General features: G+C 67.0%; 45 protein-coding genes, 1 pseudogene and 2 riboswitches (1 of these 48 running past the window's edge). Of the genes and pseudogenes, 26 read left to right on the top strand and 20 right to left on the bottom strand.

The genetic code is table 11. The features are described from left to right. Positions 1 to 1030, top strand: the 3' portion of a protein-coding gene (locus BM125_RS10175; protein WP_175498004.1) for an APC family permease. It extends 299 nt beyond the left edge of the window; 1030 of the gene's 1329 nt are visible here — the last part of the coding sequence; the start codon falls outside the window, past its left edge; its stop codon occupies positions 1028 to 1030. Between the two features lie 384 nt (positions 1031 to 1414). Beyond that, positions 1415 to 2305 carry a hypothetical protein gene (locus BM125_RS10165; protein ID WP_092407559.1) on the top strand — a complete coding sequence of 297 codons (891 nt, stop codon included), beginning with the start codon at positions 1415 to 1417 and terminating at the stop codon, positions 2303 to 2305. Positions 2306 to 2341: 36 nt separating this feature from the next. Here BM125_RS10165 and BM125_RS10160 read toward each other — a convergent pair whose 3' ends face one another. Further along, entirely contained in the window at positions 2342 to 2737 is a 396-nt protein-coding gene (locus BM125_RS10160) for an NUDIX hydrolase (protein WP_217647849.1), read from the bottom strand. Positions 2738 to 2801: 64 nt separating this feature from the next. Continuing rightward, positions 2802 to 5723, bottom strand: a complete 2922-nt coding sequence (locus BM125_RS10155; RefSeq protein ID WP_092407555.1) for an HzsA-related protein — start codon at positions 5721 to 5723, stop codon at positions 2802 to 2804. A 406-nt stretch (positions 5724 to 6129) separates the two neighbouring features. Here BM125_RS10155 and BM125_RS10150 point away from each other — a divergent pair, with 406 nt between their 5' ends. Then, positions 6130 to 9189, top strand: a complete 3060-nt coding sequence (locus tag BM125_RS10150) for a ligand-binding sensor domain-containing diguanylate cyclase (protein ID WP_175498003.1) — start codon at positions 6130 to 6132, stop codon at positions 9187 to 9189. A 213-nt stretch (positions 9190 to 9402) separates the two neighbouring features. Here the strand turns inward: BM125_RS10150 and BM125_RS10145 are convergent, their stop codons facing one another. The 7 genes from BM125_RS10145 to BM125_RS10115 all read right to left on the bottom strand — a co-directional run bounded on the left by BM125_RS10145 (position 9403) and on the right by BM125_RS10115 (position 20511). Then, complete coding sequence (locus tag BM125_RS10145) at positions 9403 to 10989, bottom strand: EAL domain-containing protein (RefSeq protein WP_175498002.1); 1587 nt, start codon at positions 10987 to 10989, stop codon at positions 9403 to 9405. 287 nt (positions 10990 to 11276) lie between these two features. Continuing rightward, complete coding sequence (locus tag BM125_RS10140; protein WP_245778879.1) at positions 11277 to 12920, bottom strand: MFS transporter; 1644 nt, start codon at positions 12918 to 12920, stop codon at positions 11277 to 11279. 242 nt (positions 12921 to 13162) lie between these two features. Next, entirely contained in the window at positions 13163 to 14008 is an 846-nt protein-coding gene (locus BM125_RS10135) for an NAD-dependent protein deacetylase (protein ID WP_092407549.1), read from the bottom strand. Positions 14009 to 14044: 36 nt separating this feature from the next. After that, positions 14045 to 15073: a ribonucleotide-diphosphate reductase subunit beta gene (locus tag BM125_RS10130; protein ID WP_092407547.1), complete on the bottom strand. Its 1029-nt coding sequence runs from the start codon at positions 15071 to 15073 to the stop codon at positions 14045 to 14047. A gap of 146 nt (positions 15074 to 15219) precedes the next feature. Further along, positions 15220 to 17673, bottom strand: a complete 2454-nt coding sequence (locus BM125_RS10125) for a ribonucleoside-diphosphate reductase subunit alpha (protein ID WP_092407638.1) — start codon at positions 17671 to 17673, stop codon at positions 15220 to 15222. Between the two features lie 257 nt (positions 17674 to 17930). Beyond that, positions 17931 to 18152, bottom strand: a riboswitch (cobalamin riboswitch). Between the two features lie 106 nt (positions 18153 to 18258). Beyond that, positions 18259 to 18975, bottom strand: coding sequence for a hypothetical protein (locus BM125_RS10120; RefSeq protein WP_175498001.1), 717 nt, complete (start codon positions 18973 to 18975; stop codon positions 18259 to 18261). Positions 18976 to 19101: 126 nt separating this feature from the next. Continuing rightward, on the bottom strand, positions 19102 to 20511 hold the full coding sequence (locus tag BM125_RS10115; RefSeq protein ID WP_092407545.1) for a coniferyl aldehyde dehydrogenase: 1410 nt from the start codon (positions 20509 to 20511) through the stop codon (positions 19102 to 19104). Positions 20512 to 20642: 131 nt separating this feature from the next. Here BM125_RS10115 and BM125_RS10110 point away from each other — a divergent pair, with 131 nt between their 5' ends. Beyond that, positions 20643 to 21182, top strand: coding sequence for a gamma carbonic anhydrase family protein (locus BM125_RS10110; RefSeq protein WP_092407543.1), 540 nt, complete (start codon positions 20643 to 20645; stop codon positions 21180 to 21182). 132 nt (positions 21183 to 21314) lie between these two features. After that, positions 21315 to 21539 carry a hypothetical protein gene (locus BM125_RS19805; RefSeq protein ID WP_139224941.1) on the top strand — a complete coding sequence of 75 codons (225 nt, stop codon included), beginning with the start codon at positions 21315 to 21317 and terminating at the stop codon, positions 21537 to 21539. A 3-nt stretch (positions 21540 to 21542) separates the two neighbouring features. On the opposite strand, the gene BM125_RS10100 is transcribed toward BM125_RS19805, so the two are convergent. The 3 genes from BM125_RS10100 to hemB all read right to left on the bottom strand — a co-directional run bounded on the left by BM125_RS10100 (position 21543) and on the right by hemB (position 23838). After that, positions 21543 to 21815, bottom strand: a complete 273-nt coding sequence (locus BM125_RS10100; protein ID WP_092407539.1) for a YkgJ family cysteine cluster protein — start codon at positions 21813 to 21815, stop codon at positions 21543 to 21545. Beyond that, positions 21812 to 22699: a shikimate dehydrogenase gene (gene aroE, locus BM125_RS10095; RefSeq protein WP_092407537.1), complete on the bottom strand. Its 888-nt coding sequence runs from the start codon at positions 22697 to 22699 to the stop codon at positions 21812 to 21814. The genes BM125_RS10100 and aroE overlap by 4 nt, the downstream gene beginning before the upstream one ends. A 146-nt stretch (positions 22700 to 22845) precedes the next feature. Beyond that, the gene (gene hemB, locus BM125_RS10090; RefSeq protein ID WP_092407535.1) at positions 22846 to 23838 is read right to left on the bottom strand and encodes a porphobilinogen synthase; all 993 of its coding nucleotides are present in this window, start codon (positions 23836 to 23838) and stop codon (positions 22846 to 22848) included. A gap of 426 nt (positions 23839 to 24264) precedes the next feature. Here hemB and BM125_RS10085 point away from each other — a divergent pair, with 426 nt between their 5' ends. After that, positions 24265 to 26781 (top strand): GGDEF domain-containing response regulator, encoded by a 2517-nt coding sequence (locus BM125_RS10085; RefSeq protein ID WP_092407533.1) that lies wholly within the window; start codon positions 24265 to 24267, stop codon positions 26779 to 26781. 39 nt (positions 26782 to 26820) lie between these two features. Here BM125_RS10085 and BM125_RS10080 read toward each other — a convergent pair whose 3' ends face one another. Next, positions 26821 to 28578: a patatin-like phospholipase family protein gene (locus BM125_RS10080; protein ID WP_092407531.1), complete on the bottom strand. Its 1758-nt coding sequence runs from the start codon at positions 28576 to 28578 to the stop codon at positions 26821 to 26823. Positions 28579 to 28659: 81 nt separating this feature from the next. Between BM125_RS10080 and BM125_RS10075 the strand changes: the two genes are divergently transcribed. Continuing rightward, positions 28660 to 30696 (top strand): M3 family metallopeptidase, encoded by a 2037-nt coding sequence (locus tag BM125_RS10075; protein WP_092407636.1) that lies wholly within the window; start codon positions 28660 to 28662, stop codon positions 30694 to 30696. A 205-nt stretch (positions 30697 to 30901) separates the two neighbouring features. On the opposite strand, the gene BM125_RS10070 is transcribed toward BM125_RS10075, so the two are convergent. Both BM125_RS10070 and BM125_RS10065 read right to left on the bottom strand, forming a co-directional pair. Then, entirely contained in the window at positions 30902 to 32113 is a 1212-nt protein-coding gene (locus BM125_RS10070; RefSeq protein WP_139224940.1) for a hypothetical protein, read from the bottom strand. Between the two features lie 76 nt (positions 32114 to 32189). After that, positions 32190 to 32876 carry a cupredoxin domain-containing protein gene (locus BM125_RS10065; protein ID WP_092407527.1) on the bottom strand — a complete coding sequence of 229 codons (687 nt, stop codon included), beginning with the start codon at positions 32874 to 32876 and terminating at the stop codon, positions 32190 to 32192. 296 nt (positions 32877 to 33172) lie between these two features. On the opposite strand from BM125_RS10065, the gene BM125_RS10060 reads away from it, so the two are divergent. The 7 genes and pseudogenes from BM125_RS10060 to BM125_RS19800 all read left to right on the top strand — a co-directional run. After that, complete coding sequence (locus BM125_RS10060; RefSeq protein WP_245778878.1) at positions 33173 to 33715, top strand: GNAT family N-acetyltransferase; 543 nt, start codon at positions 33173 to 33175, stop codon at positions 33713 to 33715. A 72-nt stretch (positions 33716 to 33787) separates the two neighbouring features. Further along, positions 33788 to 34546: a tetratricopeptide repeat protein gene (locus BM125_RS10055; RefSeq protein ID WP_092407525.1), complete on the top strand. Its 759-nt coding sequence runs from the start codon at positions 33788 to 33790 to the stop codon at positions 34544 to 34546. A 145-nt stretch (positions 34547 to 34691) separates the two neighbouring features. Beyond that, on the top strand, positions 34692 to 36284 hold the full coding sequence (locus BM125_RS10050; protein WP_092407523.1) for an ExeA family protein: 1593 nt from the start codon (positions 34692 to 34694) through the stop codon (positions 36282 to 36284). A 13-nt stretch (positions 36285 to 36297) separates the two neighbouring features. After that, a complete protein-coding gene (locus BM125_RS10045) occupies positions 36298 to 37239 on the top strand; it encodes a general secretion pathway protein GspB (protein WP_092407521.1) in 942 nt (313 codons plus the stop codon). Between the two features lie 16 nt (positions 37240 to 37255). Then, positions 37256 to 37939 carry a rhomboid family intramembrane serine protease gene (locus tag BM125_RS10040; RefSeq protein ID WP_092407519.1) on the top strand — a complete coding sequence of 228 codons (684 nt, stop codon included), beginning with the start codon at positions 37256 to 37258 and terminating at the stop codon, positions 37937 to 37939. A gap of 798 nt (positions 37940 to 38737) precedes the next feature. Further along, positions 38738 to 39640 carry a 4-hydroxybenzoate octaprenyltransferase gene (gene ubiA, locus BM125_RS10030; RefSeq protein ID WP_092407632.1) on the top strand — a complete coding sequence of 301 codons (903 nt, stop codon included), beginning with the start codon at positions 38738 to 38740 and terminating at the stop codon, positions 39638 to 39640. Between the two features lie 55 nt (positions 39641 to 39695). Continuing rightward, positions 39696 to 39877: pseudogene (locus BM125_RS19800) on the top strand (IS3 family transposase); the annotation flags it as partial. Positions 39878 to 39935: 58 nt separating this feature from the next. On the opposite strand, the gene BM125_RS10025 reads toward BM125_RS19800, so the two are convergent. Next, the gene (locus BM125_RS10025; RefSeq protein ID WP_092407515.1) at positions 39936 to 40637 is read right to left on the bottom strand and encodes a ComF family protein; all 702 of its coding nucleotides are present in this window, start codon (positions 40635 to 40637) and stop codon (positions 39936 to 39938) included. A 91-nt stretch (positions 40638 to 40728) separates the two neighbouring features. Between BM125_RS10025 and bioB the strand changes: the two genes are divergently transcribed. Continuing rightward, complete coding sequence (gene bioB / locus BM125_RS10020) at positions 40729 to 41766, top strand: biotin synthase BioB (RefSeq protein ID WP_175498000.1); 1038 nt, start codon at positions 40729 to 40731, stop codon at positions 41764 to 41766. A gap of 30 nt (positions 41767 to 41796) precedes the next feature. Here the strand turns inward: bioB and BM125_RS10015 are convergent, their stop codons facing one another. Continuing rightward, complete coding sequence (locus BM125_RS10015) at positions 41797 to 43074, bottom strand: NAD(P)/FAD-dependent oxidoreductase (protein WP_092407513.1); 1278 nt, start codon at positions 43072 to 43074, stop codon at positions 41797 to 41799. 107 nt (positions 43075 to 43181) lie between these two features. On the opposite strand from BM125_RS10015, the gene bioF reads away from it, so the two are divergent. The 6 genes from bioF (at position 43182) to BM125_RS09985 (ending at position 48399) form a co-directional block, all read left to right on the top strand. Next, a complete protein-coding gene (bioF, locus tag BM125_RS10010) occupies positions 43182 to 44360 on the top strand; it encodes an 8-amino-7-oxononanoate synthase (protein ID WP_092407511.1) in 1179 nt (392 codons plus the stop codon). Continuing rightward, positions 44360 to 44752, top strand: a complete 393-nt coding sequence (locus BM125_RS10005; protein WP_092407509.1) for a DUF7079 family protein — start codon at positions 44360 to 44362, stop codon at positions 44750 to 44752. Before bioF ends, BM125_RS10005 begins: the two co-directional genes overlap by 1 nt. A gap of 25 nt (positions 44753 to 44777) precedes the next feature. After that, positions 44778 to 45533, top strand: coding sequence for a pimeloyl-ACP methyl ester esterase BioH (gene bioH, locus BM125_RS10000; protein WP_092407628.1), 756 nt, complete (start codon positions 44778 to 44780; stop codon positions 45531 to 45533). Next, on the top strand, positions 45530 to 46411 hold the full coding sequence (gene bioC / locus BM125_RS09995) for a malonyl-ACP O-methyltransferase BioC (RefSeq protein WP_092407507.1): 882 nt from the start codon (positions 45530 to 45532) through the stop codon (positions 46409 to 46411). Before bioH ends, bioC begins: the two co-directional genes overlap by 4 nt. Before the next feature lie 54 nt (positions 46412 to 46465). Beyond that, positions 46466 to 47548, top strand: coding sequence for a phospholipase A (locus BM125_RS09990; protein WP_092407505.1), 1083 nt, complete (start codon positions 46466 to 46468; stop codon positions 47546 to 47548). A 62-nt stretch (positions 47549 to 47610) separates the two neighbouring features. Further along, positions 47611 to 47730, top strand: a riboswitch (yybP-ykoY riboswitch). A gap of 93 nt (positions 47731 to 47823) precedes the next feature. Then, a complete protein-coding gene (locus BM125_RS09985) occupies positions 47824 to 48399 on the top strand; it encodes a TMEM165/GDT1 family protein (RefSeq protein ID WP_092407503.1) in 576 nt (191 codons plus the stop codon). A gap of 1486 nt (positions 48400 to 49885) precedes the next feature. Here the strand turns inward: BM125_RS09985 and glnK are convergent. After that, on the bottom strand, positions 49886 to 50224 hold the full coding sequence (gene glnK, locus BM125_RS09975) for a P-II family nitrogen regulator (protein ID WP_092407499.1): 339 nt from the start codon (positions 50222 to 50224) through the stop codon (positions 49886 to 49888). 370 nt (positions 50225 to 50594) lie between these two features. Between glnK and ubiK the strand changes: the two genes are divergently transcribed. From ubiK to BM125_RS09955, 4 genes are all read left to right on the top strand, one after another. Then, positions 50595 to 50855 carry a ubiquinone biosynthesis accessory factor UbiK gene (ubiK, locus tag BM125_RS09970; protein WP_092407497.1) on the top strand — a complete coding sequence of 87 codons (261 nt, stop codon included), beginning with the start codon at positions 50595 to 50597 and terminating at the stop codon, positions 50853 to 50855. A 62-nt stretch (positions 50856 to 50917) separates the two neighbouring features. After that, positions 50918 to 52423, top strand: coding sequence for a YifB family Mg chelatase-like AAA ATPase (locus BM125_RS09965; protein ID WP_092407495.1), 1506 nt, complete (start codon positions 50918 to 50920; stop codon positions 52421 to 52423). Positions 52424 to 52517: 94 nt separating this feature from the next. Continuing rightward, a complete protein-coding gene (locus tag BM125_RS09960; protein WP_092407493.1) occupies positions 52518 to 53588 on the top strand; it encodes an XdhC family protein in 1071 nt (356 codons plus the stop codon). Then, complete coding sequence (locus BM125_RS09955) at positions 53581 to 54162, top strand: nucleotidyltransferase family protein (protein ID WP_092407491.1); 582 nt, start codon at positions 53581 to 53583, stop codon at positions 54160 to 54162. Before BM125_RS09960 ends, BM125_RS09955 begins: the two co-directional genes overlap by 8 nt. Before the next feature lie 60 nt (positions 54163 to 54222). On the opposite strand, the gene BM125_RS09950 is transcribed toward BM125_RS09955, so the two are convergent. Then, positions 54223 to 55416 carry a putative peptide maturation dehydrogenase gene (locus tag BM125_RS09950; protein ID WP_092407489.1) on the bottom strand — a complete coding sequence of 398 codons (1194 nt, stop codon included), beginning with the start codon at positions 55414 to 55416 and terminating at the stop codon, positions 54223 to 54225. A gap of 184 nt (positions 55417 to 55600) precedes the next feature. On the opposite strand from BM125_RS09950, the gene BM125_RS09945 reads away from it, so the two are divergent. Then, entirely contained in the window at positions 55601 to 55906 is a 306-nt protein-coding gene (locus BM125_RS09945) for an NHLP-related RiPP peptide (protein WP_092407487.1), read from the top strand. On the opposite strand, the gene BM125_RS20210 is transcribed toward BM125_RS09945, so the two are convergent. Then, positions 55873 to 57671 (bottom strand): tetratricopeptide repeat protein (locus BM125_RS20210; protein WP_092407485.1); only part of this gene is annotated, 1799 nt, incomplete at its 5' end. The genes BM125_RS09945 and BM125_RS20210 overlap by 34 nt on opposite strands.

The raw sequence follows: 57671 nt of genomic DNA, 5'->3' as shown, positions 1-57671 counted from the left end.
GGGTTTCGTCGCCGGCGCGCTGATGTGGATCTGCAATGCGGCGTCGAGCGGCGCCGTCGCTTCCGCGCTGTTCCTGCAGGTCGCGCGCGCCTGGCCGCAGTTCGACGTACCGGCGGCGCGCGCGGCCTTCATGATCGTGCTGTACGCGATCCTGATCGCCTTGAACGCCTTCGGCGTCAGGCTCGGTGCGCGCGCCATAACCGTGCTGGCGACGCTCAAGCTGACTCCGCTGTTCCTGCTCGCCGCCGTCGGCCTGTTCTTCGTCGACTGGAGCCAGATCAGCTGGCTGGCGATTCCCTCGTGGCCGACCCTCGGCGCCTCGATGGTACTGGTCATGTTCGCCTACTCCGGCATGGAAACCGCGCTGATTCCGTCCGGCGAACTGCGCGACGCCTCGCACAGCGTGCCGCGCGCGACGATGGCGGCGATCCTCGTCGTCGTGCTGCTGTACATGGGTATCCAGATCGTCACCCAGGGCATCCTCGGACCGGCACTGGGCACCAGCAAGGTGCCGCTGGCCGAGGCCGCAGGCACGTTGTGGACACCGGGTCTGGTCCTGCTTCTCGTTACCGCCGGGGTTTCGATGGGTGGCTTCATGATGGGCAACCTGCTGGCGTCCTCGCGGCTTCTGTATGCCCTCGGTCGCGACGGCTACCTGCCTTCGGCCTATGGTCGCGTGACCGCGACCTATCGCGTGCCCTTGCTCGCCATCGTCACCCATGGCGTGGTCGGCTTCGGCCTCGCCATGCTCGGCAACTTCGAAGCGCTGGCCCTGGTCTCGGGCGGCGCCAATTGCCTGATCTATCTCGGCGTCAGCCTGGCCACGTGGTTCGCCCAGAAGCGCGACCTGCGCAGCGGCGGAGCCCCGTTTGTGCTGCCCGGCGGAGCCCTGATCCCGGCCCTGTCGACGCTCGCCATGATCGCCATCATCGGCACCCTGAGTCGCGCCGAATGGACCGCGATCGGTGTCGCCCTGGCCATCCTCGTTCTCGTCTATGCGGGGCTGCGCCACTGGCGCCTGCGTCCCTGAGCGATTCGGCGGCAGCGCCGCACCCGCCCGCCTGGCTGATTGCGCCACTGGCCCAGCCAAGGGTCACCGGACCGAAGCGCGCCGACGTGGCTTCGAGTACCGGAGCGGAATCGCGTTCCAGAACAGCGGCGCCGGGCGCGTCACCATCCAGCCATCGACAACCGTGCTGTTCGGAAATTCGAGGAGTTCGCGCCGAGCGGGTCGCGCCGCCCGGCTCGCCGTGAGGGATGTTCACGGCCCGGTCGATCTCGGCGCCTTCGAACTCGCGTTCGACGACACGATCTTCGCCGACGGCTTCGAATAGGAAGCGCTGTGACTTGGGGCACTCGTCGAGTGGCGGGCGCGGGTGGAACATGTCCCGTCCCCAGAACCGAGGAACGAGCAATGCATGTGATCGCAGTGGCCGCGCTGGCGGTATGGATGCTCGCCGGCGCCACGCCCGCTCCGGCGCAAACGACCGCGCTGGCGAGGCAACGCGCCGACGAACTGCTTGCTGCCGACAAGGCCCTCGGTTCGGCCAGTGCGAAGACCGATGGGCTGGCTGGATTGACCGCCGCCTTCGCCGAGGAGGTGAGCGTGCCGGTGCCGGGGAAGGGCTTCGCGCGCGGCAAGACCGAAGTCATCGCTGCATTGCGGGCCAATCCGGCGCTCGATTCGGCCCGCATCGACTGGGCGCCGGTTCGCGCCGGCATCTCGGCCGATGGCAGCCAGGGTTTCACCTATGGATTCATGACCCAGCGCCTGGCCGATGGCTCGACCCAGCCCTACAAGTACCTCGCCTACTGGCGACGCGACACCGAGGGCTGGCACGCGATCGCCTGGAAGCGCGCCCGGCGCGCGGACGGCAAGGTTGATCTCGCCGAGCAGGCGCCGCTGCTGCCCGGCGCGTTCGCGCCGGAGGCGCCCGCGCCCGCGCTCGACCTCGCCGAGAAGGCCTTCTCCGATGACGCGCAGACGATCGGGCTCGGGCCGGCCTTCGCCAAATTCGGCAACGCCGATTCGATGAATCTCGGCGGGGCCGCGAATGCCGGCTTCGTCTTCGGCGCCGAAGCAATCGCGAGGCTGGTCAGCGAAGGACAGCCGGCCGGCGGCAGCACGCTGAACTGGTCAGCCGATCGCGTGGTCGTCGCGGCCAGCGGCGATCTCGGCCTCAGCATCGGTCATATCCGTTTCAACGAACGCGCCGAGGATGGCAGCGAGCGCCCGGCGATCCCGTTCTTCACGGTCTGGCGCCGGGCCGCGCCGGACCAGCCATGGCGCTACATCGCCGAATAGGCTGCGCTGCTGGCCGGGTTTCGGCGTGCGCCTCGACTAGTCGAGGCGATCGCGGGCATACAGGTGGTCGAGCACGAGGCGCCCGGCTGCCGAGCAGCGCTCGCGATCGGCGTATTCGAGCCAGAGCACTTCCTCGATCTCCGCCGCCGGCGCGATTACGCCTTCGAACGCAGCCTCGTAGCAGGTCAGCTTGACCATTACGCCGGACGGCTTCCCATCTGCCTGGGCGCGGAACTCTCCGGCCGCAACGAGCGTGGTCGGATCGAGTGCGATCGAGAGCTCCTCGCGAATCTCACGTACGAGCGCCTCGGCATCGCTTTCGCCGGGCTCGCGCTTGCCGCCGGGCAGATAGCAGACCGGATTGCCGCGCGATCGTGCGCCGAGCAATTTGCGCTCGCGGATATGGATCCAGGCCAACTTGTCGATTTCCACGAACGACCAATCCTCGATGCGACGTTGGGCAGCGGCACGCGCCGATCGGCAAGCGCGTTCGCGCTCAATCGTAGCCGTCGCGGAAGATCGTGTCGTCGGCGCCGATGAAGAAGGCCCGATCCACCCGCGTGATGTTGCCCTGGTTGTCGCGCACGCTGATGTGCACATGCCGGTTCCATCCACTCTGCAGTGGCGGCACCAGTGCAATCGCCCAGATGCCTTCGTCGACGGCAGCGGCAAGATCGGCCAGCTCGGCACCGGCCGGGCGCCCATTGACCGTGAAGTCGGCGTTGACGCGCAGGCTCGACAGCGCGATTCCGCTGTCTGCGTCGGCGAGGCCGAAGCGGATCTGCGCGAGCGCTGCCGGATTGGCGCGCGGGCGCGGCTGGCTCAGGGCAACCGTGGGCTTGAGGTCATCGAGGAACCAGCCGTAGTCCGGATCGCCGGTATCGATCGGCGCGCCGAGATCGATCCAGCGCACGAACAGGAGCTTTTCGTCGGCCGTCAACGGTGCGACCGGACTGCCCGGTGGCGGCATCATCGTGCCGCTGTAGTCGAGGTCGGCCTCGTTCGGATCGGCTCCCGCCGGCAGGGTGGCGGCATTGCCCGGCACGCTCTCGGTCGGATGGTCGGCGTTGCTCCAACCGTCCAGGCGGGCGTCGAACAGCTTCCAGACCAGCAGGCTGCGTCGGCTCTGGAACATGCGCAGGTAGCGGCTGGCGTTGGTCTGTCGCCAGCTTCGATTCGCGATCACCGGCGCGTAGCCGTATTCGGCCTGGGAATCCGCGGCCAGGCGCCGGTAGTCGCCGGGCAGGCCGCCGACGACACTCGTGTCGGCCAGATCCAGATTGCCCGCGGGATTCGCGCCCTGATGGCAGCCGATGCAACGCTGCTGCAGCAATGGCCGGATATCGTGCAGGAACTCGACACTGACCTGGCGCGTGTTCTCGATGCGCAGATCGGGTTGGCCTGCGGCATCGAAGGTCAGCAGTGGCGTGCTCGTCGACAGGTCCATGACCGCATAGTTCGATTGCGCCGCGGCGGTGCTGCCGAATGCGAGGGCCTGCTGGCTGTGCGCGTGGCAGCCCCCGCAATCGGCACGCATCTCGCCGGGGCGCACCTGGTGCCAGGTCTGGGCCATGCTCAGGACCATGCCGTTGCGGTCGAGCATCTGGAACGTAAACGGCGTGTCGGCGACGATCTTGGCCAGGAAGCTCGTATCGGGATTGCCCTCGAGGTCGAGTATGGGCGCGCCACCGCTGCCGAACTTGCGCACCGGGATCTCGCCGAAAACGCGCAGGCGCTCTTCGGCGTGGCTGGTGAACCTGCGCCCGCTGTTGGGTCCGTAACTGCGGTGCGAGTTCGGTTCCATGCCGACGATGCGCACCGCCCAGATGTCGCTGTCGCTGTACCTGCCGGCATCGCTGCCCTGGGTCGACCAGTTGCTCGACTGGCCGTTTTCGCCGGTATTGAAGGCGTCGAGGCCGTCGAAGGTATCCGACCAGGACGTCACCTGGCCCGGAAAGCTCTCGCGCTTGTACAGGCTCGAGCTGCCGACCAGGCCGTATGGCGTGCCGGCCGGCAACTGCGCATGCGTGCCGCCATCGTTCGGCAGCCAGCCCAGTTCGTCGGGTTCGTCGACGCCATGGATGCGGCTGTAGGGCACCACGGCCCGAGGCCAGGCCTCGTTCCAGGCCGGGTCGTTCCTGATCAGCACGAGTTCCTGCGGCGAATGAACCACGTTGCCGCCGGCGATCGCATACAGGCCGGCATCGTAGTAGGGCGCCGGCGTCGGGCGATTGAGATCGTTCGCCGGTCCCGGCGTCCAGACCACGAGGAGGTCGCCGTCCGGCGCCGCCGAGGGATGCGTGAACTTGCCGACGCGCTGGCCGTTGCTGCCGATCGGCGCCGCTTCGTCGTCGCCGTGCGTGAACGGCGCCAGCGCATGGAGGCCGCCGCGCGGCGTGAACGGGATCGTGTACGGATAGGAAAAGCCGGCGCCGACGGTACGCTCGATCGGCGGATTGTCCGCCGCGAAGGCGCTGAAGAAATGCGGTTGTCCGGCCGGCGGCCGCGCCGGCGTGCGATAGAGCTGGCCAAAACCGTTGTTGTTGAGGTTGTAGTAGTCCTCGATGACGAGATCGCCGCCGGACAGCTGGGTCATGAAATGAAAGGCCTGGCCCTCGCGGAAGGCACTGAGGACCGGTTCCCAGCGCCGGCCGTCGGGCCAGATCGCCCAGACGCCCCACATGCGCGTGTCACGCAGGCCCTGGTCCTCGTGCGAGGAGAACAGCAGCCGACCGTCGCGAAGAATGGTCGGGTGCAGCGCGCTGGAGATGTTCATTGGCGCGATCTGGGTGACGTTCTGCCCGTCGCCATCCATGACGAACAGCTGCAGGGTTGGATTGGTGTAACCCTTGGGCGGTTCGAAGCCGTTGCGATTGCTGACGAAGGCGATGCGGCCACCGGGCAGCGGACACGGCGCAAGGTTGAGGATGCCGTAGCCGAGCCGATCGAACTGCGCCGGCGGATCGAGCGGATTGCCTTCGTCCCAGTTGCCTGCGCCCGTGTTTGGCGTGAACTCGCCATGGGTCAGGCGTTCGATCTGGCGCGTGGCCAGCCGGATGCGGTAGATATCCGCACCCTGGTACGGCAGATCGCCGCGTTGGTGGTTGAGCGACTGCGGGCGCAGGTCGGGAAAGCGCGCGTAGTAGACCCATTGCGCATCGAAGGAGACGAACGGATCGGTGACGCCGCCGTTGCCGCCGGCAACGAGCACCTCCTCGCTGCCGTCCGGATGCAGGAGCATCAGGTCGGCACCCGGATCGAGCCGCGCCGGATGAAACACTTCGGGCCACATCGTGTTCTGGTTGTCGCCGAAGCGCACCTGGCGGACGTAGACGATGTCGTAGTCGCGCGGCATCCGGGCCGGCAGCTCGCTGGCGGCAAGCAGGGCGAGGGCGGCCAGCAGGATACGGAATGGCATGGTCTTGACTCCGGCGGTGCACGGTCGCCCGCTTGCGACCGGGATTTCGGAGCGCCTCCTGGCCGTCCGAATGCCTCGAAACGTGGCCGCAAGCGGCCAGTCGCGGGCCGGCCGCTGCCGTCGTTGGCGGGTCACCGGGGCAGTGTCCTGCTCCCAGGCCAGCCCCGCCGTGACCGCCTGCCCAGTTCGTCGACACACGTCCCTGCCTCGGTACCCGATTCGAGTTTCCGAGCGCATCGCCGATGCGAGTTCCGCCGTGCGCGACGCGATCACGGGGCCGCGAGCCGACGACAATGCGGCATGCATCGTGCATGCGCGCCGCGTGCCGGACAGATCGGCGCCGATTCGGCAAACGACCGTGTTGCCGGCTGACCTGACCACCCCGAAACCGGAAAAACGACCAGGAATGCGCCTTCGAGTCCCTACCGCCCTGCTCGGCATGCTCGCCTGTCTGCTCGCCCCGATGCCCGCCGATGCGACCGCCTCGCTCGATCTGGCTGACGAAGGCGCGCCGAGATTCACTGTCTACGGGCCGCGCGAGGGCTTGTCCGAAGAAATCTGGAGCACTGTCGGCGTTGATGCCAGGGGCTTCGTCTGGGCCGGTTCGGCTTCCTCGTTGGCGCGCTTCGACGGATACCGCTGGACGCCGTGGCCGTTCGCCGACGCGCACAGTCTCGTGCGCGACATGCAGGCTGACGGCAAGGGCGGGCTCTGGGCGATCTTCGAGCGAGAAGGACTGGCCCGCCTTGACGGCAGCCAGTGGTCGCTGTATCCGGCCACCAGCAAGTTCCACCAGCGATTTTCCGATATCCGTCATGCGGATGGGAGCGACGATCTGTGGGTCAGCCTCGATACCGGCTTCTGGCATTTCGAGGCTGGCGAGTGGCGCAGCGATCCGGGCAACGACTCAGTGCAGAAGGGGCCGGCTGCGCGCATCGAGGAAACCGATACCCTGTTCGGAGAGCCGCGCCAATGGATGCTGACGACACTGGACGGACTCTGGTACCGCAAGCGCGCTGACCCGCGCGCGCCGGCTGCGTGGCAACGATTCGAAAGACCGGAGTTCCGAGGTTGGCATGGTACCGACATGTTGCGCACGCAGCATGGCGGCGAAGAGGAGCTCTGGATCACCAGCTACGGCGATGGTCTGGCCCGGATACGCAAGGACGGTGTCCGCATCTGGCGCGCGGCCAGCGGCGAACTGCCGACCGAAGCCTTGTATACGCTGCGCGCGACGACCTCGGCGGCCGGAAAGCAGACGATCTGGATTGCCTCGCGGGCGGGCCTGTTGCGCATCATCGATGACAAGATCGCGGTCTTCGATCGCCGCCACGGTCTGCCTTCCGATGCGGTGCGCGGTATCAAGGTGCAACGCAATGCCGACGGCACGGACCTGCTCTGGCTGGCCACCGAGGGCGGCATCGCGCGGGCCGCCCTGACCCCCAGTCAGTGGCAGACCGTGACCTTGATGGGCGCACGCGAGAACGGCGTGTTCGCGGTGCTGCCGGAGACCGATGCCGGCGGCCAGCGGCAACTCTGGGTCGGCACGGCGAAACAGGGTCTTGGATTGTTGCGGGCGGGCGAATGGCGCTACTTCACCGCGGCCAACGGGTACTTGCCCGCGGAGGGCGTGCGCCAGATCTGGAATCTGCCCGGTCCCGATGGAAGGCGCTGGCGTCTGCTGAGCCTGGTCGGTGGCCAGTTGCTGCGCGTGCATGATGCCCTGCGGTTCGAACCAATGTCGGTGCCATGGACGCTCGGCCCCGACGAGGCCGCCAGTCACGCCATCGGGCGTCGAATCGACGGTCGCAACGAACTGTGGTTCGCGACCCTGCACAGCGGCATCTTCCGTTTGCGCAACGGCCGCTGGACACGATTCATCGCCGAGGGCGTCGATCCGGACTGGACGGTCGTCGGCCTCGCCGAACAGGTCGACGCCAGCGGTCGCTCCTGGCTCTGGGCCGCGAGCAACCGCGGACTGGCACGATTCGACGGCGAACACTGGCGGCTCCTGCCGGCCGACACGGTCATGGACGCCGACGGCTTCCGCAGCGTCACGCCCATCGTCGACGGTTCACGGACGATACTCTGGGCCAGCAGCAATCGCAGCGGCGTGGTCCGGCTTGATGTCACCGACCCGGAGCATCCGCGTCGCCTGACCGACACGCAGGTGCCGGCGCCACCCGATCCGACCGTCTACAGCGTCGTTCCGGACCGCCAGGGGCGAATCTACGTTTGCACCAACAACGGCGTCCAGCAACTGACCCGCCAGTCCGATGGCAGCTACGCAGAGCGCGTATTCCGGCGTCGCGACGGCCTCGTGCACGACGAATGCAACACCAATGCGCAGGCCATCGACGACCAGGACCGCTATTGGGTCGGCACCCTCGGCGGACTTGGCGTGTTCGACCCGGGCATCCACACCGGTTCGCGCGACACGCAGCCGAAGCCGCTGCATTTCACCGACTGGATTGCAGACGGCGTTTCGACGGATCCACAAGACCGCGACGAATGGAAGCTGCCCGCCGGCACGCGCGAGGTGCAGATCGAATTCACGGTGCTGTCCGGATTGCGCGAACAGGAATCCACCTACCGCAGCGAACTCCTTGGCATCGACGACGGTCCCGGTGCCTGGAGCCACGACCACGCGCGCCGCTTCAGCGGACTGGCGCCGGGCGATTATGAGCTGCGCGTGGAAGCCCGCGATTTCGCGGGCACGCCAAGCAGCCCGCGCGTGCTGAAATTCTCCGTGGACGCCCGCTGGTGGGAACAACCCCTGGTGCGCATGGCCTTCGTGCTGTTGCTGGCGGCGCTCGTCGCAGGGCTGGTGCTGCTCTACAACCGCGGTCTGCGGGCGCGGCAACGGCGGCTGAAACGCGAAGTCGCCGAACGGACCCTGGAAATCCGCGCCGCCAACGCGCGCCTGACCGAGCTCTCCTATCAGGATCCGCTGACCGGAGTAGCCAATCGCCGGCGCCTGATGGAAGCCCTCGACGCGGCGATTGAACGCTCGGTGGTGCGCGGCCTGCCGGTCGGTCTGATGGTCATCGATGTCGATCACTTCAAGCAGTACAACGACCAGTACGGGCACCTGGCCGGCGATGTCGCCTTGCGCGCAATCGCCCAGGCCCTGCAGAGCGCAACGCGCGAGCAGGACCTGGTGGCCCGTTTTGGCGGCGAGGAATTCGCTTGCCTGCTGATCGACGCCGATATCGACATCGTGGCCGGCTGCGCCGAACGCATGCGCGCACTGGTCGAGGCGCTGCCGCCGCGCACGCTCGGCAACCGCACCCAGACCGTCACCATCAGTGCGGGCGTGCTGAGCCGCATCCCCGCGCCGGGCGAACACGCCGCCGATCTGCTGCGGGATGCGGATCGCGCCCTGTACCAGGCCAAGCATGAAGGCCGCAATTGCGTGCGCCGGGCGAACTCCGCATCGGCCATGCAGCCGACTCGTGCAACCTAGTGTGGTGTCCCACAAATACCATCAAATAATTCCGGCGTCTTTCCCGGCGATACTGCGTTGCTCGTCGTCGCCATAGTGCCCACCATGACTCCTCCTCGCGCCTTGTCTCGCCATGAAATCCATCCGGAATTTCTTCGCGTTATTTGCGGGACACCACACCAGCGGAGCCGCGCCCCGGCGTGCCGGTCCGCCCGAAACGCCGGACAGGTTCGCTCAGGCCGGCGCCGGGGTCGCGCCGGCGAGGTCGAGCGGGCGCTCGGCCAGCTTCAGAATCTCGTCTATCGGCATGGCTTGGTAGAACAGCCAGCCCTGGGCAAATTCCACTCCATGCGCGCGCAGGAACGCCGCCTGCGCCTCGTTCTCGACACCCTCGCCGATCACCTTCAACCCGAGTGTCTCGGCTATGCGGATGATGTGCGGGGCGACCTGGCTGGTGGCCGAGTCGGTGCCGACGGTCTCGACGAACACCTTGTCGATCTTAAGGAAATCGGTCTGCAGGGTGGTCAGGTGCGAAAGGCTGGAGAATCCCGTGCCGAAATCGTCGATGGCCACGCGGATGCCGAGGGCACGGATCTCGGCGACGATCGGCCGGGCCAGCAGCGGATCGAGAAAGGAGTGCTCGGTCGCCTCGACGACGATGCACTGCGGACGGATGCCCCGTGTCGCCAGCAGCTTGCGCAACTGGTCGAGGATTGCCTCGGAATGCAGATCCGATGAACCGAGATTGACGCTGACATAGCAATGCGGCCGGCGCTCGATCAGTCGGGGCGCATCGACCGCGATCCGCTTGAGCATGTAATCGGTGAACTGGGTGATCAAGCCACAGTCCTCGGCTGCGGGAATGAACAGGTCGGGACGCAGGCGCGGCCCGTCGCGGCGCGGCCATCGCATCAGCGCCTCGAAGCCGACGATGCGGCGGGTCGCCAGCTCGACGATGGGCTGATAGTACATTTCGAATTCTCCGCGACGCAGCGCAGCCTTCAATTCCGCCGGCAACGAAGCACGCTGGCGGGCCAGGCGCACGATGCCGAACGAGAGCAGGGCGCCTAGCACGAGGGCGATCGGCACGAGCACGCTGAAGAATCCGTAGAGCCGGGACCTCAGATAGTCCGCCGGTACCGCGACATAGGCCACCGTGTCGTAGTGGCTGGATCGAAGCAGCGTCACCAGATGGCGTCCGTCGAAGAAATTCGCGCTGGTGGCACCGCCGAGTCGGGACATCCACTTCGTTTCGAACTCGCCGCGGCTGCTGAGGCGCATCCTGCCGGTGCGGCCGAATATGCCGACCGCGATGTCCTTGCGATCCTGAAAGGTGTCGATCAGCATCTCCGGATGCAAAGCCGCAGCCAGCGAGCCCTTTTGCAGGATCAGGAACCGCCCGTCTTCGCCGGTCCCCAGCCCGAGGTCGACCGATGTCCGTACGCTGGCGCCGCGTGAGCTGACGAACTCGACAGGCCCCAGCGGAATGCCTTCGCCATGCCGGCCCAGGGACGAGCAAACGAGGCGGTCCTTGTCGACGTAACCGACGACCTCGACATAGCTCAGGTTCAGATCGACATCGCGCATGCGCTTCAGGCGCGCATCCGAACAGGGATCGCCGTCTTCCGGCGTGGACAGTTCCGTGTAGGCCGCAATCGCCTGATCGCCCGCGGCGTCGGCCCGGCGCAGGATTTCGCCGGCCATGGTATTGGCCAGGCGGATCTCGGCATCCATGCTCTGGCGATGGGCGAGATACAACGCCGCCAGTACGGGCAACGCGATGCCGAAAATGCCGACGGCCAGCACGATCGTTGTGGTCAACTTCTTCCGCATGGCCCACCGACGATATGCCGCCGCTGCAGCAGCTGATCCCCACGCCGATCATGCACCTTTGCGTTCCATGGCGCATCCGTACCCAAGGAGCGGGCCGTGGCCGGAAGTCCACCATCGGCCGCGCCGGATCTGCCCCGCTCGCGCGGTACCCACGGCGGCGCATGGCTTCCGGCTGCGGGCTACCCGATGCGCCGGCCCAACGGTTGCCCGCGCCGTATCGATGCTGCCGGGCATCCCCGCGGCCGGCTCCTTCATCTGCCTGCGGGGCATCGACTTCAGCCGCCGGTCGCGGGCTTGCCCAGCGCCGACTGGATCTCCTCCAGGCGCAGGCCGCGCGTCTCCACGCCGGTACGGGCGAGCAGCAACGCAGCAGCGACCATGGGCAAGGCAATCAGGGCGGCCGACATGGCGAGGTTCTCGAAGAATCCGAGCGTGCCGAGACCGGCGCCGAGGATTCCGCCGAACTTGGAGCTGGCAGCGATCACGCCCGATCCGCTGCCGCGAAGATGAACCGGGTAGATCTCCGCGGCATACGGAATCAGCATTGCAATGACGCCGCTCGTGCTGACCAGCAGCGCGACCGTAGCCGCGGTCGTCATCTCCGCTGAGCTCCGCTCGAGCAACGCCATGAGCATGAAGGCCGCCAATGCGGCGACGCTGAGGGCGATGAACAGCACCAGTGAGCGCACGCTGCTCCAGCGCTGGTACAGCCAGACCACGAGCGCGATACCGGGCAGCGCGATCACCGCGGAACGGGCGAGCAGCGCGCTCGAGCCGGCCGGGTCGATGCCCAGGCTGACGAGATTGCTCGGTAGCCAGAGCAGGAACCCGAAATTGGTCAGGCCCCAGGCGATGCCACAGACCACGAGGCCCAGGGTCAGCATGGCATGGCGTCCACGCATCAGCTGCCGCATGCTGGCGATCGGATGCTGCTCCTCGACGATCGGGGGTCCGGGATGGTCCGCATCGTCCGCTTCTATTGCCCCCTGGGCATTGCCCGAGAATCTCAGCAGCACCTGCTGGGCAGCGTCGCGAAGACCCACGCTGGAGAGAAAGCGTGGCGATTCGGGGATCCAGCGATTGAGGAGAATGATCAGCGCGCCGGTGGGAAGCCCGAGCAGCCACAGCGCCCGCCAGCTGAACAACGGCTCGAGCCATGTTGCCGCGGAGGCCGCGAGCAGGTAACCCGCGGATGTGCCGAGTCCGCCGAGCGCAACGAGCAGCCAGCCGCGGTGCGCGGCCGGCACCGTTTCGGCCATCAGGGTGAACGCGATCGGCAGCAGACCGCCGGCCGAAGCGCCCATCAGGAAACACATGGCCAGATTCCAGCCGAAGGTCGGCATGGCTCCGCAGATCGCCGTGCCGATGAACATCAGCGCCGACAGCAGGATGGCCGAACGTCGTCCGAACAGGTCGCCGAGATGGCCCCAAAGAATCGACCCGAGCGTGGTTCCGGTCAACGCGACCAGGGCAAGCAGGGCTCCGGTCTCGCGGCTGATGGCGTACTCCCGGGTCATGCCGGGCATGACGAATCCGAGGGTCGCCGGTTTCATCACGTCGACGGCAAGGGCGACCACCAGGACCAGCACCAGGGTCCAGTGGCGGCGATTGAGCGCCACCCCATCGGCGAGATGGAAGTGGCACTCCCCGACGGTCCGTTGCGGCGTCAGGCGCAAGTTTCCGATACGTGGCAACAGGCCGTAGCCGGACAGGCAAAGACCCAGCGGAATCAGGGCCATGCCCACCAGCATGCCGGTATCCATCGGCATGCCAGCCAGGTGGTAGTGCGTATGCGCACCCATCAGGAACATCGGGGCATGCGACAAGACGCCGATGGTCAGCAGAATGCAGCCGAACCAGAACGCAAGCGGACGATGGAACGAGATTTCCCCTGGCTGCATCGGTTCGTGCGCACTCATGGGTGGGTTGCGGTGAGCGGGCAGCGCTGGCCCGCGAGGTTCGACGGCAATCCGGCATCATAGCCGTCGGCTACGACCGGGAAGGAAATTTCTTTGGCGAACGTTCGCTCGTGGCCGTGGCGACAGGTTGAAGACGTGTCGGTCGCACCGGCGTGCGAGCGATCCCGGGATCGTGCCGGGCGGATCCTGCCGGGGGACGGCCCTGCCGAATCGGCGGCCGATGGCGGCACGTCCCGCGATGGCTACGCGCGTGCCGTGACGGCAGCGGCCAGGGCCGTTTGCGGTGCCAGAATAGCCAATGCCTGGGCACACGGCAGGCCGACCTTGAGCGCAAGCAGGTCGTCGGCCCGGGTCCGGCCCAGGTTGACCGCGGCAATCGGCGTGCCCAGCTGCGCAGCCATTCGGGCAAAGCGGAATCCCGAATAGACCATCAATGAGGATCCGACCACGAGCATGGCATCGGCCCGCTGCAGATGATCGACGGCGCGCTCCACGCGCTCGCGCGGCACGTTTTCGCCGAAGAAGACGACGTCGGGTTTCAGCAGGCCGCCGCAATGCGCGCAGGCCGGCTCCTCGAAGTCTGTGAAGTCGATCGCCTCGAGATCGGCATCGCCATCGGGCGCGGGGCGCGCAGCGAGTCCGACCCATGCCGCATTGCGCGCAAGCAGGTCGGGTTGCAAGGCCTCACGTGCGATGCACTCGCCACAACCCAGGCAGCGGACCCGATCCATGCGACCATGCAGATCGATCACGTTGCTGCTGCCGGCGCGCTGGTGCAGGCGATCGACGTTCTGGGTCAGCAGGACCTGCAGACGCCCCTGTTCTTCCAGCTGCGCCAGGGCGTGATGGGCGAGGTTCGGGGACGCGGACCCGAATCGGCCCCAGCCCAGCATGTTGCGCGCCCAGTAGCGGCGACGGGTCTCGCGATCACCGAGGAAGGCCTGCAGGGTCACTGGCGGCGAACGCTTCCAGCCGCCATCGGCGTCGCGGTAGTCGGGGATGCCCGAGTCGGTGCTGCAGCCGGCGCCGGTGAGCACGAACAGGCGCTCATGGCGGTCGACGAACTCTCTCAGGGCCTCGATCTGCATGCGTCGAGCATAGCGCGGCAGGACGCCGGACGATGGTCAGAATGCTTCGTCGAAACCGACTTCGCCCTGCACGCCGACCTGGTAGGCCGAGACGCGGCGCTCGAAGAAGTTGGTCACTTCCTGCACGTCCTGGAGCTGCATGAAGTCGAACGGATTGCTTGCGCCGTACTGGCGCGGCATGCCGAGCTGGGCGAAGCGCTGGTCGGCACAGTACTCGAGGTACTGGCGCATGTCCCTTGGCGAAATCCCGGCAACGCCGCCGCCCAGTACGTCCTCGGCGAACGCGATCTCGCACTGGATGGCCTCTTCGAGCATCTCGACGACCTGGCCCTGCATGTCGGCATCGAACAGCCCGGGTTCCTCCTCGCGCACGCAGCGGATCGCCTCGAAGGCGAAAGCCATGTGGCCGCTTTCGTCGCGAAATACCCAGTTTGTTCCCGAGGCGAGGCCGTGCAGCAGGCCGCGTGAACGCAGGAAGTAGACATAGGCGAACGCGGCGAAGAAGAACAGGCCTTCGATACAGCAGGCGAAGCAGATCAGGTTGAGCAGGAACTGGCGCCGCTGGGCGCGGGTCTCGAGCCGCTTGAGGTCCTGGACCGAGTCGATCCAGCGGAAGCAGAACTCGGCCTTGCGCCGGATCGAGGGAATGTTCTCGATCGCCGCGAAGGCCCTGTTGCGCTCTTCCGGATCGGGCAGGTAGGTGTCGAGCAGGGTCAGGTAGAACTGCACGTGCAGCGCCTCTTCGTAGAGCTGGCGCGACAGGTACATGCGTGCTTCGGGCGCGTTGATGTGCGTATACAGATTGAGCACGAGGTTGTTCGAGACGATCGAGTCGCCGGTCGCGAAGAAGGCGATCAGCCGATGCACGAGATGGCGTTCGGCCGGCGACATCTTCGATTTCAGATCGTTGACGTCGGGCGCGAAATCGACTTCCTCGACCGTCCAGGTATTGCGGATCGCGGCCCGGTACATCTCGTAGAACTGCGGATAGCGCATCGGACGCAGGGTCAGTTCGAAGCCGGGATCGAGCAGGTGCTGCTTCTTGAAGGGTGGTTGCGCGGACATGGGGTTCTGGCCTCGGGAATGCGTTTTGGGTTGCGTAGCTCGACGGGGATGCGGAACGCATCACCCACCGGTTCGATTGAGTCCAGGTCTTCCGCCCGTCGTCCCTGCGCAGGCAGGGACCCGGCGACCTGGCTGCGGTACCCGATCTACTGACAGGCCTCGCAATACTCCGGATTCTCGAGCGAGCAGACGACCGCACTCGTTGCCTCGGGCGCGGACGGCGCGGCTGGCGTCCCGGCAACGGCGATGCCGAGGGTCGTCTTGGCGATGCGCGTGGCCGGGCGCGAGCGCAGGTAGTAGGTGGTCTTGATGCCGGCTTTCCAGGCGTACATGTACATCGACGACAGCCGGCCGATGTTCGGGTTTTCCTGGAACAGGTTGAGCGACTGGCTCTGGTCGATGAAGGCGCCGCGCGCGGCGGCATGGTCGATCAGCGCCTTCTGCGGCAATTCCCAGACGGTCCGGTAGATTTCGCGCAGACGCTCGGGAATCGCCGCGATGCCCTGGATCGAACCCTCGGCCTGCTTGATCGCATCGCGAACCTCGGCGGTCCACAGCCCGAGTGTCTTTAGCTCCTCGACGAGGTAGCGGTTGATGACGAGGAAATCGCCGGACAGCGTCTCGCGCTTGAACAGGTTCGAGACCTGCGGCTCGATGCACTCGTAGCAGCCGGCGATCGAGGCGATCGTCGCGGTCGGCGCGATCGCGATCAGCAGCGAGTTGCGCAGTCCGCTGTCGCGGATGCGCGCGCGCAGCGCGTCCCAGTGGGCGACCGCGATGCTCGCCCTGGCGTTCGGCCAGTGGTCGAACTGCAGCTCGCCGCGGGCGGCGCGGGTCTCGGCGAAACCGGGGTGCGCGCCAAGTGCGGCGGCGAGCGCACAGGATTGTTCGAGGGCATGGAAGTAGATGTGCTCGGCGATCTGCGCCGACAGGGCCTGTGACTCGGCCGAGTCGAAGGCCAGGCGTAGCTGGAAGAAGACGTCCTGCAACCCCATCACGCCGAGACCGACCGGCCGCCATTTGCGGTTTGCCGCCGCCGCCGTGTCGATCGGATAGAAGTTCAGGTCGATGACGCGGTCGAGCTGGCGTAGGGCGATCGCGACCGTGGCGGCGAGCTGGGCGAAGTCGAAGGCGCCGTCGCGCACGTGCCGGGCAAGATTGATCGAGCCGAGATTGCAGACCGCAGTCTCCTGGTCCGAAGTCACCTCGAGGATCTCGGTGCACAGGTTCGACAGGTGGATCACGTTGCCCGGGCGCGCGGTCTGGTTCGAGGTCGCATTGCAGCGATCCTTGAAGGTCATCCAGCCGTTGCCGGTTTGCGCCAGCGTGCGCAGCATGCGCGCGTAAAGTTCACGCGCCTTGATCGTGCGCGCGGCGAGGCCGTCGGCCTCGGCCTGGCGATAGGCCGTGTCGAAGTCCGCACCCCACAGATCGACGAGCTGCGGCACGCGCTTCGGGTCGAACAGGGACCACTCGCCATCGGCCTCGACGCGGCGCATGAACTCGTCGGGTATCCAGTTGGCAAGATTGAGGTTGTGCGTGCGTCGTGCGTCATCGCCGGTGTTGTCGCGCAACTCGAGGAACTCCTCGATATCGGCATGCCAGGTCTCGAGATAGACGCAGGCGGCGCCCTTGCGCTTGCCGCCCTGGTTGACCGCGGCGACCGAGGCATCGAGCGTCTTCAGCCACGGCACGAGTCCGTTCGAATGACCGTTCGTTCCCCTGATCAGCGAGCCGCGCGAACGCACGCGCGAATACGAAAGGCCGATGCCGCCGGCGTACTTGCTGAGTTTGGCGACGTCGGCGTACTTGTCGTAGATGCTCTCGAGCGAGTCGAGCGGCGAATCGAGCAGGAAACACGAGGACAGCTGCTCGTGGGCGGTGCCGGCATTGAACAGCGAGGGCGAACTCGGCACGTATTCGAGCGCGGAAAGCAGGCGGTACAGTTCCAGCGTTTCGCCGAGATGGCCGCCACCGAGCGCGCAGGCGACGCGCATGAAGAAGTACTGTGGCGTCTCGATGACCTTGCGCTGCTCGGGATGGCGCAGCAGGTAGCGGTCATAGACCGTGCGCAGGCCGAAATACTCGAAGCGTCGTGTCGCCAGCGGGTCGATCGCATCATTGAGCTTGCGCGCATTGAGGGCGACGAAGTCGCGCAGGCGTTCATTGATGATGCCGAGCTCGGCACCGCGCGCGACCGATTGCGAATAGGACTGGATCTCCTGGCCCGAGACCTCCTTGTCGATATAGGACGCGAGCAGGCGCGCGGCGAGGAAACCGTATTCGGGCTCCTCGGCGGTCAGTGCGGCGGCCGTGCGGATCGAAAGCTCGTCGAGCTCACGCGTGCTGGCGCCGTCGTAGATGCCGCCGATCGTCTTCAGGGCGACCCGCATCGGATCGACCGCGTGCAGATCCTCGGCGCTGCGCGTGACTGCGCGCACGATCTTGGCCAGGTCGACGCTCTCGCTGCGACCGTTGCGTTTGGTCACGCGCATCTGGGTTGGGCTGTGCGGGGCGGTCAGGGCGAACGCATCGCCGCCGGACGCTTCGGAAACGGAGGGACAGGCGGTCGCGCTGGCGACAGCGGTGCTGGCATTCATGGTGATTTCACTGTCAGACGTGGAAACGGTCACGGCGCCGTCGTCGGCGCGCGAATCGAGTGGGTGCATGATGTTCTCCCGTGCCTTACCGATGGCCTGCTCCCGCGCGCAGGGCTGTTCGGTACCGGATCACGGAGGACGCCACGGAACGGTTGCCTCGGCAGCCGTCCTGCAACGCGCTTCCCCGCGGAAGCGGCCACCTGCACCGGGGAGCCGACGATCCGTTGCCTGCGTCTCAGCGGACGAGAACAACGGGCCACAGACCCGGTGTGCCGGCAGGTTTTCGGGCTTGCGGACTCGGATCCTTCGATCCACCTACTTCCCGTGGCTTCCCGGAATCTCGGTTCCAGTGCCTGGTACGGGGTTCGTTTCCACTTACCGCTGCGGGGCAGCTCCCGATTTGCACCGGATTCCCTTTTAACCCGGCCATACCGTCAATGGATCACGGGCAGGCGGGCACCGACCGGGCACAAGCTATTGGGTTCGTCCGATCGAGTCAACGGAATATTTTGTGCTTTCGGGCTTGCAATCCCCGGAAAGGCCACGGCCCCGCGGCCTGCCGACCGAGTCGCCCGATCCAGGCTCTCAGGCGCGTCGACGGTCCGGTTCGTCGGCTTCGGCCTGGCGCGCGGCCAGCGCGTCTTCGGCATCCATGGCCGCGAGGAAGGTGTCGACCGTGGTCGGGCCACCCCCGAACAGAGCGATGGCGGTGCGCGCGACCTGGCGCGTGTCGTACCAGGCGTAGGCGCCGACGCCGACCGCACCGATCACCGGCAACCAGCGCGATACACCGCCGCCGATCAGGCGTCGGGTCACGCGCAGGCCGATCGCCTTGGCCACGCGTTCGATCACGCGCATCGACACATCCTGGGCAATCAGGCGGCCGCCGATCTGGACCACGAGGTCGCGCACGGCCTGGGCCGCCGCGTGGCGGAACAGGCAATACATCATCTGCTCGCGGCTGAGCCGCCCATGCACGCCGAAGACTCCCGAAAGATCGGCGACGAGCTGGGCCTGGATGCGCCAGATCGCCACCAGCTCAGGCACGATGGTGAGCCAGCCGAGCGGCCCGGGCGGCAGGGCCAGGGTGCCGGCGGCGAGGGCCGCCTTGTTGGCCGCCGCATTGGTCAGGGCACGCACGCGTGCGTCGGCATTTCCGGCACGCTGCTCGCCTGTTGCCGGCACGTGCCCGATCAACTCGACCAGGTGCCGGCTGATCCGGCTGGCCAGGTCGGCTTCGCTTTCGGGCGCCCCGCGCACGGCGGGAATGTATTCGGACTTCTTTTTCATGGCCTCGGTCATGCGGGTGGCTTCGGCGAAGACAATGGCTTCGTGGCATGCAAACTTGACGCCACGGGTGCCGGAAACAGGTCAGTCAGCCTAGCCGGCGGCGCCTGAAGCGCGGCAGTCTGGCCCCGCCTGGCCGCGCTAGCGGGTCAGGAAGCGGGTCAGGAAATCGGCCAGCTTGCCGTAGGGCGGGCGCATCAGTGCCATCGACGACCAGCGTGCCTGGTGCAGCACCGGCATCTGCTTGGAGAAGGTCAGGAATCCGGCGTGGCCGTGATAGTGGCCCATGCCCGAGGGACCGATGCCGCCGAACGGCAGATTGCTCTGGGCGATGTGCAGCACGCAGTCGTTGACGGTGACGCCGCCGGCCAGGGTCGCCGCGAGTACCTGCCGGGTGCGCCTGCGATCGTGGTCGAAATGGTACAGGGCCAGCGGCCGCGGCCGCGCATTGACGAAGGCGATTGCGTCCTCGATCCGCTCGTAGCCGAGTACCGGTAGCACCGGCCCGAAGATCTCCTCCTGCATGACTCGCAGGTCCGGCCCCGGATCAACGATGACGGTGGGTGCGAAGATCCGCCGCTCAGGGTCATGTGCCGACGCATCGGGAAAGGTCTCGATGGAGGCGCCGGTCGCGCGCGCCTCCTCGACCAGCCCGTGCAGGCGCTGGTAGTGCGCATCGTGGATGATGCTGGTGTAATCCGGGCCTTGCCGGAGCCGGGGATAATGCCTGGCCACGTATTCACGCAGCGCGGCGACGAAGGCGGTGCGCTGGTCATTGGGCACCAGCACGTAGTCCGGGGCGATGCAGGTCTGGCCGGCATTGAGCAGCTTGCCCGCGGCGATCCGGTTCGCCGCGGTGTCGATCGGATAGTCCGGCGCGACGATCGCCGGCGACTTGCCGCCGAGTTCGAGCGTGACCGGGGTCAGATTCTGCGCGGCCGCGGCCATGACCTTGCGTCCGACCGCGGTGGATCCGGTGAAGAACAGATGATCGAACGGCAGGCTGGCGAAGCGCGCGGCAACTGCTGCATCGCCGAGCACCGTCGCGACGCGATCCTGCGGGAATACCTCGGCCAGCAGCTCACCGAGCAGGGCAGACGTGCGTGGCGTGTGCTCGGAGGGTTTCAGCATGACGTGGTTGCCCGCGGCAATCGCCGAAACCAGCGGGATCAGGGCCAGGTTGACCGGGTAGTTCCACGGCGAAATGATGCCGACCACACCGAGCGGCCGGTACTGCACCTCGGTACGCGCCGGCCAGAACAGCCAGTCGGCCAGGCGATGGCGCGAACGCGACCAGCGCGTCAGCCGCTTGCGCATGAAGTCGATCTCGTGGAGCACGGTCATGCCGTCGGTAAGCAGGCTCTCGTGCGCCGAACGGCGGCCGAAATCCGCGCCCATCGCGGCGATGAGTTCATCGAAGCGGCGACGCAGCACCTCGCGCAGCGCGCCGAGATCGCGCAGGCGCTGGGCCGGGTCCGGGACACAGGCCTGCCAGGCGGCGCGCTGGCGTTCGAGAAGGGCGGAAAGATCCTGCACGGGTTCGCTGTTCATGACCCCAGTCTAACGCCCCTTCGTGCCTGTTCGCCGCCGCCTCGGAGTGGGAACGCGACAGCGTGGTGGATTCCGCTCGATGCCGATGCCATGCATGCTAACTTGCGGCATCACGTCCTGGAGCGCCCTCGATGAGCATCCGAGCCTACAACGGCATCGTCCCGCGACTCGGCGCGGCGGTCTATGTCGACGCCGATGCGGTACTCATCGGCGACGTCGAACTGGCCGATGACGTCTCGATCTGGCCCTGTGCGGTCGCCCGGGGCGACGTCCATCACATTCGCGTCGGCGCGCGCAGCAACATCCAGGACGGGGCGGTCCTGCATGTGACCCACGATGGACCCTACACGCCAGGGGGTTCCCCACTGCTGATCGGCGCCGACGTGACCATCGGCCACGGCGCCATCCTGCACGCCTGCACGGTCGAGGACGCCTGCCTGATCGGCATGCACGCAACCGTGCTCGACGGCGTGCGCGTGCAGCGGCACAGCATGATCGGCGCAGGCGCCGTGGTCAGTCCGGGCAAGCTCGTCGGCACTGGCGAACTCTGGCTCGGCAACCCGGCGCGCCGGGTGCGCGCCCTGAGCGATGTCGAAATCGAAATGCTCCACTACTCGGCAAAAAACTATGTCGGCCTGAAGAACCGCTATCTCGCCGAAAGCGGGGGCTGAGGCATGCCGGTGCCGGAGAAAGTCGCAGCTCTGCGCTCTCTCGAGATTGTCTCGCCGTTGACGGCGGTGGTATTCGGAGCCGTTGGATGGCTCGTTTTTTCCCGACTTTTCGAGACCGCCGAGAGGAATGCATTGCCCGCTCTGACGCAATCCTTCCTGGCCACCCAGCCGTGGTGGTTCGGCGCCGGCCTGCTCACCGCCGGCCTGTCCGCCATGGCTCGCGTCGAGGGCATTGGGCCCTCATGGAAACAGGCCAGTGCGATCGGCTCGGGTCTGCTTGCGCTGCTCAGCACGATCAACGTCGGCTGGGGCATCGTCGCGATGTACCTGCTGACCCTGCCGCCGGCCGGGCTCTGAGTCTCAGACCGCAGCCGGCCGGGTCAAAGATTCGAGCCTGGAGAGGTAGTGCAGTGCCTGCTCGGCACGGGTTCCGCACATGGCCGGCTCGGGCCGCAGTTGGCGACAGACTTCGGGTCGCTCGGGCCGACCGAAGATGGCGCAGGCGTTGTCGTCGGTCAGCTGGATGCAGCGCACGCCGGCCGGCTTGCCGAACGGCATGCCCGGGATGGCCGAGGAAATCGATGGGGCGATGCAGCAGGCGCCGCAACCCGGTCGGCAGGCGAAAGCGCTCAATCCTCGGCGTCGCCCGGCAGATAGGCGCGCAGTTCGGCGTAGATCGCGTCGGTCTCGGGGCGTTTGCCGTGCCAGATCTCGAAGGCTTCGGCGGCCTGCTCGACGAGCATGCCGAGGCCGTCGAGGGCGTGGCCGGCGCCGGCGCTGCGCGCCCAAGCCAGGAAGCCGAACGAGGCCTTGCCGTAGGAGAGGTCGTAGCAGATCGCGCGCGAGGCCAGCAGCGAGGTTGGCAGGGCCAGCGACATATTGGCGTGGCCGGCCGAGGTGGCATTGACGACGAGGTCGAACCCGCCCCACTGACCGAGATCGGTCCAGTAGCGCGTGTGCACGCGTTCCGGCTGGCCGATCGCGTCGGCCAGCGCGTCGGCACGTTCGGCCGTGCGATTGGCGATGGTCAGTTCGCCGATGCCGGCGTCGAGCAGGGCAAAGGCCACCGCGCGCGCGGCGCCACCGGCACCGAGCAGCAGGGTGCGGCGGCCACGCACGTAGAGACGCTGGCGACCGGTGATGTCGCGGATCAGGCCGGCACCGTCGGTGCTCTCGCCATGCCAGCCTTCACCGCGGCGGACCAGGGTGTTGACGCTGTCCGCGCGGCGCGCGGTCTCGCTGATCGACAGGCACAGGCGCGCCGCGTGCTGCTTGAGCGGCAGCGTCACGTTGGCGCCGACGCCGCCGCTCTCGGCAAAGGCCGCCAGCGCGCCGACGAATTCCTCGGTGGACGCCTCGATCGGGCGGTAGTCGTGTGCGATCGAGAGCTGACGTGCGAAGGCCGCATGGATGCGTGGCGACAGCGAATGCGCAATCGGCTGGCCGAAGACGGCGTAGCGACCCGGTCCGCGATTCGAACTGGCGATTTCGCTGGATTCCTCTTCGATCAATTGCATGCTATCGCTCCGAAATTGCCCCCGGGGGCGAGTCAACGAAACCTGCTCTAATGGCAGATCGCGGGTAGCGCGGACGGTCGCATGCCGTGTGGACCGGCGTCGGGCTGATGGCCAGGTTGCGCGGCCGACCGTGCAGTTCCCCGGCCCTAGTCTGCACGCAACCAGCGCGCGGCTTCAATGGCGTAGTAACTGAGGATCGCGTCGGCGCCGGCGCGTTTCATCGCGATCAGCGACTCGAGCACGACCGACCGCTCGTCGAGCCAGCCGTTCTGCGCGGCCGCCTTGAGCATCGCGTACTCGCCGCTGACCTGGTAGACGAAGGTGGGCATGCCGAAATGATCCTTGACCCGGCGCACGACGTCGAGATACGGCAGTCCCGGCTTGACCATGACCATGTCGGCCCCTTCGCCGATGTCGAGCTCGACCTCGCGCAGGGCCTCGTCGCTGTTGCCGATGTCCATCTGATAGGTGTGCTTGTCGCCCTTGCCGAGGCTGGCCGAGGAGCCGACCGCGTCGCGGAACGGCCCATAGAAGGCCGAGGCGTACTTGGCCGAATAGGCGAGGATGCGCGTGTTGACGTGGCCCGCGTTTTCGAGGGCGTCGCGGATCGCACCGATGCGCCCGTCCATCATGTCCGACGGCGCGACGATGTCGAAACCGGCTTCGGCCTGGGCCAGGGCCATGCGCACGAGGGCCTCGATGGTGAGGTCGTTGAGCACGTAACCGTGGTCGTCGATGAGGCCGTCCTGGCCGTGCGTGGTGTACGGGTCGAGGGCGACGTCGCCGATCAGGCCGAGCTGCGGATGTCGTGCCTTGAGGGCGCGCGCGGCGCGCTGGAACAGACCCTGCGGGTTCCAGGCCTCGGCCGCGTCCGCGCTCTTGTATTGCGCCTCGACCGACGGAAACAGCGCCAGGGCGGGGATACCGAGTGCGACGCAGTCGTCGGCCAGATTCAGCGAATGATCGATCGAGAGGCGCTCGACACCGGGCATCGAGGGCACCGCCTCGCGCCGGTCGCTGCCGTCGATGACGAAGGCGACCATGATCAGGTCGCCCGGGTGCAGTCGTGTCTCGCGCATCAATTCGCGCGAGAACGCATCGCGACGCATGCGGCGCAGGCGGGTATGCGGAAAGGTCATGGCGATCTCGACAGGGGCTTTGTTCCAGTCTAATGAATGCGCGGGCACGGCCGAAGCGGTATTTCGTCGCGATGGCCCCACACCGGAGTCCCGACTACCGTTCCGGACGAGGCGCAGCGCCCTTCCGGCCAGGCCTGAACGCGACATACCCGCCGGGTGACCGGTCTTGCAAAGCTGTACGTGTGCTGGTCTCATGGCATGACGTCTGCTGGAGGGCCAGGGTGCGACGTGTCGGTAGCGGCGCGCCGAGGGCGGGGAGCGAGGCTGCAGTCCGGGCACGCAATTTCCGGGACGGGGCGACCCGAGCGGCGGCGATCACGAACATGGCCGTCATGGCGCGGGGAAACCGGCTGCCGGCCATAACTGCCCTGTCGTCTTACCGGGAACTGACGGCGCACCAACCACCGTATTGCTGTCGAGGCATCCTTGAGCGGAATCCTGCTAGTAGAGCGTTCGACCACCCTCAGCCACCTGCTGCGACGGACGCTCGCCGCCGCCGCGCTGCCTGTTCGCGCGGAAATCGGCAACTACCTCGAGGCGCATGACCACCTGCGCCGGATCGGCCGACCCAACTCCAAGGATCCGCCCTACGCCTTGGCCATCATCGGTGCGCCGGCGCGGGCGACCCGCGAGTACCAGGCCCTGCTCGAATTCGCCCGGCATGCCCCGGACGCGCCGGCCACGCTGTTGATGGCGCACGAGGAAACCGCGGAAATCCGCACCTGGGCGGCGACCACGATGCGCGGCCGTTTCCTGCTCTGGTCGCAATTCAGCCGCATTCCGGCCTGCGTCGCCGAACTGGCGCCCGAAGAAGTCGTCACCGAGAGCCCGGCCATCGAAACCGGCACCCGTGTGCGCATCCTTTTCGTCGACGATTCACGCAGCGTTTGCCAGGCCTACAGCGACCTGCTGGGACGAAACGGCTATGCGGTCGATGTCGCCGATTCGATCGGCGAGGCCGAACAGAAAGTGGCGGAGAACGCCTACGACATCGTCATCGTCGACTACTTCCTGCCAGACGGCAGCGGTGACGAGCTGTGCCGCCGTCTTGGCGAGCGCGAGGATCCGCCGATCCTGGCGGTGATCACGGGCAGCTACCGCGAGGACATCATCCGTCGCTGCCTGCAGGCCGGCGCCAGCGAGTGCATGTTCAAGAACGAAGCGCGCGAACTCTTCCTTGCCCGCGTGCGCACCCTCGCCCGCACCATCGAAATGCGCAAATCGGCGGAAGCCGAGCGCGAACAACTGGACGGGATACTCGGCTCGGTCGGCGATGGCGTGTTCGGTGTCGACGGCGATGGCCGCATCACCTTCGTCAACCCGACCGGACTGCGCCTGCTCGGCTATGGCGACGACAGCGACCTGATCGGATTGCTCGCCCAGGCTGCCATTCACCCGCAGGAATCGCCGCGCAGTTCGCCATTGAGCCGCGCCTATTCCGAAGGCGTCGCCGTGCATCACATCGAAAACATGTTCCGCCGCCGCGACGGCAGCGGGGTGCCGGTCGAGTACACCGTACTGCCGTTGGCCGGAAGCGGCCAGGGCGCGGTCGTGATCTTCCGCGACATCGCCGAGCGACGCACTGCGGAACGCCTGCGTTGGGAGCTCAGCCACGATCCGCTGACCGGCCTGCCGAACGCCCGCCACCTGCGCCAGCGACTGATTGCCGAACTGGCGCGCCTGCGCGATCGCGGCGGCTATTCCGCGCTGATCCACATCGAACTCGATCGCGACGACCGCCATGAGCCACCGCGCGGCGATGAACTGCTGCGCACCGTGGCGCATGCGCTCGCCCATCGACTGCGCGAAGGCGACGTCCTCGCGCGCGGCGAGGGCGACAGCTTCCTGCTCCTGCTCAGCACCGTGCAGGTCGACAACATCGACGTGCTGGCCGACAGCTTCCGCCAGCTCCTGGCCGAGCGCGAGTATGCGGTCGGCGAGGTCCAGCACAAGGTCCATGCGCGCATCGGCGCCGAGCTGCTGAGCCCGCGCACGGTCACCGCGGACGAAGCCCTGGCGCACGCGCGGGCGGCGGCGGATAGTGGCCGCGAACGCGCTGTCGAAGCGCAGCAGGCTGCGCCGAATACTTCGGTCGAGGCGCCTTCACCGGCGCCCGTCAGCGCACCGAGCGAGCGCTTGCGGTTGGCGCTCGAGCAGGCCCGCTTCGTCATCCTGGTGCAGCCGCTGGTCGCGATAGAGGGTCTGCCGAGAGCCTCTGCCGTGGGCGAAAACGTCGGCTGGCAGCTCGACAAGAGCGAGCTCGAGCCATTGTTCGCCGTGCAGTTGCGCATGGTCGGCAAGGACGGCCAGCTGATCCAGCCGCGTGCCTTCATTCCGCTGGCCGAGCGTGTCGGCATGGTCCAGCGCATCGACCTCTGGGTGGTCAACGGCTTGCTCATGCACCTGGCCAACGAGCGCGCCCGCCACGCGCCGGTCGGCCTGATCGCCCGCCTTTCCCCGGCGACCATCGCCGATCCGGATTCATTGGCCGCGATCGAGAAATCCATCGTCTCGACCGGTGTTCCGGCAGAACGGTTGATCTTCGAGATCAGCGACAGCCCCGAACTCGCCAACCTGCCTGCCGCGCTGCATTTCATCACGCGCCTGCGCGCGATCGGCTGCCGTTTCGTGCTCAACGGCGTCGATACCGAAGCCGGCCTGCTGCCCTTCCTGCACTCGCTGCGCCGGCCGGGCGATTTCCTGCGCATCGACCGCAACGTCGTCGGTCGCATGACCACGGCCGCCGCTGACCGCGACCTGGTCGTCTCGATCGCCACCCTGGCGCGCTCGATGCAGATGCAGTCGATTGCCGGGGAAGTCGAGGATGATGCGACCCTGCAAGCGCTGCAGGAGGCCGCTGTCGATTACGTGCAGGGCAGGCGGCTGGGCGAGGCACGGCTGATCAAGCGCGTCGATTTCAGCAAATTGCTGGCCTTGACCTGAGCATCGGCCCGGTCGCTTTCGCGCTGGTCGGCGGCGCTATCAGACCCGCAGCGGAATCTGTTCGTGCAGGCGTTCGAGGCGCCCGCCGATCACGCGCAGCGCGTACTGGTAGCCCGCTTCGACCGCGCGTTCGTAGGCCTTCCAGTCGAGCAGGCCGATATCGCGGACCGGAGGCTCCAGCAGCAGGGTGGCCAGGTGCCGGCGTTCGGCGCTGGCCAGCTCGGCGTTGACCATGCCGGAACGGATCAGGATGTCGAAGATGCCGGGCCGCTGGCCGCGGCCGAACTCGAACAGCAACTTCCACATCGGTGGCGTGTTGTACTCCTCGAGCGTCGTGTGCAGGGCGTCGTCGGCGCCGATATCGACCGCCGCGATTGCGCCAGGCTGCTGGGCATGCATGATGTCGGTCGGCAGGTTGTTGATGACGGCGCCATCGACATAGACCTGGCCGCGATGGCAGACCGGCGGCAGCACGCCCGGAATCGCGCAGGAAGCGCGCAGCCAGAGCCACAGGGGCCCGTGCCGGTGCGTCTCGAGATCGCCCGAACTGAGGTTCGACGAGCAGCAGAAGTAGGGCAGGGGCAGGTCGGTGATGTCGCTCTCGCCGAACTGTTCGCGCAGCAGCCGGGCCACCCGGCGGCCCCGAGTCAGGGCCACCAGCGGCAGGGTGTAGTCGCCGAGCGGGCGGCTGGCGACGAAGCTGTGCCGGTAGTTGTCGAACATTTCCTGGTCTGACCACTCCAGGGCGACGCCGGCACCGATGATGGCGCCGATGCTGGTGCCGCCGACGCAGTCGATTTCGAGGCCGGCCTCGCGCAGGGCGCGAACGATGCCGATCTGGGTGAAGCCGCGCGCGCCGCCACCGGACAGGACCAGGCTCAGGCAGCGCCCGGTCAGCAGGCGTGCGATGCGCCGGATGTCGTGCGCGTCGCGCACGTGATGGTGCGGTACCAGGGGTGTCCTGGCCAGCCAGCGTCGCGCCGCGCCGTGGACCAGCTTGCCCGGATGCAGCAGGACCAGGTGGCGCGGTCGAGACAACGCACTCGAGGCATCCGCACAGGCGCTGGCCGGCCAGTCGCCCGGCGCATCGTTCGCATTGGCCAGCAACAGCAGGCAATCGGCCTGGCGCACGCACAGGGCCTGCCAGTGGTCATCGGCATCGGCGACGTAGACGACGTAGCGCGTGCGCGCTTCGAGTTCGTTGAACCAGCTGCTCAGGCGCCCTTCGCCGGTCTCGCGGCTGATCATCGCGCATTCGCCGAAAGCGCCGAGCATGCGCACCAGTTCCCCGGCGAAGCCGTGCACGTCGACCCCGGCGTCATGGCGCAGCACGGCAAAGGTACGCAGCGACGACCCGGAGCCTTCGCCTTCGCCGGCGGAAAGCCGGCGCACGGCGAGGCGCGCCATCGCCAGCATCGATTTCGGGTGGTGGTTGACGAGCTTGTCGAAGGCCTCTCGGGAAAGCCGCAGCAGTTCCGAATCGCGCAGCGCGCGAACGCTGGCATTGCGCGGCATGTCGACGATCATGCCGACTTCGCCGACGGTTTCGCCGGCCGCGACCACGCCGACCAGGCGCGGCTGGCCGCCGGCATCGTCGCGGAACGCGCCGAGGCTGCCGCTCTTGAGCACGTAGAACGCATCGCTGGTATCACCCTGCTCGAACAGCGAGGCGCCGCCGGGCAGGGCGAAAAACTGAAGCTCGCCGCCGAGTTCGGCCAGGGCGGCGTCGTCGAGATGGCGGAACAGCGGCAAGGCGCGCAGGATGTCGCGGGTCTGGCTGGTATCCACGCTGTCCATGCAAATCGGGCCGGCTCGGGAATGCGCTTGATTTTGCGCCATCCGCGCTCCAAGTTCACCGGTCCGAACAGGAAAACCATCATGACCAACCCGCTTCTCGCCATCACCGAATTGCCGCGATTCAGCGCAATCGAGCCAGCCCATGTCGAACCCGCGATCGAGGCCGTACTCGCCGAATACCAGGCCGGCATCGATGCCATGCTCGCCTCGGACCGCCCGCGCAGCTTCGAGACGGTGATGCAGGTCGGCGAGCGTCTCGACGATCGCCTGTCGCGGGTCTGGGCCCCGGTCAGCCATCTGCACGGGGTCAAGGATTCCGAAGCCCTGCGCCACGCTTATTCGGCGGCCCAGGAAAAGATCGTCGCCTTCCAGACCGCGCTCGGCCAGAATCGCGAACTGTATGCGGCGGTCAAGGCGGTTCGCGATTCGGCCGGATTCGAGACCCTGCCGCGTCCGGCACGGACCCTGGTCGAGCATGAACTGCGCGATTTCAAACTGGCCGGCGTCGCCCTCGAGGAACCGGCACGTTCGCGCTTTCGCGAAATCTCCGGCGAACTGGCCCGGCTCTCGACCGAATTCGAGGAAGCCGTGCTCGACTCGACCGATGCCTGGAGCGAGCACCTGACCGAAGAAGCGGCCCTGGCCGGCATCCCCGAGTCGGGCCGCGCGGTGTTGCGTGCCTATGCCCGCGAAAAGGAGCTGGACGGCTGGCTGGTCACCCTCAAGCAACCGAGCGTGCAGGCCGTGCTGACCTATGCCGACGATCGCGACCTGCGCGCGCGCGTCTATCGCGCCTACGGCACGCGCGCTTCGGAAAACGCCAACGAAGGCCGCTTCGACAACAGCGCGCGGATCGAGAAGATCATGGCATTGCGCCACGAATCAGCCCGCCTGCTCGGTTTCGCCAGCACGGCCGAGGAGTCGCTGGCGACCAAGATGGCCGGCTCTGCCGACCAGGTCATCGGCTTCCTGCGCGATTTCATCGCCAAGGCCCGGCCGATGGCCGCGAACGACCTGGCCGAACTGAAGCGTTTTGCCGCGGATGAACTCGGCCTCGACGATCTCGCGCCTTGGGATGTCGGCTACGCCGCCGAGAAACTGCGCGAGCAGAAATACGCCCTGAGCGAGGAAGAGCTGAAACCCTATTTTCCGCTGCCGGCCGTGCTCGAGGGCCTGTTCGGCGTGATCGAGCGCGTTCTGGGCGTCAGCGTGCGCGCGCGCGACGATGTCGATGTCTGGCATCCCGATGCGCGCTACTACGACCTCGTCGATGCCGGTGGCAAGGTCTTCGCCGGGGCCTACATCGATCTGTACGCACGCACCGGCAAGCGCGGCGGGGCCTGGATGGATGTCTGCACCTCGCGCCTGCGCGAAGACGATTCGCTGCAGCTGCCGGTCGCCTTCCTGACCTGCAATTTCGCGCCGCCGACCGAGAACAAGCCATCCCTGCTGACCCACGACGACGTCATCACCCTGTTCCACGAATTCGGCCACGGCCTGCACCACATGCTGACCGAAGTCGACTATGCCGGCGTGTCCGGGATCAGCGGCGTCGAATGGGACGCGGTCGAGTTGCCGAGCCAGTTCATGGAGAACTTTGCCTGGAAACGCGAAGGCCTCGACCTGATCGCGCGCCACTGGCAGACCGGCGAACGCCTGCCGGACGACCTGTTCGAGCGCATGCAGGCGGCGCGCAATTTCCACTCGGGTCTGTTCCTCGTACGCCAGCTCGAGTTCGCCCTGTTCGATTTCCGCCTGCACCACGAATTCGATCCCGTTCGCGGCGCACGCACGATGGAACTGCTCGATGAAGTGCGTCGAGAGGTCTCGGTGTTGATGCCGCCCGAGTGGCATCGCTTCCCGCATGCGTTCACGCACATCTTCGCCGGCGGCTACGGCGCCGGCTACTACAGCTACCTGTGGGCCGAAGTGCTGTCGGCCGACGCCTTCGAGCGTTTCGAGCAGGAAGGCGTGTTCAACCGCGAGGTCGGCGAGGCCTGGCGCAAGGCCATCCTCGCCGTCGGTGGATCCCGTCCGGCACTCGAATCCTTCGTCGAGTTCCGCGGTCGCGAACCGAGTCCTGACGCCCTGCTGCGCAGCTACGGCGTGGCTGCCTGAGTGGACGCGGCGAGCTCCGCCGGCTTCAGCAAAGACCCTCCCTAGGAGTCTGTCGGACTTGAGCGTTCGAGGCGAAAATTCGGCTGCGTGAGGACAGATTTTCGACGATTCGCAGGCCCATAGTGGTTCTATGGGTCAAGAAGCGACGGAAATATGGACCGCGCAGACGGATTTGCAGCCCGATCGATTCAAGTCCGACAGGCGCCTAGAACAGCAGCCGCGCGCCGAGCTGGACTTGGGTATCGGTCCGCCCGGCGACGGCATTTTCCAGAATGCGCTGCCTGCGCCAACTTTCCATTCGCACGACTTCACCGGTCACGCGCAACCAGGGTCGTGGACGCCAGGAAAGGGCGGCCGTGATCGCGTTGCCATGTTCCGAGAGCGGCACCTCGCTCGGCGGAATCTGGCGCAGACTGAACAGATCCAGGCGCAGGGCCGGTCGCCACTCGCCGCGCGCCCAGCCCGCCAGCACGTAGCCGGCATGGAAACGGGTTTCCCCGGTGTAGGACGGCGAGGGGGTGAACAGCGTGCTGCCGGTCATGGCCTGGGCGATGATTTCGATCGGACCGAGCCGGCGCTGCGCACCGAGGCCCCAGAATTTCGTCCGCCAGGCGAACGTGGTATGGCCGTCGTAGGTGCTGCGTTCGGTCGGATCGGCGCGATTGTCGTAGTACATGACGCTGTAGCGGCCGTGGCGTTGCGAGCGCCAGGTCAGGTCGGCATACCAGCCCAGGCGCTGATCGAGTTCCACGAACGGACGATAGCGCAAGGGCGGCACGACACCTTCCTCGAGCGCATACACGTCGGGTTCGCGCACCTGGCCACCGAAGCCGTAGCTGGCGTCCCCCAGCGACCAGCCGCGGGCGGCGAGGATTTCCCCGGCCGGATCGTTGCCGACGAACGCGGCAAGGCGTGCTTCGATGCTCGAATGCGCGCCGCGGCGTTCGACCAGGAATTCGGTGCCGGTGCTGCGCAGTTCTTCGCCGACCCAGCTGTTGATCGCCGAAGGCGTCAGTGTCCACGGACTGGTCCAGCCGATGGCGTCGTTCTCGAGTGAAACGGGTGGGAAGAAGGCGCCGGCCTTGAGCGACCATCGCCACGGCGTCAGCGAAACCGGTCGGTAGCGCAGATACGCCTCGATCAGTTCAAGCGAGGCGCCATCGTCGTTGCGGAACTGCACGTCGGCGTAGGCGAGCAGCGCCGGCGTCAGCTGCGCCGTGCCGATCAGGGCAGCGCCGCCGAAGCGCCCCTGGGTTCCGCCTCCGCCATAACGAAGCTTGCCGGTACCGCCCGCGATCCAGCTGCGTTGCGCCGCTGCGTCGACGATCCGCAGGTCGAGGAAGCCGTGCCACTGGATATCCTGGGCCCGCGCCGCCAGCGGCAGGGCAAGCAACAAGGCGAACAGCACAGGTCTCATCGGCCAGCCTCCGTATGCGGTCCGCGGACCTGCGCGAGGACGATGTGGGCGGGAATGGAATGCATGCCGGGCCGGCTCAATAGATCGACCGTTCGCGATCGCGCGGCTGGCGCGGGTCGGGCAGCAGCGACAGCGAAAAGGCCGCGCGAACCGAGGTCACCGCCGCATCGATCGTGATGTGCTGCGCCGCGCCTTCCTCGCCCGGAGTCTGCCACGGATGCCACAAGGCGATCGTATAGGTGCCCGCGGGCAGCTTGTCGAAATGCACGCTCCCGCGCCGATCGGATCGGCCGACCCAGGGCGCATCGGAAACGAAGACATAGGCGATCATCGAGTCGTGGATATTGCAGCCGATGGCAATCACGCCGGGCCGGTCGAGCAGGATCGGCGTCGAGGATTCCCCCTTGGCGAGGACGAACTCGAATGACTTGACCTCGGAAAACGAATAGACGTGGTGGCGCGTGCTGTCGTTGTTCTGGAAGACGAGGCGGTCGCCAGGCCGGAATATTTCCAGAAAGGGCACGAAGACCTCGTTGCGCTGGTCGATCGATTTCGTCGTCGACGGCGGCGGGTCGGGCAGGGCGGGGCGACCGTCCAGCGCAGTGAGGCTGACGACCGCATCCTCGACCGGTCCACCGTCCTGATCGCTGATTTCGACGAACAGCTCAGCCGCACAGAGCAGGCGCGTCGCCAGCAGCAGGGCCGCCGCCAGCGCACCAGCGAAGCATCGCGCATTGCGACGGAATGGCCCGGATCGGATCATGCGCTCGTTTCGTCCCGATGCTGGGTTCGATGGCCGCTGTCCGCTGGCCGCATCGGCCGGCAGGCCATCGCACAGCCCTTGCGGCCGACAACATACGCCCGTTCAATTCGGTCCGACAAGGAGCTGGCACTGCCCACCATCGGCTGCCGCTGCGGCGGGGCTGCGGCGATTCGGTCCGCGGCCACCCGTGTCGTCCCCGCGGGCAGCCGGCCACCCCCCGGTTGGCCATGCGGTCCGGGGTCCGGCACGTGCAGCACCGCTTGACGATGGCATGGCCTCGATCGACGATGTCGACCATGAACCTGTCGACCGCCCAGGCCATCGTTTCGCCGATGCCGATGCAAACCGAGCGCCTGCAACTGCGCCTGCTGAACCTCGACGATGCCGAATTCATGCTCGAACTGCTCAACGATGCGGATTTCCTCAGCCAGATCGGTGATCGGGGGGTCCGAACCGCAGAGGATGCGCGGCGCTATCTCGAGACCGGCCCCATGGCGAGCTATGCGCAGTTCGGATTTGGCATGTGGGCCGTCGAAACCCTCGACGGGGGACATCGGGCCGGCATCTGCGGATTGATCCGGCGCGCCGGCCTCGATGCCGTCGATATCGGGTACGCATTCCTGCCAGCCTGGCGCGGCCGCGGCTATGCGCTGGAAGCCGCCGAGGCCGTGATGCGGCTGGCGCGCGGGTTCTTTTCCTTGCCCCGCGTCGTGGCGATCACGGCGCCGCACAACGTGGCGTCCGCCGCCCTGCTCGGGAAGCTCGGATTCCGCTTCGAACAGATGGTGCGGATGGGCGAGGAAGCAGACGAAGTCCGGTTGTTCTCCTGGATGGCCTGACGGGTCCGGGGCATGGACAGCTTCGGCGCGTCCCCGCAGACTTCCGCGCTGCCGTCGTTCGGAGTCTGAAGCGTGCCGATTTTCGGTCTGGGCCTGCACATCATCGTTGCCATCCTGTGTGCCGTGCACGCGCTGCGCACGGGTCAGGAGCGCTACTGGCTGCTCGTTCTGTTCATCTTTCCATTGCTTGGCAGCGTCATCTACGCGCTGGCGGTGGTCTTGCCGCAGCTTTCGGATTCGCGCGGGGGACGACGGGTCGTGCGCGACATTCGCCAGTCGCTCGATCCGGGTCGCGAGTTGCGCGAGGCGCAGGCCGAGTTCGAACACTCGGCGACCATCGCCAACCGCGTCCGCGTGGCCGATGCGCTGCACGGAACCGGCCGCTTCAGCGAGGCGATCGCGGCCTATGACGAAGCATTGCGCGGCGTGCACAGCGACGATCCCGACATCCAGGTCAAGTTGGCCCGTGCCCTGCTCGACGATGGTCGGGCGGTCGAGGCGCGCGAGCGGCTCGAGGCGCTGATCGGCCAGCATCCCGACTACAAATCCCCGGAAGGACACCTGATCTACGCCCGCGCCCTCGCCGCCAGCGGCGATCGGACCCGGGCGCGAGAGGAATTCGATGTCCTGATCGGCTACTTTGCCGGCATCGAGCCGCGCGCACGCTACGTCGGGATACTGCGCGACTGGGGCGAGGATGCGGCGGCCGATGCGCTGGTCGAGGAATCCCTTCGGCATATCAAGCACATGCCGGCCGGTTCGCGGCGCCTCAACGAGGAATGGATCCGCCAACTGAAACGGGCGCCGAAGCGGATTGGCGCCGCAACCTGAACGGCCGGCGCGCCGAACTTGTCGCCGAAAGGCGGGGTCCCTTGCAGTCCAGACCCCAGCCTTGCGTGCTGGACGGACGCTGCAAAGCGCCCGCGCCGACACGCCTGGCGGGCGTGCGCACAGCCGGGTCGGTTAGAGTAGGCATATGTATCTCGAGTATTACGGCCTGCGCGAGGCCCCGTTTTCGATAACGCCGGACCCGCGCTATGTTTTCCTGTCCGAAAGGCACCGGGATGCGCTCGCGCACCTGCTCTACGGGGTCGGCAAGGGCGGCAGTGGTGGCTTCGTCCAGCTCACCGGCGAGGTCGGCACCGGCAAGACCACGCTGAGCCGCCTGCTGCTCGAACAATTGCCGGAAAACACCCAGGTCGCCCTGCTGCTCAATCCAAAGCTGTCGCCGGTCGAGATGATCGAGACTGTCTGCGAGGAGCTCAAGCTCGACATCACTGGCAAGCGCGGCAGCCTCAAGGGACTCACCGATACGCTCAATACCTATCTGCTCGATGCCTATGCGCAAGGTTTGCGCGTGGTCCTGATCGTCGACGAGGCGCAGAACCTCTCGCTCGACGCGCTCGAGCAGATCCGCCTGCTGACCAATCTCGAAACGCCGACCCAGAAGCTGTTGCAGATCATCCTGCTCGGCCAGCCCGAACTGCGTGACATGCTGGTCCGGCCCGAGCTGCGCCAGCTCGCCCAGCGCATCACCGCGCGCTACCACCTGACCCCTCTCGACGCGGCCGAGACCGAAGCCTACGTCAGGCATCGCATGGCCGTCGCCGGTTGCCAGCACGTTCCGTTCTCGCGACTTGGACTTCGCGCGCTCTACCAGCGCTCGACCGGCATTCCGCGCCTGATCAACGTGATCGCCGATCGCGCGCTGATGGCAGGTTATGCGCGTGAACAGCAGAGCATCGGCGAGCGCCTGGTCGACCGCTCGGCCGACGAGACCCTGCCGGGCCACGCCCGCTATTGGGTGCGCCGCTACGCGCGCTGGGTGATCGCCGCCCTGCTACTGGTGGCCCTGGTCGCTGTGCTTTACCCGCGCCAGCAAGCGGACCCTGTCGACCAGACGCCGCAAATGAGGTCGCCGCCACCGGCGCCGGTCGAAGACGGCGCCGCCCTGCTGCAGGCGCGCCTGTCCAAAGCCCCTGAAACCGAACTGTCGACGGTCACCCAGCTGCTTTCGCGCTGGCAAGTCGGTTCCGCCGAAGCCTCGGTCCGCGTCGCGACACGCTGTCCGCCGATGATCGCCGCCGGGCTGTATTGCCTGCGCGGGCGGGGCAGCCTCGACCAGGTCTTGCGTTTCGACCGTCCCCTGATCCTCGTGCTGGGCCAGGACGACTACACCGCCCATGCGCTGCTCCAGGGTGCCGGTCGCCAGCAGGTTCAGCTTGACCTGGCTGGCGAGAGCATCAAGCTGCCACGGGCGGATCTGGAGCGCTTCTGGACCGGCGAATTCATGGCCATCTGGCGCGTTCCGGCCAGCATCAACGGTTCGATCCGCCGCGGTGACGCGGGGCCGGGCGTGGCCTGGGCCAAGCAAAGGCTGCGTCATCTCGACGGCGGCGCGGGTGCCGACAGCGGTCCGGCCTATTTCGATGCCGAGATGGAGGAGCGCGTGCGCAAACTGCAGCTCGCCTACGGGATCCAGGCCGATGGCATCATCGGACCGGAAACCCTGTTCGCCCTTTCCGCACTGGACGAATCCGGTCCGCACCTGACCCGCAACATCGAGTAGAACGCACCACGCCATGTCGCTGATCCTTGAAGCCCTGAAGAAATCCGAACGCCAGCGCCGGCTTGGCGAGTCGCCGTCGATCGGCTCGCCGATCATGGCGGTGCGCCGTCGTCGCAGCCTGCTGCCGGTGCTCGTTGCGCTGATCGCAGTGGCCCTGCTCGGCCTGTGGTGGATGCGCCGCGCCAGCGAGACTCCACCGACCGAGGCTGCGGCTGTCCCGCCAAGCCCGCCCGCGCTGACGTTGGCCAGCAAGGAGGAAGCGGCCCGCCCGCCAGCGCGCAGCGCGATCACCTTTGACGGCTTGCCTCCAAGCGCAAACCCCGCCGCCGAAACGGCACAGAGCAGCTCCGCCGAGCGCATGCCGCGCAGCAAGGTCGCGCCCGACGCCACCGCCGGAATGCGTCCTGACCTGCGCGAGAAAGTGAAAAGCGGCGAGCTGGTCGTGGCCAATCCGCAACTGCTCAAACCGGGAGAGCCGGCCACGATCAAGGAATCGGAACCGCAACCGGCGAGCGCCGATCCGGCCGCTGTCGAATCGACGCGTGCGGCCACGGATGCGGGGGCCGTCGCGGTTCCGCCATCGCCGCCCCAGGGCGAGCCCAGGGCAAACCCCGCCAGGCTCACTGCTCCGGCAAGCCCGCCGTCGAAGCCGGAGGCCTCCGCCGCTGCACCTGGCAATCCGGCCGTGTCGGCGCCGGCTGCCGGAACGGCACCGGCCGATTCGATCAAGTTGATCTGGGAGCTGCCCTACGCGGTTCGTCGGGAGTTGCCGGAGATCAAGCTGACCATGCACGTATTCGCCAACGCCCCGGAAAACCGCTTCGTCATCATCAATGACGCCCGCCATGTCGAGGGCGACGAGATCGATGGCATGAAGCTCGTCGAGATCCGCAGCGACGGGGTCGTCTTCGAGCGCGAAGGCCAGCGGTTCCTGTATCCGCGCGGCGGCCGCTGAGGCGGCCCAAGCCGGCATGTTCATCCAGCTCGAGAGTCGCCGCCGGCCGCCGCCCACCTGGGCTACCCTTCTGCTGGTCGGCATCTGCGTGGCCATGTTCCTGTGGATCGCCACCGAGCCGGCCAGCGGCCGCACCCGTCTGCTGATGGTCTGGGGCACGGTGCCGGCAACCCTGCTCGATACCTCGGCGCCGTGGGCGATCCAGCTGGCCGAACTGCGCTTCGCGCGCCTGGTCACCGCGCTCTTCATCCATGCCGACTGGATACACCTGACGACCAACCTGCTGTTCCTGATCATCTTTGGCGTACCGACCGAACGCGCCCTCGGCGCCGCGCGCTTCCTGGTGCTCTTCGTCATCGGCGGCGCGCTGGCCAACCTGATCGGCGCGCTGACCTTGGCCACCACGAACTCTCCGATCATCGGTTCCAGCGGCGCCGTCTCGAGCGTGGTCGGCGCCTACCTTGCGCTGTATCCGCGCGCCCGCCTCGGTCTGGTCCTTCCGCTCGGATTCTTCCTCGAATTCGTGCGCGTGCCGGCTTCGCTACTGATCGGTTTCTGGGCCGTCCTGCAGATCCTGTTCACCTATGTGGGCCCGGCCTTTGGCGCGGTGGCGTGGTGGACCCATATCGCGGGATTCCTGCTCGGCATCGTCTTTGCGCTGATGTGGCGCCCGGGAATCGCCCGACGCGCGCGCCGGTAACGGCCGAAGGTCGTCGATTGCGATGGCGCACACTACACTGGGCGCATGAGCGACACGCCTCCTCCACCAAACGATCCACCCCGCAGGCGACCGCGGTCGCCCGGCGCTGGCGCGCTGCCGCCGTCGCCGCGCAAGACGGCACCCCGCAAGAGCGTCGATGACGAGAGCATCGCCAAGCAGGCGCCATTGCCGCGGCCGCCGACGCGGCGCGTCGTGCCGAAAGCAAGCTCTCAGTCCGATCGGCCCGCGGCACCCGAATCGGTGAAGGCCGCGTCGGGCAAGCCGGACCTGCCCCACGGTGCGCTGCCGATGCCTCCCAGGCGAACGGCCTCTTCACGCGCCAACTCATCGCCTCCGGCCAGAACCAGGCCTGCGGCCGCCGAGCAGCTTTCGGCTCCCGAGTCGCCAGCAAACGCCAAGCCCTCTGCGCGGCGGCCGGCGCCGCGCAACGAAACGCCATCGCAGGCGCTTGCGGCGCCGGCGCGCGCCCGGTCGACTCCCTCCGTCGAGCCATCCACGCGTGATCCGGCCTCGATGGGTCCGCCGCGGACCGGCAGGCCCACCACCGCACCACCTGTCCCCCGGGAGTCGAGCCCTGCAGCGACACGCAACCTGGACCAGGGCCGTGTGCCGGAATCGAACGACCCGGCTTCGGAGAGCGCCCAGGAAGAGCGCGCCATACCGCCACCCTGGGCAGTCGGGCCGGCCGCGCTCGCGACCGCGGCCGCGGCCGCGCCGCCGAGCCGCCAAGCCGTCAGGTCAACGCAGCCTCATCCGGCCGATGCCTCGACCCGCTCGATGCGCGTCATCGAGTGGTTGACCGATCGTCTGCGCGATCCCTGGCGCGAACGCATTCGCCAATACCTCGTGCTGATGCGCATGGACCGCCCGGTCGGCGCACTGCTGCTGCTGTGGCCGACCTGGTGGGGGCTCTGGTTCGCCGCCAACGATTTTCCGCCGATCGGCGCGCTGGTCATCTTCACGCTCGGCGTTTTCGTCATGCGCTCTGCCGGGTGCGTGATCAACGACTACGCCGACCACGCCTGGCTCGACGCACATGTCGAGCGCACGCGCGGCCGGCCGATGGCAGCCGGCCGCGTTTCCAGGCGCGAGGCGATCCTGTTGTTCCTCGGCCTGCTCGCCTTCGCCTTCGCCCTGGTCCTGTTCACCAATGCGCTGACCATCAAGCTGTCGTTCGCCGGCGCTGCGCTGGCCGCGATCTATCCGTTCTGCAAGCGCTATACCCACCTGGCCCAGGTCGTCCTCGGCGCCGCGTTCGGCTGGTCGATTCCGATGGCTTTCGCCGCCGTGACCGGTGCCGTACCGGCCATGGCCTGGCTACTCTTCCTCGCCAACGTGCTGTTCTCGACGATCTACGACACCGAGTACGCGATGGTCGACCGCGAGGACGACATCCGCGTCGGCGCCAAGTCGACAGCGATCCTGTTCGCCGACGCCGACCGCCCGATCATCGGCATCCTCATGGCCACCTTCCTGTTCGCCATGCTCCTCGCCGGCATGCGCGCGCAACTGGTCTGGCCCTACTTCGCCGGCCTGGCGATCGCCGCGGCGCTGTTCGGCTGGCAGCAATGGATCATCCGCAAGCGCGAACGCGAAGCCTGCTTCGCCGCCTTCCGCAACAACAACTGGGTCGGCTGTGTGTTGTGGGTCGGCCTGCTGCTGGCTTTGGCGATTCGCTAGCGCCGCGCTCTTTTGACCGTCCGCGAATGCGTGATCCATTTTCGTGCTTGTGAGCCGCGAGCGCGATCGGCTTGCGGTGGAACTTATACCCTAGCTGATCCCCTCCGGGCCCAACCACACCTGGTCCATGGACTTTGTCTTCAAGCTCTATCCAATGGCCGGCTGAGCAAATGCCCGACGGTGGTCGATGTCTGCACCAAGGAAGCCTTCGAAATCGTGGTAGCCAAGCGCAATAACAGATACCCAGCTAAAACGTGCCTTCCAGCACACTTTCCTGCGAGACAGGTAACCAGGATCACGATCGCGCTGGCGCGCGCGCAAGGGCCCAGACATCGACCTGCCGGACCCCGGCCCGAAGCAGCACGCGGGCGCACTCATTGAGGGTCGACCCGGTCGTCATGACATCGTCGAGGATAGCCACGTGATCGGGGATGTTGCCGGGTGCGACCACGGCAAACGCGCCACGCAGGTTGCGTCGGCGTGCGCGGGCATCGAGTCCTGTTTGCGCCGCGGTCGGGCGCGTGCGTGTCAGCAGATGCAGATCGAGCGGAATGCCGAGCGCGCTCGCCAGCGGCCTGGCCAGTTCGAGGGCCTGGTTGAAGCCACGCTCGCGCAGGCGTGTGGCGTGCAGGGGCACGCAGAGCAGGCGCTGCGGACGGGCCAGCGACGGCTCGCGTTGGGCGGAATCGACGAAGAGTTCAGACAGCACCCGGCCGGCGGCCAGGTCACGGCGGAATTTGAAGCGGGCTTCGAGCAGGTCGAGCGGATGGCCATAGCGGAACGGTGCCCAGGCCCGCGAGAAAGCCGGTTCGCGGCGCAGGCATTCGCCGCACTGGGCCGCGGCATGGGCCAGGGGCAGGGCACAGCGCGCGCAGCAGGTGTTGTTGCGCGGCAGGTCGGCTTGGCAGCCGGCGCAGAGGTCGCGTCCCGCCGCGCCTGCGCCGCCGCACAGCAGGCAGCGCGCCGGCAGCAGCGCGCGCAGCGCTCGCCCACCCATGCCGTCAACCCAGCGTGTCCATTCCAAGTTGACAGCCTCCCATGCCGAACCCAGACTTCCTGCACCACTCTACCGAACTAGGGACCCCCTGATGCCTGAACTGCGCCACGACTGGACCCGCGACGAAGTCCTCGCGATCCTCGACCTGCCGTTCGCGGACCTGCTCCACCGTGCCCACGCCGTGCACCGGGCCCATCACGACGCCAACGCGGTGCAGGTCTCGACCCTGCTCTCGATCAAGACCGGCGGATGTCCGGAAGATTGCGCCTACTGCCCGCAGGCCGCGCGCTATTCGACCGGTGTCCAGGCCGAAAAGCTGTTGCCGCTGGAAACCGTGGTCGAGCGTGCCCGCCAGGCTCGGGCAGCCGGGGCGACGCGCTTCTGCATGGGCGCGGCCTGGCGCTCACCCAAGGATCGCGACGTGCCGAAGGTGGCGGCGATGATTCGCGCGGTGCGCGACCTCGGCATGGAAACCTGTGCCACGCTGGGCATGCTGTCCGGGGAGCAAGCCGCCGCCCTGCAGGCGGCGGGGCTCGACTACTACAACCACAACCTCGACACCGCGCCCGAGTTCTATGCCGATGTCATCCGCACCCGCGACTACCAGGATCGCCTCGACACCCTCGGCCACGTGCGCAAGGCTGGAATGAAGACCTGTTGCGGCGGCATCGTCGGCATGGGCGAAACGCGCGATCAGCGCGCCGGTCTGTTGCACGCGCTGGCGACCTTGCCCGAGCACCCGCAATCGGTGCCGATCAATCGTCTGGTCCAGGTCGAAGGCACGCCGCTGGCCGGCACCGCACTGCTTGATCCCTTCGAGTTCGTGCGTACGATCGCCACGGCGCGCATCGTCATGCCGGCCTCGATGGTGCGACTGTCGGCCGGTCGTGCGGAGATGAGCGACGAACTGCAGGCCCTGTGCTTCTTCGCCGGTGCGAACTCGATCTTCTACGGTGAGAAGCTGCTGACCACGGGCAATCCTGACGTCGTCGCCGACCAGCAGCTGTTCGCGCGGCTCGGCATCCATGCCATGCAGATCGACGCCATCGATTCCGACGCTGCGCGCACCGTGCACGCAGCGATCCACGAGCCGGCCTGCGATACCGCCGCGGAAACAGCGGTTGCCTGACGGCCTCGCCCTGCACCAGGGCGACCGCCGTCAGTGCAGCTTCAGGCGACCTGAAACGCGGCGTTGCAGGAGTCGCGCGAGGGCCAGCACGAGCGTGTTCCAGAAGCCCAGGATGGCCCGGTGATGATCCAGATGCAGCGCCATGTACATGCCCTTGGCGATCAGGCCATCGACGAAGAAGTTGCGTCCACCGAGGCCCCCCATGAGGCTGCCGAGACCGCGCTTCTCGCCGAGCGAGACCAGCGAGCCGAAGTCGCGGTAGGCAAAGTCGCGACCGAAGTCTCGACCACGCAGGCGGGCCATCAGCAGATCGGCCAGATAGCTGGCCTGCTGGTGGGCCGCCTGGGCGCGCGCCGGCACGAGCCGATCGCCCCAGGCACAGGCCGCGCAGTCACCGAGGGCGAAAACGCCGGCACCCGAGGTCTCGAGTCGGGCGTTGACGACGAACTGGTTGGCGCGATTGATTTCCAAACCGTAGCCGGCGTTGCTCTCGGCCGCCTTGATGCCGGCAGCCCAGACGATCAGATCGGCTTCGATGGTTCGCTCGCCGGCGACCAGGTGGTCTTCGGCGATTCGCGAAACCGGCGCCGAGACCTGCACGGTGACGCCGCGCGCTTCGAGCGCGGCCTGGGCCTTGGCCGAAATCCGCTCCGGCAGCGCAGCGAGGATCCGCGGGCCGGCCTCGATCAGACTGATGTCGAGGCGGAAGTGCTGGTCGCGGGACAGGCCGAGCAACATGAGCTGGTGCGCCTCGAGCAACTCGGCCGACAGTTCCACGCCGGTTGCACCGGCACCGACAATGGCGATTCCGAGCTTGCGCTCGCTGGAGAATGCCGCGCGCGTGAACGCCGCGAGCAGGCGACGCTGGAAGCGGATCGCGTCGCTCGCCCTTTCCAGCACGAAGGCATGCTCGGCGCCGGGTGTACCGAAGAAGTTCGAGCCGCTGCCGATGGCCAGCACGGCCCAGGTGAAACTGATTCTGCGTGCGGGTACGATCTGCTCGCCAGTGTCATCGACGACTTCGGCAAGGCTGAGCGTTTTCCCCTCTGCATCGAGGGCGGCGATCTCGCCGAGCGTGAAGCTGAAATGGTTGCGTCGCGCAAGGATCACGTAGGAGAGGCCTTCCTGATGCGCATCGAGCGTGCCCGCGGCGACTTCATGAAGGGTCGGTTTCCAGATGTGGACGACCGAGCGGTCGACCAGAAGGATCTTGTCGCGCCCGATTTTTCTGCCGAGCCTGCGACCGAGCTGCGCGGCCAGCTCGAGGCCGCCGGCGCCACCTCCGATGATCACGATTTCGTAGTGCATGGCGACAGGGCGGGCTCGCTGGGCGAAACGAGGAGCCCAAGGATAGCCGGGCTGGCCAACGCGTTCACCCTCGTGCCGGTAGCTGGCAGGATCACAGGTTCCCGGCGGTGAACCGACCCCCGCTATTGAGCCGCCTGGCCCGGGCTTCGGGCGACCGCGCCCGTGATGCCCTGCTGCGACGCTTGCGAACGATCACCGACGTCGAGGGATCGCATGTCGTCGTCGACGGCAAACGACTGCTCAACTTCGCCAGCAACGACTATCTGGGGCTGGCCCAGCATCCGGCGGTCGTCGAAGCCCTTGTCGGCGCCGCCCGACGCTGGGGTGTCGGCGCGTCGGCGGCCCATCTCCTCGGCGGTCACCGCGAGGAACACGACCTGCTCGAGCGCGAACTGGCGGCCTGGTGCGGGCGCGATCGTGCCGCGCTGTTCTCGACCGGCTACATGGCCAATCTCGGCATCATGCAGGCGCTGCTCGACCCGCGCGCGGTCTGTATCCAGGACAAGCTCAACCACGTCTGCCTGATCGATGGCGCCCGCCTGTCCGGCGCCCGCTTGCGTCGCTATGTGCACGCCGATGTCGACAGCGCGCGCCGCCAACTCGACTCGGACCCTGCTGCGGCAGCACTGCTCGCCACCGACGGGGTCTTCAGCATGGATGGCGACATCGCGCCCTTGCAGGCACTGGCCAGGCTCTGTCGCGAGCAGCAGGCCACCCTGGTGGTCGACGACGCGCACGGACTCGGCGTGCTCGGCGCCGATGGCAGTGGCAGCGTCGCCGATGCGGGGCTGGGCCAGGCCGACGTGCCGGTCTACATGGCGACCCTGGGCAAGGCCCTGGGCGTCGCCGGGGCCTTTGTCGCCGGCTCCGAAGCGCTGGTCGATGGTTTGATCCAGTTTGCACGCACCCATGTCTACACGACCGCCATGCCGCCGGCGCTGGCCGCTGCGACCCGGGTCGCCGTGAGGCTGGCCCGCGACGAAGCCTGGCGTCGCGAAAAGCTGGCCCGCCTGATCACGCAGTTTCGCGCGGGTGCCACCCGCCGGGGCATCGCCCTGGCCGAGTCTCGAACACCGATCCAGCCGGTCCTGGTCGGCAAGAGCGACGAGGCGACCCGCCTGTCCGCACAGCTGGAGGCGGCCGGATTCTTCGTGCCGGCGATCCGGCCACCCACCGTGGCCGAAAACGGGGCGCGCCTGCGCGTCACCCTCTCCGCGGCGCATGAGGAAGCCGATGTCGATGCGTTACTGGCGGCGCTCGGTGCCAGCTGGGCGACGCCCGGGTGATGCGCGACATTGCGGATATCGAAATGCGTCGCGGCGTCTGGATCAGCTTCTCCGAACTCTACCTCGACACCGATCCGGTGCCGGCCTACGCCCATGTGGCGCGCACCCTGGCGGCATCGCCGTACCCGCTCGATGAACTTCGCCACATCCTGTTCGAGGAGGTGCACCCGATCGTGCGCGCAAACCTGTGGGCCAGCGCCGGCATCTGGGATGGCTTCGACAACGACTGGCTTTGCGCACGTATCGCCGCTCGCCTCGCACGACCGCGCTGGCTGCGGCTGCCGGCCGGGCTGTTCGCCGCTACGGCGAAGACTTCGTGGCGCGAGCTGGAACCGCGCATCGCCCGGCTGCGGGAAGCCGGCACCGTTGTCCTCCAGAACACGTCAAAATAGACCGGTGAACCTCTCGATCAAGACCATGGGGCGAGGCCCCGATCTCGTCCTGCTGCATGGCTGGGCCATGCACAGTGGCATCTTCGCGCCGCTCAGCGAGCGCCTGGCCGGGCGTTTCCGCCTGCATCTGGTCGACCTGCCGGGGCATGGCGACAGCCACGAATTCACCTCCGGTGATCTCGATCCAGGGCGCCTGGCCCGAGCCATCGCCGCCGCCACGCCGCCTGCGCTCTGGCTCGGCTGGTCGCTCGGTGGACTGATTGCGCTGCGCGCGGCACTCGATCTGCCGGGCCAGGTCAGCGCGCTTGTGGAGATCGCGTCGAGTCCCCGCTTCGTGCGCGCCGCGGACTGGCCGCATGCGGTTCCGGCGGCGATCTTTCGCGAATTCGGATCGAACCTGGTGGCCTCCTTCCGACCCGCGATCGAACGCTTCCTGGCCCTCGAGACGTTGGGCTCGGTCCATGCCCAGGACGAGCTGCGCGAACTCAAGGCCCATGTCTACGAACGCGGCGAGCCGTCGGAACAGGCGTTGCACGAGGGGCTCGACCTGCTCGATCAATGCGATTTCCGCGCGCAACTGTCCGCGCTGGCGATGCCGAGCCTGTGGATTGCCGGGCGCCGCGATCGCATCGTTCCGCCCGGCGCCCTGCGCTGGGCAGCCTCACAATGCACGCACAGCGACTTCCTCGAACTGTCGGCCGGACATGCACCGTTCCTCAGCCACGCCGCGGAGGTCGCCGAAGCCGTCGCGGCCCTGGCGAGCGCACAGCAGCCGGCATGAGCGGACCGTTCGACGGCCAGCAAGTGCGCCGTGCCTTCGGTCGCGCGGCAACAAGCTACGAAGCCCATGCGGCCCTGCAGGATGAAGTCCAGCGGCGTCTGCAGGAACGCCTCGACGATCTGTCGCTGAGCCCGCAGCGCGTGCTCGATGTCGGCAGCGGCACGGCACGCGGCACGGCGGCCTTGCGCAAGCGTTTTCCGCAAGCGCAGACGATCGCGCTCGATCTGGCGATGCCGATGCTGCGCGCCGCGCGCAGGCATCGTTCGTGGCTGCGGCCCTTCGCCCGCGTCTGTGCCGACGCCGAGTCGCTGCCGCTGGCCGAGAACAGCATCGATCTGCTGTATTCCAGCCTCTGCCTGCAATGGTGCGGGCAGCTCGATGCGGTGTTCGACGAGTTTCGCCGCGTGCTGCGCGCCGACGGCGTGGTCCTGTTCAGCACCTTCGGGCCACAGACCCTGATCGAGCTGCGCACGGCCTTTGCCGAAGTCGACCAGACGCCCCATGTGAGCCGATTCCTCGATATCCACCAGATCGGCGATGCCCTGCTCGCGGCCGGATTCCGCGACCCGGTGCTCGAGCGCGATGTCTTCACCCTGACCTATGCCGATGTCCTCGGCCTGATGCGCGAATTGCGCGCGATCGGTGCGACCAACGCCGACACCGGACGCGCGCGTGGCCTGACCGGCAAGGCCCATCTGCAGCGCGTCATCGAGGCCTATGAGGTGAACCGCCACGAAGGTCGCGTGCCGGCCACGTATGAGGTGGTCTACGCGCTGGCCTGGGCACCGCAGGCCGGTCAACCGCGTCGTTCTGCGCAGGGTGCGGTCGCCAGTTTCCCGCTCGATCAGTTGCGCGGTTCGCGACGTGTTCGGCGCTGACCGGATAGACGCGCAGGGCTCCGATTCCGCTACGATGCGGACACTTTGCTATTCATGGAATACCGTGACGTGAGCCGCGCGCTGCAGTTCGTGCTTCTCCTGATGCTGGCGTCGGGCACGACCGCGCACGCTGCCGGGACGGTTGCGGACGCAAGCCACTGCGCCGGCATCGAGGCCGATGATGCGCGACTTGCCTGCTACGACCGTGCCTTTGCCGAATCCGATGCCGATACGCAACAGGCGCGAGCGCTTTCGGCGACCGATGTCTTTGCGCGGTCGTCCGCGATGCCCAACAGCCGATGCGACAAGGGGCCGCCCAGTTCGCTGCTCGATTCGCGCTGGGAACTCGATGCCGCGAACGAGGCGTCCGGCAAGGCCGCGCCGTTCTGCATCCGGCCGTATCGCCCGATTTACCTGATGCCGTACTACACCTCGCGCACGAACCGGCTGCCGAGTTCGCCCGCACCCGAAAACACCGTGACCGAACCGGAAGACATCACGCGCGGCGAACTGAAGTACCAGCTCAGCCTGAAGACCAAGATCCTCGACGACATCTTCGGCGACAACGGCGACTTCTGGATGGGCTATACCCAGGTCTCGCACTGGCAGATCTTCAATGCCCAGCGCTCGCGTCCGTTCCGTGAAACCAATTACGAACCCGATGCCAATCTGATCTTCCGGACCCACTACGACGTGCTCGGCTGGAACGCCCGGCTGCTCGGCTTCGGCCTCGTGCACCAGTCGAACGGGCGCAGCGATCCACTGTCGCGCAGCTGGAACAGGGCCACGGCCTCGATCGGACTCGAAAAGGAAAACTGGACGATCACGCTGCGGCCGTGGTGGCGCGTGCTCGAGTTCGGTGACGACAACAATCCCGACATCAGCGACTACATGGGGCGCGGCGACGTCGAAATCATCCGCGTCGCCGGCGACTCGCAGTTTGCCTTGCTGCTGCGCCACTCGCTGCGTGGTGGTGATCGCAGCCATGGCGCCGTGCAGTTCGACTGGGCGTTCCCGATTGCGCCGCCACTGCGCGGTCATGTCCAGGTGTTCAACGGCTACGGCGAGAGCCTGATCGACTACAACCATCGCGCCTGGTACGCGGGCGTCGGCCTTTCCCTGATCGAGTGGTACTGAACCGAACCGAAAGGCGACCAGGGGCGCGGTTTCGGCCGACATGGCCGATCTGGTAGAATCCTCACCGCTCCAACGGGGAGTAGTCGACCGCATCGAAACGCTGCGGGGTCCGCGTCAACACACTTGGCGACCACGCCATGGCGCGAACGTATCCGCGCGCAGTCATGCGCCTCGCGGATTCCGGCAAGACCGCTGGTTCGCACGTGATGATCCCGGGCCGGGGCCGCGCGTGTGGATCATCGCGTCCTTGATCGCCCCGGCCCGTCGGAGTACCCATGCAAACCCTGTTCATTTCGACCGCGGCCGTGGCGATCGCCGAGATCGGCGACAAGACCCAGTTGCTGTCCCTGATCCTGGCTGCGAAATATCGCCGGCCGCTGCCGATCTGCATCGGCATCTTCGTCGCGACCCTGCTCAATCACGCATTGGCCGGCTGGTTCGGGGCCGCGATCGCAGCATGGCTGCAGCCCTCGACGCTGACCTGGATCGTGGCGTTGTCATTCTTCGCCATCGCGCTGTGGACGCTGGTTCCCGACAAGGTCGATGGCGATGACGTGCGCGGCATGGCCGGACATGGGGTGCTGGTCGCCACGGTGATCGCCTTTTTCCTCGCCGAGATGGGCGACAAGACCCAGGTCGCCACGGTCGTGCTGGCCGCCCGCTATTCGCCACTCTGGGAGGTCGTCGCCGGTACCACGATCGGCATGTTGCTGGCCAACGTACCGGTAGTCTGGCTCGGTGCGCGTTTTGCGCAGCGCCTGCCATTGCGGACGGCGCGCTACAGCGCTGCGGCACTGTTTGCGGCCCTGGCGATATGGATCGTGGCCCGCCAGGTGGTTCCGGGCCCTTGATGGTCTGCACTGCCTCGGTCCGGAGCCCGGATTTGCACACTGCTGCGGCGCATTTTCCCCGGCACAGCAGTGAGTTCGTCATCAATGCCCGAGTCACCTCGCTTCCATCGTAGGAGCGCCTTCAGGCGCGATGCTCTCTCCGCACGACTCGAACTTCTACGCCGCCGTCCCTGACCTGCGAGAGGCTCCGAACAGGCCGGACTTCGACCGGGCAGGGACCCAGTGCCTTGGCCTTTCCGCTTGTTCGTGCATCGCTGCGCGGCGCATTCTTGGGATAGGAGCAGAGCTTTCACTCGCATTCGGCGAGCGAGTCATATTGTTGTCACTGTAGGAGCGCCTTCAGGCGCGATGCTCTTTCTCCACGTTTCGAACTTCCACGCCGTCGTCCCTGCCCTTCGACAGGCTCAGGACGGACCGGACTTCAGCCTGGCAGGGAACCAGTGCCTTGGCCTTTTCGCTTGTTCGTGCATCGCTACGCGGTGCATCCGTCATGGCAAAGGCTTTCACACGCGCCCGAGGGACGAAGGGCAGGAAGCCAGGAGTCAAGGAAGTATCCAAGAGAAAGGCCACCCCAAAGCGGTGGTCTCCGTGCATCCTGCCCTGCGATTGCGCAGCCGGGCTACGGGGGTTCGCTGACAACACCTCCGTGGCTGGCAGCGAACGGGGCGCGATCCCTCGCGCCCACCCTGCGGACCTTTGCTTCGCCCGGCCGCCACCGCTTACGGGGCCCGGTTAGCGCGCAACCTGTGCGCCCAAGTAGAAGCGCCAGCCAAGGCCCCTCATCCGCCTTTGGCACCTTCTCCCGCAATGCGGGAGAAGGAAGAGCAAGAGCCCCAGCCGAAGCCCAGGCCGAAGCCTAAACCTAAGCGGAAGCGGAAGCGTCCTGATCCGGTTTATTCCCGGCAACCCTCGCGTTCGCCCTTCGGGCCGGCTGTCAGCGTTCGCGCTCGATCCCGTCGCGCGCAGTCGGCACCTCCCGCCCGCGGGGGAAGAAACGGCAAGCGCCCATCACTCCCGTTCGTCCTGAGCGTAGCGCAGCGAAGTCGAAGGACAGTTCTGGCAAAAACCCCCATCCACTGGGCCGGCCGCAAGACAAAGACCGCGAAGATCGGGGAACAACAGCACAGGGCGCCGATTCCAGGCACCACGACACGCCAGCCAAAGACCATTGCGGCGAGACTTCGCGCCTGGGGAGGCTCTGAACACCACCCTTGTTCCGTTCAATCCATTGCTTGGGCGACGCCTGCCTGCGCGCGGCTCTTTGTTACGCCATATTGAAAGACGGCCCGTCTGTCTGCGCCTGTGCGCCGTGATCTGCGCGCAGGCAGGTGTCGTGACGATTGCGCCACGTGTTCAGCGCCTCGCAAGTGTGGTGTCCCGCAAATAACGCGAAGAAATTTCGGATGGATTTCATGGCGAGGACGAGCAACGCGGTATCGCCGTGAAAGACGCCGGAATTATTTGATGGAGATTGCGGGACACCACACTAGAGGGCGTCGTCGTCGAGCTCGCCGGTGCGAATGCGCATGACCTGGTCGAGCTGCCAGACGAAGATCTTGCCGTCGCCGATCTTGCCGGTGTTGGCGCTCTGGCGCAGGGCCTCGACCACGCGCTCGAGCTGGTCCTCGGCGACCGCGATCTCGATCTTGATCTTGGGCAGGAAATCGACGACGTACTCGGCACCACGATAGAGTTCGGTATGGCCCTTCTGGCGGCCGAATCCCTTGACTTCACTGACCGTGATGCCCTGCACGCCGATGTCGGCCAGTGCCTCGCGCACATCATCCAGTTTGAACGGCTTGATGATCGCCATGACCATTTTCATCGGCGTGTCCTGTCATTGCGGTAGCGGCGGTGCCGACTATAGCGGAATGCCGTGTGGCGGGAACCGTGTAGGAAATTTCCTACAGGAAAATCCGAATTCGCCCACTGCGCGATTGCCAACGGCTGCCTAGACTTTGGCTCAAGGGATGGCCCGTCGGCACTACCGCTGACGCAGGCGCAGGGATGCACGCAGGGAGGCAGGCAAGGACGCACGCAGGGATCTGCAGCCGGCCGCGTCGACGCTTTGCGTCGGCGCAGCCGGCACCCCCGTCACGGGACTGCCGCGACGTACGCCTCGAATCGTCCCACCGGGCAGCCGAGCGCGCGTTCGACGAGTACCATTTGACCCTTCGCTTGTACCGAGGTTTGCCATGATTCCCGCCAGCAGCATCGATGAACTCGCCCAGCGCCTCGCCGCCCTCCTTCCGCCCGGTCTCAAGGAGGCCCGTGAGGATATCGGCGCGAATTTCCGCAGTGTCCTGCAGGCCGGGCTCGGCAAGCTGGACCTCGTGACCCGCGAGGAATTCGACGTGCAGCGCTGCGTATTGCTGCGCACGCGGGAAAAGCTCGAAGCGCTGGAGCGCCAGTTGGCAGCGCTGGAAACCGCGCTGAACACGCAACCGCGACACTGATCACGGCGGCCGCCCGGTCAGCGGCCGCATCCTGTCCACCTGACCTGACGACCCTGCCGCCGATGAGCCTCGCCGTTGTCTACAGTCGTGCTCAGGAGGGCGTCAGCGCGCCGCTGGTGATCTGCGAGGTGCATCTCTCGGGCGGACTGCCGAGCACCTCGATCGTCGGCTTGCCCGAAACCGCCGTGCGCGAAGCCCGCGATCGGGTGCGCGCGGCGATCCTCAATTCCCAGCTCGATTACCCGCAGCGCAAGGTTACGGTCGGTCTGGCCCCGGCCGACCTGCCCAAGGACGGTGGCCGTTTCGACCTGCCGATCGCGCTCGGCATCCTGGCCGCCAACGGCAGCATTCCGCGCGATGCGCTGGAACGCTACGAATTCCTCGGCGAGCTGGCCCTGTCGGGCGAATTGCGCGCCGTGCATGGCGTGCTGCCGGCCGTCCTGCGCGCCGCGCGCACCGGGCGCAGCGTGATCGTGCCGCGCGACAATGCGGCCGAAGCAGCGCTCGTCAGCGACGTCGACGTGCGTTGCGCCGACACCCTGCTCGAGGTCTGCGCGCACCTGTGCGGACGCGATGAACTCCCGGTCGCCCAGCGCGCCGAGCCGCAGCCACGCGACAGCAACGAACCGGATCTCGCCGAGGTGCGCGGTCAGCCTCACGCGCGTCGCGCCCTCGAGATCGCCGCCGCCGGCGCGCACAATCTGCTGCTGGTCGGTCCACCCGGCACCGGCAAGACCATGCTGGCCTGCCGGCTGCCCGGCATCCTGCCGCCACTGGCCGAGCACGAGGCGCTCGAACTGGCCGCGGTGCGATCGGTGGCGGGCCTCGGCGCCGGCATCGACGACTGGATGCGGCGCGCCTTTCGCGCGCCGCATCACACCGCCTCGGCGGTCGCCCTGGTCGGTGGCGGTTCGGTACCGCGCCCCGGCGAGGTCTCGCTGGCCCATCACGGCGTCCTCTTTCTCGACGAATTGCCCGAGTTCGACCGCCGCGTGCTCGAAGTGCTGCGCGAACCGATCGAGTCGGGGCACATCACGATCTCGCGGGCCGCCCGCCAGGCTGATTTCCCCGCCCGCTTCCAGTTGGTCGCGGCCATGAACCCGTGTCCATGCGGCCATGCCGGCGATCCGGGCGGGCGCTGTCGCTGCACACCGGACCAGATTGCACGCTACCGCGCGCGCATTTCGGGACCGTTGCTCGATCGCATCGACCTCAAGCTCGAAGTACCCCGGGTCAACCACGCCGAGCTGCGCGAATCGACCCCCGGAGAGCCTTCGGTCCGGGTCCGCGAACGAGTGGTCGCGGCACGCGAGCGCCAGCTTGCACGCTCGGGAAAGCCGAATGCCTGGCTCAACAATCGCGAAACCGAGCGCGATTGCGCCTTGGGAGACCACGAGCACGCCTTGCTCGACCGTGCCGTCGAGCGCCTTGGCCTGTCGGCGCGGGCATACCATCGCGTGCTCCGGGTGGCGCGCAGCATTGCCGACCTCGCCGGATCTACCCGTATCGAGGGGGTGCATCTGTCCGAAGCGATCCAGTTCCGACGATTCGACCCGGCCCGGCTCTGATTCACCGGTTCGCTCTCCGCCCGGTTGGATCCTTGACCCCCGCGCATTGACATCGCTGCCATCCCGCTCCGGTCCCGGGTACACTTGTGCGGACATGCCCAGTCACTTGTCCGCCGTTGCGCCACCCGCAGCACGCCTGGCGCCATTGCCAGTTGGCGGCGGCATGCGGGGTATCGCCGAGACCGCGCAGGCACTGGCTGCACGCTCGGTCGATTGCGTGCTTGCCCTCGTGGTCAGCAGCTCCGGCACCTCGGCACGTCCGCGCGGCGCCATGGGTCTCGTCGATGCCGAGCGCGTGCAGTCGGGTTCGCTCAGTGGTGGCAAACTCGAGCAGCGCCTGCTCGAGGCAGCGCGTGCGGTGCTGGAGGGCGGCCGTGCGAACACGGTCGAGATCGACGCCTTCGACGACAGCAGCCACGCATCGGCCCTGCCCAGCGACAGTCTGGGCTCGATGCAGATCGCCTTGCTGCCGATGCCCGCACGAGGATCACCCTTGCGCGATGCCCTGGTCAGCGCCTGCGTCGGCAGCTCCTGGCTGCGCTTGCGCCTGGACCTCGGCGCTGACCCGGGCGCAGGCGGCGATCTCGGGTTCGGCGAGGCACGCACCGGACCGGAGGTTCATGTGTTCAACAGCCGTGGTGAAGCCTGTGCCGGTCCGGTCGAGTTCGTCCGTCATGCCAGCCTGAGCTTTGCGCCGCCGCCACGGATTGCCCTGCTCGGGGCGGGACCCGAATCCCGCACCTTGGTGCGCATGGCCCGCCTGCTTGGCTGGTACATCGAAGTGGTCGATCAGCGTACCGAGCGCGATACTTATTTCGACAACGAGGGAGCCGATCGCTTGCATGCCATCGCCCCGGAAATGCTGCCGACGCTGCTCGCCGAGCGCCATTTCGATGCCGCGGTCATCGGTGGCCATGACTTCGACCTGGACATGCGTCACCTGCGTCATCTCGGCGCATCGGGCATCGGCTATGTCGGTTTGCTCGGACCACCCGAGCGTCGTGACGCCCTGCTCGGGCGTCTCGGCGACATCATCGCGACCCAACTCGAGCCGCGCCTTTACGCACCGGTCGGACTGCGTCTGGGCGGCGACGGTCCGGAGGCCGCGGCGCTGGCGATCATCGCGCAGATGCAGTATTACCTCGCCCACGACGTGCATGCCTGAACCGGCAAGCGCGCGGCACGGGGTGATCGTGCTCGCGGCGGGGCGCTCGCGGCGCCTTGGCCAGGCCAAGCAACTCCTGACCGTGGACGGCGAAACCCTCGTTCATCGTGCGGTGCGCCTGGCGCTGCAAACCGGACCGGCCGATTGCGTGGTCGTCTGTGGTCCTGAGCCCGGTCCTGTCGCGGCGTCGGTCGCCGATCTCGCTTGCCGCTGCGTGACCTGCGCCGACGCGGACGCAGGTCTGTCGGCTTCGCTGCGCCATGGCCTTCGCGAACTGGACGCGCGCTGTGGCGGCGCACTGGTGGTGCTGACCGATCAACCCGATCTCGACGCGGCGCACCTCCAGGCCTTACGCGACACCTGGCGGGAGAAGCCTGATTGCGCAACGGCCAGCGGCTACGCCGGCACCCTGGGCGTGCCGGCTCTGTTGCCGCGAAGCTGGTTCGCCTCGCTGCTCGAAGGGACCGGCGATACCGGCGCGCGCGAGTTGTTGCGCGCTGGAAGAGACCACGTACAAGTGGTCTTGGCACCGCGACTCGAGCGCGACATCGATTGCCCGAACGACCTCGAATAGCCTTCCTGGCGAGACTCGAACGCCGAACCGGCAACGCATCGCCTTCGTCGAGACTCGCGCCTACTCGACCTTCTTCATCCCGCCGCCATTCGGCCAGACGCTGCCCAGCGGATCGAACTCGACCTCATCGACGAACTCGCCACGCCAGCCGAATCCGCTTACGGCGAGCACGCCCTCGAGCATCGGATCGAGACCGAAGATCTCCTCGATGTCGCGCTCGTTGACGGCGGCGGTGATGAACGCGGCGAGGCCGCGTTCGGCGGCGGCGAGGTACAGCGTCTGCGACAGATGCCCGGCATCGAGGATCACCGCGCGGTAGGCCTTGGCGTGGTTGCGGTATTTCCAGAAAGTGCGCCGGAAGCGGCTGGCGAGCACGATCACGACATGCGCCTTCATGAAATGACGCTGCCCGGCGACCAGACGCAGGGCCAGCGCTTCACTGTCTTCGGGGGCCACTTCGGCCAACGGCTCGAGGGCGTGATCGATCGGGTGATAGTGGTACAGCCCGGGCCGCACGCCTTCGACGTTCTGCACGAGCAGATACGCCTCGGTCGGATGCAGCCCGCCCGCCGAGGGTACGGCGCGCTTCATCACCGTGATGCCCGGTTCGTCGCTGGTTGCGCGAGCGCCGAACGTCCGATACAGCGTAGTTGCAAAGTCCTCGGTCGATAGCGGCCGCGTGGTGTCCCAGTTCCGGCATGTCACGCGTTGCCGGATCAGCGCCTCGAGACCGCTGTCGGCCGCCTTGCCGAGCGCGATACGCCGGCCAGGCTCGACGCGTTCGCGAACCGGCGCCTCGGGCGCGCCGAGGCGATCGAGGAACGGGCGATCGCTCTCTCGGCCGAAACGCTGCTCTGCCTCGAGTGTGTCGATCCCCCGCCAGCGCGTGTGCCGGTGCAGCGCGGCCGAGATGCCACGCCAATGGCTTGCGCGTACGTCTTCGTCACGGCGTCGAACGTCGCCCTGTGCCCCGGCGTCGCTGATCAGCAGGCCCTTGCCCAAAAGGCCTTGCAGCACCCGCAGATGCGCTGGGTCTGCAATCGAATCCAGATCGACCCACTTCTCCGGAGACATCGTCCCCAATGCCTGCATCTCGTCGGCACAAAGCAGCAATTCGTCATCCAGATGGGCCGCCAGCGCGATCCACTCGAGAACGGTCTCGACGCCGGTTCCGCCGGAGACCAGCCGCGCCAGATCGAAATCCAGTCGTTCCCTCGGTTCAACAAAAACCACCGCGCAACGGCGTACCTGCATGGAAGCGATCCGAACGGAAAAGTTCTGCTAGCCTACGCAGTGCAGAGGTTGGCCCACAAGGGCAACGCGGCCGGCCCCTCCAGCATCGATTCGCGCACCGGTCCTATATCTGGCTCCGCGCGACCGCTGATTCGCTGGCCAGGAACGGCCAGTCCTTTGCCAAATCACTCAGGGGGAACGATAGATGAACAGCACACGCCTGCAAAAGGAGCACGAGCTGAATCTGCTCAAGAAGCTGTCGACCGACGATGCATACCGTGCGCGCTTCGAAGCGAGTCCCAGCGACGCACTGAAGGAGATTGGCGTACCTGATGGCGCCGTGTCGTCGCTGGATGCGCAGGCCCTCTTGCCCGGAAAACTGGCCACTAAGGACGAGATCGCCAGGGCGCATGCAAAATTGGACGCAGAGAATCTGACCGACCACGCGTGCATGGTCTGGCCCCTTCTCCGCGTCAACTACGGCGAGTCCTCCGGACCCAAATCCGACTGAATCTCGGTCATCCTGCGGGCCAGCGCGGGGAACGGCTTCACGTCCGGCCAGGCGTTGCGGAAGGCGCCGAGCATTTCACCCGCTTCCTTGCGGTTTCCGAGGGTGCGGGAGAGCTCCGCGGCACGCAGCAGGGCCAGATTCGCCTGCTTGATGTTGAAGGTCGTGAGCAGGTTTCCTGGACTGTACTCCGCATAGGCACGCCCCCGATGGGCGGTGAGCCAGCGTGCCTCATCAAGTGCCATACGGGCTTGGCCAGCTGCGGAATGCGCATTGAGCAGCGCGACATGCGTCAAATACAACTCGGATCCGTCGAGCAGTTTGTTCAGTTGTTCGATGGCCCGATCCGGCTGGCCGTTGGCGCGCGCGATCTCCGCCCTCGCAATGGCCCTCAGCTTGTAGTTGGCCGAATACTCGGGAAAGTTCTGGTCGGCGAGCCCGGCCAATCCGGCCCGCGCCCCCTCGACATCACCCTGGTTCGCTCGCAGGTAGGCGAGAAGCAGAATCTGCGCGTCAAGACTCTCTGCAGCGGCCGTTGCCGCGACTTGCTTCAGGCTCAGGGCTCTCGCCATCGCCTTGCGCAGTAGGATCAGCCGTTGCGCATCGCTCGTGTCGCCCAAATCGCCCCCGATGCTCAGTTCCATCGCCTCGAACAAGCCGGACAAAGCATTGCCTGCAGGGACATCCATCGCGCTGGCGGAGAGATGACGCATGGCTTCGGCGAGCAATCCACGGTCCACGAGAAACGCGCTCTCTAACGCGCCGCGCGTAGATCGCACGACTGCATTCTCGGAGGCCGTGGCGTCCGGGGATCGGGCAAGTGTCGCGGCCGCCTGATCGAACTTTCTTTGCGAGGCCAGGGTGGCGGCGTGATATTCGGTACGAACGAAGCCCTCACTTTCGGCCTCGGCAAAGGTGCGCAGCGCTTCTTCGGCTCGCTCCTCACCTGCCAGCAGGATTCCGAGCAAATGCAGCGATGCCTGGCGAGACGGATTCTTCATCGACGCCGCGGCTTCTGCCAGCGACAATGTTTTCTTGTCGAAATGATTTGCATATCGCCAATTGAAGTATGCGCAGCCCGCAGTGCCGGCAAAATAGTCCGGATAGGTCTCCGCCAGCGCCGACCACTTCGTCGCCACGTCGGGTTGCGCGCGAAGGGTAGACAGCAAGACCTCGGCATAGAGCACATCGCGCGGCGATAGTCGCTCTCTTCTGGACAGCGCCTGTTGCAGGGCGGCATCGGCGGCGTCGGAACGCCCGGAGCTTGCGTGGATGGTGGCGACCCTGAGACTGGCCGAGGAAAACGTCGTGTCGATGGCCAGCGCCTGTTGATAGAGGGCCATCGCTTCCTTGAACTGTCCCCTCACATAGTTGTGATTGCCGAGGGAATAGGCCTTCAAGGCATCCAGATTGTCCGTCGCAACCTTCTCCAGCGGCCTGGACTCCTTCGACACGGTCGCCAGGGCCTCGCCGAGTCGCACGCGCAGGCGGCTGTTGATGGTGTCGAGCGAGGGCAGGATGGATTCCTTGCCGATGCCATCGGCGGTCTCGGAGTAGACCGTGGTCTGGGTCTGCGGATCGATCACCTCGGCGGTGATGCGTACGCGCCCGCCGATCTCGGCGATGGTCGGCAGGATCAGCGCCTTGGCACCGTCGCGGATCGCCACTTCGGAGCCGACCGCACGGTCGATCTCGGTCTTGTCCGGATCGCGTTGCATGCGCGTGACCGTGTCGCGGACCTTCAGGTCGGGCATCACGTTGACATAGC

Origin of the sequence: Dokdonella immobilis (assembly GCF_900115085.1) — a bacterium.
GTDB classification, from domain to species: domain Bacteria; phylum Pseudomonadota; class Gammaproteobacteria; order Xanthomonadales; family Rhodanobacteraceae; genus Dokdonella; species Dokdonella immobilis.
This window is presented reverse-complemented; position numbering and strand designations above follow the sequence as displayed.

Bases quoted from the DNA above. Each gene is read 5' to 3' on its own strand.
- BM125_RS10135 (WP_092407549.1), bottom strand. From the start codon at position 14,008: ATGCAGATCGAGGCCCTGAGAGAGTTCGTCGACCGCCATGAGCGCCTG.
- BM125_RS09955 (WP_092407491.1), top strand. From the start codon at position 53,581: ATGCCTGAACCGGCAAGCGCGCGGCACGGGGTGATCGTGCTCGCGGCG.
- BM125_RS10155 (WP_092407555.1), bottom strand. From the start codon at position 5,723: ATGCCATTCCGTATCCTGCTGGCCGCCCTCGCCCTGCTTGCCGCCAGC.
- BM125_RS10005 (WP_092407509.1), top strand. From the start codon at position 44,360: ATGCGCGACATTGCGGATATCGAAATGCGTCGCGGCGTCTGGATCAGC.
- BM125_RS10125 (WP_092407638.1), bottom strand. From the start codon at position 17,673: ATGAATGCCAGCACCGCTGTCGCCAGCGCGACCGCCTGTCCCTCCGTT.
- aroE (WP_092407537.1), bottom strand. From the start codon at position 22,699: ATGCAATTGATCGAAGAGGAATCCAGCGAAATCGCCAGTTCGAATCGC.
- BM125_RS10120 (WP_175498001.1), bottom strand. From the start codon at position 18,975: ATGACCGAGGCCATGAAAAAGAAGTCCGAATACATTCCCGCCGTGCGC.
- BM125_RS10025 (WP_092407515.1), bottom strand. From the start codon at position 40,637: ATGGGTGGGCGAGCGCTGCGCGCGCTGCTGCCGGCGCGCTGCCTGCTG.
- BM125_RS10080 (WP_092407531.1), bottom strand. From the start codon at position 28,578: ATGGACAGCGTGGATACCAGCCAGACCCGCGACATCCTGCGCGCCTTG.
- BM125_RS10130 (WP_092407547.1), bottom strand. From the start codon at position 15,073: ATGTCCGCGCAACCACCCTTCAAGAAGCAGCACCTGCTCGATCCCGGC.
- BM125_RS10065 (WP_092407527.1), bottom strand. From the start codon at position 32,876: ATGATCCGATCCGGGCCATTCCGTCGCAATGCGCGATGCTTCGCTGGT.
- BM125_RS10150 (WP_175498003.1), top strand. From the start codon at position 6,130: ATGCGCCTTCGAGTCCCTACCGCCCTGCTCGGCATGCTCGCCTGTCTG.
- BM125_RS10140 (WP_245778879.1), bottom strand. From the start codon at position 12,920: ATGAGTGCGCACGAACCGATGCAGCCAGGGGAAATCTCGTTCCATCGT.
- BM125_RS10110 (WP_092407543.1), top strand. From the start codon at position 20,643: ATGAGCATCCGAGCCTACAACGGCATCGTCCCGCGACTCGGCGCGGCG.
- bioB (WP_175498000.1), top strand. From the start codon at position 40,729: ATGCCTGAACTGCGCCACGACTGGACCCGCGACGAAGTCCTCGCGATC.
- ubiA (WP_092407632.1), top strand. From the start codon at position 38,738: ATGCGCGTCATCGAGTGGTTGACCGATCGTCTGCGCGATCCCTGGCGC.
- BM125_RS10045 (WP_092407521.1), top strand. From the start codon at position 36,298: ATGTCGCTGATCCTTGAAGCCCTGAAGAAATCCGAACGCCAGCGCCGG.
- BM125_RS09985 (WP_092407503.1), top strand. From the start codon at position 47,824: ATGCAAACCCTGTTCATTTCGACCGCGGCCGTGGCGATCGCCGAGATC.
- BM125_RS10070 (WP_139224940.1), bottom strand. From the start codon at position 32,113: ATGAGACCTGTGCTGTTCGCCTTGTTGCTTGCCCTGCCGCTGGCGGCG.
- BM125_RS10075 (WP_092407636.1), top strand. From the start codon at position 28,660: ATGACCAACCCGCTTCTCGCCATCACCGAATTGCCGCGATTCAGCGCA.
- BM125_RS09950 (WP_092407489.1), bottom strand. From the start codon at position 55,416: ATGCAGGTACGCCGTTGCGCGGTGGTTTTTGTTGAACCGAGGGAACGA.
- BM125_RS09960 (WP_092407493.1), top strand. From the start codon at position 52,518: ATGCCCAGTCACTTGTCCGCCGTTGCGCCACCCGCAGCACGCCTGGCG.
- BM125_RS09990 (WP_092407505.1), top strand. From the start codon at position 46,466: ATGGAATACCGTGACGTGAGCCGCGCGCTGCAGTTCGTGCTTCTCCTG.
- BM125_RS10040 (WP_092407519.1), top strand. From the start codon at position 37,256: ATGTTCATCCAGCTCGAGAGTCGCCGCCGGCCGCCGCCCACCTGGGCT.
- BM125_RS09965 (WP_092407495.1), top strand. From the start codon at position 50,918: ATGAGCCTCGCCGTTGTCTACAGTCGTGCTCAGGAGGGCGTCAGCGCG.
- BM125_RS10060 (WP_245778878.1), top strand. From the start codon at position 33,173: ATGAACCTGTCGACCGCCCAGGCCATCGTTTCGCCGATGCCGATGCAA.
- bioH (WP_092407628.1), top strand. From the start codon at position 44,778: ATGGGGCGAGGCCCCGATCTCGTCCTGCTGCATGGCTGGGCCATGCAC.
- bioC (WP_092407507.1), top strand. From the start codon at position 45,530: ATGAGCGGACCGTTCGACGGCCAGCAAGTGCGCCGTGCCTTCGGTCGC.
- ubiK (WP_092407497.1), top strand. From the start codon at position 50,595: ATGATTCCCGCCAGCAGCATCGATGAACTCGCCCAGCGCCTCGCCGCC.
- BM125_RS09945 (WP_092407487.1), top strand. From the start codon at position 55,601: ATGAACAGCACACGCCTGCAAAAGGAGCACGAGCTGAATCTGCTCAAG.
- BM125_RS10015 (WP_092407513.1), bottom strand. From the start codon at position 43,074: ATGCACTACGAAATCGTGATCATCGGAGGTGGCGCCGGCGGCCTCGAG.
- BM125_RS10115 (WP_092407545.1), bottom strand. From the start codon at position 20,511: ATGAACAGCGAACCCGTGCAGGATCTTTCCGCCCTTCTCGAACGCCAG.
- BM125_RS10165 (WP_092407559.1), top strand. From the start codon at position 1,415: ATGCATGTGATCGCAGTGGCCGCGCTGGCGGTATGGATGCTCGCCGGC.
- glnK (WP_092407499.1), bottom strand. From the start codon at position 50,224: ATGAAAATGGTCATGGCGATCATCAAGCCGTTCAAACTGGATGATGTG.
- BM125_RS10050 (WP_092407523.1), top strand. From the start codon at position 34,692: ATGTATCTCGAGTATTACGGCCTGCGCGAGGCCCCGTTTTCGATAACG.
- hemB (WP_092407535.1), bottom strand. From the start codon at position 23,838: ATGACCTTTCCGCATACCCGCCTGCGCCGCATGCGTCGCGATGCGTTC.